We start from the raw sequence: 57,135 nt of genomic DNA, 5'->3' as shown, positions 1-57,135 counted from the left end.
CCGCGCGTCCGTCGAGGGCATGCGCGTGGGCAGCCGCGTGTGGAGGGCTTCGATGCGGGGATGGATGGACAGGCCGTTGTCGGAAATCTCGAAGCCGTGACGGCCGGGGAGCTGGGGGCCGCCGCGGAACTTCGTCACCTCGGCCAGGCGCACCGACTTCACGCCCACGCGCTCCTGGGCCAGGGCGACGACGCCGTCCACCATGGCGTAGCGTGGGTCGGACGGGTCGCCGCTCTGCCCGGTGAGCAGCAGCGTGGCGCAGCCCGCGAGCGCGTTGTGGACGCAGAGGCCGTGGAGGAACTCCCGGAAGCTCAGCGGGTCCTCGGAGCGCTCCTCCATGGCCACCAGGCCGTCCACCACCAGCACCGTGGCGCCGTGCTCGCGCACCGCGCGGAAGATGAGCTTGCTGAGGCCCGCCAGCCCTTCCGCCTTGAGGGCGGCGGAGCCGCTTTCGTAGTTCAGCGCGCGGCCGACCTCTTCCGCGTGGAAGAAGCGCATGCTCCGCAAGTGCAGCATCATCCGCGCGTGGGATTCCCCCAGCACCGTGAGGTAGATGGCACGGCCACCCTGGGCCACGGTGGCGAAGCAGAACTGGTTGCCGAGGATGGTCTTCCCCGTCCCCGGCGCCCCCGTGATGATGTACGTGCCTCCGCGAAGAAAGCCGCCGCGCAGGAGCGCGTCCAGCCCTGGCACGCCGCTGGGAACCCGCGCGTCGGGTTCGTCCGGCCGCTCAGAGGTGTCCGTCACACGATGCTCCTTCCGTCCTGGGCGCGAACCCTAGGCCAGCAAGGTGCCCACGCCATGCAATTGCGCGGCGTCTGTTCGGAACCGTGCGGTGGATGCGCGGCTCATCGCGTGCCAGGTGGCACCAGTGCTGCCCGGAGGAGGTGCTTCTGCACCTTGCCCAACGCATTGCGCGGCAGCGCATCCGTGAAGATGACCTGGCGCGGCTTCTTGAAGCTGGCGAGCCGGTCCTTGCACCAGTCCACCAGGGACTGGGACTCCGGCGGGGTCGCCCCGGGGTGAGGCACCACCACGGCCACTACCTGCTCGCCCAGGTCCGCGTCCGGCAGGCCCAGGACCGCGACCTCCGCGACGCCCGGGTGCATGGCGAGCACCTCCTCCACCTCGCGCGGGTACACGTTGAAGCCGCCGCTGATGATGAGCTCGCGCGCCCGCCCGGTGATGCGCAGGTAGCCGTCCGCGTCCATATCTCCCAGGTCGCCCGTGCGGAACCATCCGTCCGCGTCGAAGGACTCGGCGGTGGCGTCCTGGCGGCGCCAGTACCCGGCGAAGACGTGAGGCCCCCGCACCTCGATTTCGCCCGTCTCGCCGCGCGGCCGCGGCTGGCGCGTGCGCACGTCCACCACGCGCGCCTCCTGGCCGGGGTAGGCGAAGCCCACCGTGCCGGGGCGGCGCTCGCCCTCGTAGGGGTTGGTGGTGTTCATGATGGTCTCCGTCATCCCGTAGCGCTCCAGGATGCGGGCGCCCAACTCCGCTTCGATGTCCGCGAAGAGCTGGGGACTGAGCGGCGCCGAGCCGGACACCCACAGGCGCAGCGCGCGCGGCTTCACGCGTGACGCGCGGGCCTCCTCCAGCAGGCGGCTGTACATGGTGGGCACGCCGAAGAACATCGTGAGCGAGGCGTCATCGCGCAGCGCGGACAGGGACTCGGCGGCGTTGAAGCGGCGGCGCAGGTCCACGCTGGCGCCGGTGAACAGCGTGCCGTGCAGGCCCACCATCAGGCCGTGGGTGTGGAACAGCGGCAGGGTGAGCAGCAGCCTGTCCTGCTCCGTCCACCGCCACGCCTCGGTGACGGCCCGCACGTTGGCCCGCAGGTTGCGGTGCAGCAGCATGGCGCCCTTGGAGCGGCCGGTGGTGCCGGAGGTGTAGCCCAGCACCGCCAGGTCCTCCGGACGCGGCATCACCAGCGGCGCGGCGGCGGAGGCGCCCTCCGCGAGCAGCGTGTCGAAGGGGACCTCCGTGAGCGACTCGGGCAGCGCGGTGGTGGGGCGCTCCACGGTGATGAGCCACTGGAGCGAGGGCAGCTGGGCCCGCAGCGGCACCAGCTCCGCGGCGCCCGCCGCGCCGGTGACGCAGCCGCAGACCTCCGCGTCGGACAGGATGTGGGCCAGCTCCACCTGCCGGTAGGCGGTGTTGACCAGCACCACCACGCCGCCCGCGGCCTGCACGCCCAGGTAGGCGATGGCGAAGCGGGCGCTGTTCTCCAGGAAGAGCGCCACCCGCTCCCCCGGCTGGAGCCCGCGCTGCTTGAGGCCCCGGGCGAAGGCCGTGACGTGCGTGGCGAACTGCCCGTAGGTGAAGCGCTCCTGCTCGAACGTCAGCAGGGGCCGCTCGGGCGCGCGGTGTGCATGGTCCAGGAACACTTCGAGAAGGGAGGCCGACATGGTCGCGCACCTTAGCGCTGGCGCCCCCAGGGGCCTCCACCCCCTTCCGGCCGCTGTCCGCTTCTGGGACGGCACTTTCCGCAAGTGGGCACGGCCTCCGCGAGGCAGTCCATCACCCTGAGCAATTCCAGGGGGTTGGCGCGGGTGCTGGCTTTGGCACGAGCCTCGCTCTGGGCAGGGGCGTGGACATTCCCAAAGCCAAGAAGCCGCGTCGCAAGCCCTGGGTGCTCGCCATCGGTGGAGCCTGCGTGCTCCTGTTGGTGACGGTGGGCCTGTCACGGCTGCGTCCGGCGGCGCCCACGGTGGAGCGGGCCTCGGTGTGGTTGGATACGGTGAAGCGCGGACCCATGGTGCGCCAGGTGAAGGGCGCGGGCACGCTGGTGCCGGAGTACATCCGCTGGCTCACCGCGGACACGGCGGGCCGGGTGGAGCGCATCCACGTGCGGCCCGGGGCCACGGTGACGGCGGACACGCTCCTGTTGGAGCTGTCGAACCCGGACGTGCAGCTCCAGGCCTTGGAGGCCGAGCGTCAGCTGGCCAGCGTGGAGGCCGACCTCATCCAGGTGCGCATGGAGCTGGAGACGCAGCGGCTGGCCCAGGAGGCCATGGTGGCGTCGCTCATCAACGAGTCCGCCGAGGCGGGACGCCGCGCCGACGCGAACGAGGCCCTTCACCAGAAGGCACACATCGGCGACCTGGAGATGCAGCAGGCGCGCGAGAAGGCCGCGGAGCTGAACCGTCGCCTGGAGCTGGAGCGCAAGAAGCTCCAGGTGGTGGCGTCCAGCATGAAAGAGCAGCTCACCGCGCAGCAGGGACAGGTGGAACGCCTGAAGGCGGTGGCCCGCTTCCGCCGCGCGCAGGTGGAGTCGATGAAGGTGCTCGCGGGTGAGGATGGCGTGCTCCAGGACCTGCCGCTGGAGCTGGGGCAGTGGGTGACGCCGGGCGTGCTGCTGGCGAAGGTGGTGAAGCCGGAGCGGCTGAAGGCGGAGCTGCGCATCGCGGAGACGCAGGCGCGCGACATCCAGCCTGGGCTGAAGGCGTTGGTGGACACCCGCAACGGCGTGGTGGAAGGCCAGGTGGCGCGGGTGGCGCCCGCGGCGAGCCAGGGCACGGTGCGCGTGGAGGTGTCGCTGCCCGCGGAGCTCCCCCGCGGCGCGCGGCCGGATTTGACGGTGGAGGGCACGGTGGAGCTGGAGCGGCTGGGTGACGTGCTGTCCGTGGGGCGCCCGGCTGGCGCGCAGCCCAATGCCACCATGGCCCTCTTCCGCTTGATGCCGGGCAGCGATGAAGCCGTCCGCGTTCCGGTGCAACTGGGCCGGGGCTCGGTGAACGCGGTGGAGGTGCTGCAGGGCCTTCAAGAAGGTGACCAGGTGGTGTTGTCGGACATGGCCGCGTGGGACGCCGTGGAGCGGGTGCGGCTGCGATGATGGACGCACTTCGCCGTGACGTGCGGCACACGCTGCGCTCGCTGCGCCAGAGCCCCGGCTTCGCGCTGGTGGCGGTGCTCGCGCTGGCGCTGGGGATTGGCGCCAACAGCGCCGTCTTCAGCGTGGTGAATGGGGTGCTCCTCACGCCGCCGCCCTTCTCGGAGCCCGAGCGGGTGGTGCACCTCCAGGGGAACATCGCGCAGGCCGGGCTCGAGGACATCTCCCTGTCCGTGCCGGAGTACGTCGACCTGGCGACGCGGTCGCGCGCCTTCGAATCGGTGGCGGCCTACCGGGGCGGCAACCTGACGCTCACGGGCAGGGAAATCCCCCAGCAGCTCGCCGCGGTGGTGGCCACACCGTCCTTCTTCACCACGCTGGGCGTGTCGCCGGTGCTCGGCCGCGCCTTCACGGAGGCGGAGGCCGTCCAGGGACGTGAGCGGGTGGTGGTGCTCACCGACACGGCGTGGCGCGTGCACTTCGCGCGGGACGCGCAGGTGCTGGGCCAGACGATGCAGCTCGACGGCGAGCCGTACACGGTGGTGGGCGTGTTGCCCGCGGGGGTGGCCTACCCCGCCTGGGCGGAGATGTACGTGCCCTTCGTGCCCACGGAGGCACAGCGGCAGGAGGACCAACGCGGCGCCCGGTTCCTGTCGGTGGTGGGGCGGTTGAAGCCCGGCGTGACGCAGGACGCGGCGCGCACGGACCTGGCGCGCGTGGCGCTGGAGATGGAGGAGGCCGTCCCCTCGCGGTACCGGAAGGTGGGTTGGTCCTTCTCGGTGACGTCACTGGATGAAAAGGTCGTGGGCAACGTGCGCGGCACGCTGTGGCTGCTGCTGGGCGCGGTGGGCTTCGTGCTGCTGGCGGCGTGCAGCAGCGTGGCCAACCTGCTGCTGGCCCGGATGGCGGCGCGTGGACGCGAGGTGTCCATCCGCGCCGCGCTGGGGGCGAGCCGGGGCCGGCTGGTGGCGCAGTTCCTCACCGAGAGCCTGGTGCTGTCCCTGGCGGGCGGGGTGCTGGGGATGCTGCTGGCGTTGTGGGGCACGGACGCGTTGGTGGCGCTGGTGGGAGAGGCGCTGCCTCGCGCGAGCCAGGTGCGGCTGGATGCGCGGCCGCTGGTGTTCACCCTGAGCGTGAGCCTCCTCACGGGCGTGCTCTTCGGGCTCGGTCCGGCGCTGCATGGCAGCCGGGAGGACTTGAGCGTCGCCATGCGCGAGGGCAGCCGGAGCACGGAGGGCCATGGTTCGGGCCGGATGCGCGCGGGGCTGGTGGTGGGGCAGGTCGCGGTGGCGCTGGTGCTCCTGGTGGGCGCGGGGCTGTTCACCAAGAGCTTCCTGGCCCTGCGCGCGGTGGACGCGGGCTTCACGCCCGAGGGCGTGCTCACGGGCAAGCTCGTGCTGCCCTCCGCGCGCTACCCGGACGCGGCATCCAAGGTGGCCTTCCAGCGGGAGCTGTTGGGCCGGCTCCAGTCGCTCCCGGGCGTGGAGTCCGTGGGGGTCACCAACCTGCTGCCGCTGGGAGGGCGCTCGGACAGCAGCTTCGACATCGAGGGACGGCCGCAGGCGCCGGGTGAGGTCTGGCCCGCGGTGGAGTTCCGCGCCGTCAGCCCGGGTTACCTGCGCACGCTGCGCGTCACCCCGCGCCAGGGGCACCTCCTGGAGGGAGACGGGACGGAGGGGCCGGACGCACCCTGGCAGGTGGTCATCAACAAGACCTTCGCAGACCTCTACTGGCCCCAGGGGGATGCGCTGGGCCAGCGGTTGAAGCTGCACTGGGATACGGCGCAGTGGACCACCGTGGTGGGCATCGTGGACGACGTGCGCGAATGGGGCCTGGATACGCCCGCGCGGCCCGCCGCGTACTATCCGGCGGCGAAGGTGCCCACGCCCTTCCTGGCGCTCGCGGTCCGGGCGAAGTCCGGCGGCAGCCCGGAGGCGCTGCGCACCGCCATCGAAGCGGAGCTGCGCGCCGTGGATGGCAACCTGGCGTTGTACGCGGTGGCGCCGCTGACGCGGTTGGTGGATGAGTCCATCAGCTCCCGCCAGGTGTCGGCGCTGCTGATGGGCCTGTTCGCGGGCACGGCGCTGCTGCTGGCGGCGCTCGGCATCTCCGGCGTCATCGGCTACTCGGTGGCGCAGCGCACGCGGGAGATGGGCATCCGCATGGCGCTGGGGGCCTCGCGGACCCGCGTGCTGACGCTGGTGCTGGGGCAGGGCCTGCGGCTCACCGCGCTGGGCGTGGTGCTGGGCCTGGGGCTGTCGCTGGGATTGGCGCGGCTGTTGGATGCAATGCTGTATGGGGTAGCGGCGTACGACGGGTGGACCTTCGCGGGCGTGGCATTGCTGCTGGGCACGGTGGCCGTGCTGGCCGCCTGGCTTCCGGCGCGCCGGGCCACGCGCGTGGACCCGGCCATCGCCCTGCGAGCGGAGTAGGCCGATGGAGACTTCAGACATGACCGCGTGGAACGCGGTGGAGCGGGTGGGTCAGCGATGATGACGAACGACACGAAGACGGCTGCTTCCCCGGAAGGCGCGGTGGCGCAGGAGGACGCGGGCGCGGAGCCCGGCAAGGCGCTCATCCACCTGGACGGACTGACCAAGGTCTTCGAGACCGAGGACGTGGAGACGCACGCGCTCTCCAACATCCACCTCAACGTGCGCAAGGGAGAGTGGGTGGCGATTGTCGGCCCGTCGGGCTCGGGCAAGTCCACCTTGCTGGCGGTGCTGGGGCTGCTGGACACGGCGACGCGCGGGGCCTACCTGCTGGACGGGCGCAGCGTGTTGGACCTGTCCGCGACGGACCGGGCGCTGGTGCGCAACCGGCACATCGGCTTCATCTTCCAGAGCTTCAACCTCATCGGCGACCTGACGGTGTTCGAGAACGTGGAGCTGCCGCTGACGTACCGGGGCATGCCCGCCGCCGAGCGAAAGCAGCGGGTGGAGCGCGCGCTGGAGAAGGTGGGCATGGCGCACCGGGCCCGTCACATGCCGGGGCAGCTCTCCGGTGGTCAGCAGCAGCGCGTGGCGGTGGCGCGCGCGGTGGCGGGCGACCCGCTCATCCTCCTGGCGGACGAGCCCACGGGTAACCTGGACTCGAAGAACGGCGAGGCGGTGATGCAGCTCTTGACGGAGCTCCACAAGGGCGGCGCCACCATCTGCATGGTGACGCACGACCCGGCGCACGCGCGCGTGGCCACCCGCACGGTGAGCCTCTTCGACGGCCGCATCGTCCAGGACGAGCAGCGCCGCTGAGACGGACATGCCAGCTCCGCTCATCTCCCTGAGGAACGTCGAGAAGTCCTACCCCCTGGCTGGTGGCCGGGCCTGGGTGCTGCGCCGCATCGACCTGGACATCCAGCCGGGCGAGTTCGTCACGCTGATGGGGCCGTCGGGCGCGGGCAAGTCCACGCTGCTCTCCATCCTGGGCATGCTGGACGTGGACTGGACGGGTGAGTACCTGCTGGATGGCCAGGCGGTACATGCCATGAAGCCCAAGGCGCGCGGGGAGCTTTCCCGGCGCACCATCGGCTTCGTGTTCCAGCAGTACCACCTGCTGGACAACCTGACGGTGGCGGAGAACCTGGAGGTGCCGCTGTCCTACCGCGACCTCAAGCGCGGCGAGCGCGAGGCCCTGGTGGGCGACATGCTGGACCGCTTCCAGCTCGTGGGGAAGAAGGACCTCTTCCCCTCGCAGCTCTCCGGTGGGCAGCAGCAGCTCGTGGGCATCGCCCGGGCGCTCATCGCCAACCCCAAGGTGCTGCTGGCGGACGAGCCCACGGGCAACCTCCATTCGCAGCAGGCGAAGCAAATCATGGAGGTCTTCCAGGGCCTCAACCGGGATGGCACCACCATCATCCAGGTGACGCACTCGGAGGCGAACGCCGCCTACGGCCACCGCGTCATCCAGCTCGCGGATGGTTGGTTGCAGGGCGCCTGAGGTCCCCGGCCGCCTACAACCCGCGCGACCGCCGCCGGTTGTTTCTGGCACATTCCCCCCATTGGTGTCCCCTGTGTCTGAATCCGCCTCCTCCCTCCCGAATCCCCCCAGTGCCGCCGCGCGGCCTCCGTGTGTCCTTGTCGCCGACGACCAGGCGGACGTCCTGGAGGCCCTCCGGCTGCTCCTCAAGCGGGACGGACTCACCGTCGTCACCTCGCAGTCGCCCGCGGGTGCGCTCGCCACGCTGGAGGCCGAGGACGTGGACCTGGTCCTGATGGACCTGAACTACGCGCGCGACACCACCTCCGGGCAGGAGGGCATCGACCTGCTTGGCCGCATCCGCGCGCAGGATGCGTCCCTGCCGGTGGTGGTGATGACGGCGTGGGGCAGCGTGGAGGGCGCGGTGGAGGCCATGCGCGCCGGTGCTCGCGACTATGTGCAGAAGCCCTGGGACAACACGCGCCTGCTGGCCACGCTGCGCACCCAACTGGAGCTGCGCCGGGCGCTGAAGCGCAGCCGCCGGCTGGAGGAGGAGAACCAGCACCTGCGCCGGGGGCAGGGCAATCAGCTCACCATGGTGTCCGAGTCGCGGTCCATGCAGCCGGTGCGGCGGCTCATCGAGCGGGTGGCGCCGTCTGGCGCCAACGTGCTGGTGACGGGCGAGCACGGCACGGGCAAGGAGGTGGTGGCGCGGCTGATTCATGGGGGCTCCACGCGCTCGGAGCGGCCTTTCGTCGCGGTCAACTCCGGCGGCCTGTCCGAAGGCGTCTTCGAGAGCGAGCTGTTCGGCCACGTGAAGGGCGCCTTCACGGACGCGAAGTCGGACCGCATCGGCTGCTTCGAGCTGGCGGACGGCGGCACGCTCTTCCTGGACGAGATTGGCAACATGCCGCTGTCGCAGCAGGCCAAGCTGCTGCGCGTGCTCCAGACGGGCGAGCTGCACCCGGTGGGCTCGTCGAAGACGCGGCGGGTGGACGTGCGCGTGGTGAGCGCCACCAACGTGGACCTGTCGCGGGCGGTGGCGGAGGGCCGCTTCCGGGAAGATTTGCTGTACCGCCTCAACACGGTGGAGGTGCAGCTTCCGCCCCTGCGCGAGCGTCGCGAGGACATCCCGCTGCTGGCCGCGCACTTCCTAGCCGAACAGGGCCGGCGCTACGGCAGGCCCAACGTCCGGCTGTCCTCGGAGGCGCTGGAGGCCCTGCTGGCCTATGCATGGCCGGGCAACGTGCGCGAGCTGGAGCACGCGGTGGAGCGCGCGATGCTGATGGCGTCGGGTGACGAGGTGACGCAGGAGGACCTGCTGCTCAAGCGGGCGGGCCGCGAGGGCATGACGCGGCTGGAGGAGATGACGCTGGAGGAGGTGGAGCGCTACCTCATCGAGCGGGCGCTGGCGCGGCACGAAGGCAACGTGAGCGAGGCGGCGAAGGGACTGGGGCTGTCGCGCAGCGCGCTGTACCGGCGGCTCCAGTACTACGGCATCAAGGGCGCTCGGTGAGCGAGGAGCGCCAGCCACCGCCGCATGACCTGCAGGTGCTCGGGCTCGCGTGGCTCGCGGGTCTGCCGGGCTCGGTGGCCGCGCTCGTGCTGGTGTGGTTGGGGGACTTCTCTTCCAAGGTGCAGTGGACGCTGACCTCCCTGGTGGTGGGCACCTTCCTGGGCGTGGGCCTGCTGGTGCGCGAGCGGGTGATGCGGCCGTTGCACGCGGTGGCCAACCTGCTGGCCGCCCTGCGCGAAGGGGACTACTCCGTGCGCGGCCGGGGCGCGCGGGCGGGGGATGCGCTGGGCGAGGTGCTGCTGGAGGTGAACGCGCTGGGGGACACCCTGCGCGAGCAGCGGCTGGGGGTGCTGGAGGCGGGCGCGCTCCTGGAGCAGGTGATGGAGGAGATTGACGTCGGCGTGCTGGCCTTCGACGTGACGGGCACGCTGCGGCTGGTGAACCGCGCGGGCGAGCGGCTGCTGGGCGCGTCACGCTCGCAGTTGGTGGGCAAGGGCGCCGGAGCCCTGGGCCTGACGGACCTGCTGGAGGGCGACGTGCCTCGCAGGCTGACGCGCTCCTTCGCGGAGGAGGGCGGCCCCTACGAGCTGCGGCGAGGCTCCTTCCGGCAGGGCGGCCTGCCGCACCAGTTGGTGGTGCTCGCGGACCTGCGGCTGGCATTGCGTGAGCAAGAGCGCGAGGCCTGGCAACGGCTGGTGCGGGTGTTGAGCCACGAAATCAACAACTCGCTGGCGCCCATCGGCTCCATCGCGGAGGCGCTGCGCGACACGTTGCTCATGGCGCCGCGTCCGTCCGACTGGGAAGAGGACGCGAAGAGCGGACTGGGCATCGTCGCCCGTCGCTCCCAATCCCTGGCGCGCTTCATGTCCGCCTACGCCAGCCTCGCGCGGTTGCCGCCTCCGACGCTGGGCGCCGTGGAGGTGGACGCGTGGGTGCGCCGGGTGGCCGCGCTGGAGAAGCGCCGGAAGGTGGGCGTGCGCGCGGGCCCCGGGTTGGTGCTGCGGGGCGACGTGGACCAATTGGAGCAGTTGCTCATCAACCTGGTGCGCAACGCGGTGGACGCGGTGCTGTCCGCGCCGGAGGCCGCGGGGGACGTCTGGGTGTCGTGGGCCGTGCTGTCGCCGGGCGCGGTGGAGGTCTGGGTGGAGGACGAGGGCCCCGGCATGACGGACACGGGCAACCTCTTCGTGCCCTTCTTCACCACCAAGCCCCAGGGCAGCGGCATCGGCCTGGCGCTCAGCCGGCAAATCGCGGAGGCCCACGGGGGCAGCCTGCGTCTGGAGAACCGCCCCGAGGGCAAGGGCTGCCGCGCGCGCTTGAAGCTGCCTCAGGGCGCGTGAGCCTCAGGCCACCTGGGCGCGGCGAGTCGTCGTCGGGGGCGCGTCGTATTCGGGCGTGAGGTCCACCACGTCGTTGGTGAGCAGGTGATAGACGATGCAGTTGCTCACCCAGAAGAACAGGGCGCTGTAGTGGACGTAGACGAGCGGTGAGCCGGGCCACACCTGGAGCGGATAGTTGAAGACATTGGCCGCGACGTAGCCGCCCACCCATTCGCCCGTCCAGCACACCCCGGCGCCAATGGCCAGCCGCGGCCAGACCTTCACGCGGCGTGGGTAGAACCAGAAGAAGTGCAGGCTCCACAGGAGCGCCACGCAGCCGGCCCACAGGATGAGGCTCCCGAAGGAGAACCAGTGGTACGGCGACTTGGGGAACACCCAACCCCAGTCCCCATTCATCCACCGCCAGGCCACGTTCTGCGCCAGCTCCATGAACCAGAAGAGCGGGGCGACGTAGAGCACCTGCGTCAGCAGGACGCGAAGGAAGGTGCCGCGGTTCTGCCAGGTCAGCCTCGCGGGCCGGGCGAGCGAAGTCATGAGGTCCCCTGCGGCGGTGGGTCGTCCGGTGCCGCGTCACCAGTCAGTACGTGATGAGTCCCATTTCTTGGGGAGAGGGTGGCGACAGGTGGTTGCGCGGAGGCGCCAGAGTCCCGGCTGAACCCCCTGTTGAAACAGCCTTTTCCGGGAAGGTCAGCAAGACCGTTGGCCTGAGACGGGAAGGGTCCCAGAATCCGCCGGATGATTCCCACCCCCCGCCTGTATCGCCGACCTGGCCAGCCGCCCGTGCTGCTCCTCGCGCTGCTGTGCGCCGTGGGCGCCGGCGCCCGCGCGGAAGTCCCCGTCCAGCGCTCCTTCCTGCGCCTGCCGTCGTCCAACGGGCATGGCGCGGTGATGTTGGATGTGGAGCAGCGCAAGGTGACGCACTTCCGCGAGCACCTGTTCGCCACCGAGGAGCCCGTCATCGACGCGGCGGGCCATGACGTCTTCGAGAATGGCCAGCCGAAGGTGATTCACGCCCGCGACCTGCTCTTCGACGCGTTCTTCGGGCTGCGCTCCGGGGGCACGCAGCGCTGGCTCAGCACGCAGGAGGCGGACCGGGACGCCAGCGGCTACGCGGCGTGGGCGCCGGAGAAGACAGGCGGTACGGGGCTGGGCGCGCTGGTGCAGCGGGTGGGAACGCTGGAGGCGACGACGTTCGTCTTCGCGCCGCAGGGCCTGCCGCACGCGTCCTTCGTCATGGCGCTGCGCGTGCGCAACACCGGCGCGTCGGCCGTCACGGGCGTGAGTGCCTTCTCGCTCCACAACTTCCACCTGGGCTTCGGCCGTCCGGGCGTGATGGCGGACCTGGATGAGAATGGCGAGACGGTGGAGCTGAGCGGCAACGACTTCGTGGAGAAGGGCTTCGCGGGGGTGTTGGTGGCGCGGCCGTTGGGCGCGGTGGCCCGGAAGTCGGCGTGGCTGTCCACGACGACGGGACCGCAGAACGCCTACTCGGTGGTGAATGGGGGCGGCGGGCAGGACCTGCAGGACTTCACGGCGCAGCCCTCGGCGGGCACGGGCTGGGCGACGGCGTACCAGTTCAACCTGGGGGACATCCCAGCGGGCGCGGAGCGGTGGGTGGGCGTGGCCTTCGCGCACCATGGTGACCCCGCGGCCGGGGACACGGTGCGGCAGTGGCTGACGGAGTACGCGGGCGCGTCCAACGCCCAGGCGCTGGTGGACGCGGAAGTGGCGCGGTGGGCGGCATTCCAGACGGACACGGTGAAGGTGCCCGCGGGCATGTCGGCGGACGAGGAGTCCCTGCTGCGGCACTCGGCGGTGGTGCTGCACATGGCGCAGGTGCGTTCACGCGACGTGTACCTGCGCGAGTTCCTGTCGCGGGATGGCGAGCCGCGCCGCACGCGCTTCAAGGCGCCCGGCGGAGCGCCGGCGTCGCTGCCAGGCGTGGTTCGCCACGCGGGCTACGGCGCGGTGCTGGCGAGCCTGCCGCCCGGGCAGTGGACGTACGCCTGGATTCGGGACGGGGCCTACGCGGTGGCGGCCATGGCCACGTTGGGCATGCAGAGCAATGCCCGCGACGCGCTGTCCTACTACCTCAACGCGGACAGTGGCCGCTTCCAGCACTGGCGTGAGCTGGAGCCGTATTCGATGCCGCCGTACATCATCACCCTCACGCGCTACCACGGCTTCGGCGTGGAGGAGACGGACTTCAACGAGGCGGGGCCGAACATCGAGTTCGACGGCTTCGGTCTCTTCCTGTGGGCGCTGCGGCACTACGAGCGGACGACGGGCGACACCACGCTGGTGGACCAGACCTGGCCCACGGTGTCCACGAAGGTGGGGGACGCGCTGGTGGCGCTCATCAACCCGGTGACGGGGCTCATCCGTCCGGACTCGTCCATCTGGGAAACGCACTGGAAAGGGCGGCAGCGGTCGTGGACGTACACCAGCCTCACGGCGGCGCGCGGCCTGTGTGACGCGGCGGAGCTGGCGGAGCGGGTGGGCGACACGGAGCGCGCGCAGCGCTACCGGCAGGCGGGCGAGTCCTTGCGCCGGGCGATGGCGGAGACGCTGACGGACAGCAACTTCGCGCTGGCCTCGAACCTGGAGGAACTGAGGAAGGGCAGGGGCTACTGGGACGCGGCGGTGTTCGACGCGTTCGCCTTCGAGCTGTTCGACCCGGCGGGGAAGATTGCCCAGGCGACCTATCATGGACTGGACCTGCGCCTGTCCTCACCGGCGGGTGCGGGATGGCAGCGCAACGATGACCGGTATGACCACCCGGATGGCGCGGACTTGAGCCCTTGGGGCGGCGAGTACGACAGCGCGGAGTGGGTCATCGTCAGCCTGCGCGGCGCGATGGCCAAGCGCATGGGCGGCGATGTGGCGCGTGCGGACCGCGTGCTGAAGTGGGTGACGGACCAGTCGTTGAAGAACTACCTGGCCGTGGCGGAGACGTATGACGAGCTGAACGGCGCGTATAAGTACAACACGCCCATGGCGGGCTTCGGCGCGGGCGCCTATGCGCTGGCGCTGGACCACCGCGCGGCCGGCGGGAGTGACCCGGCGTGTGGCGCGTACTTCGATGAGAGCGCGCTGACGAAGCCGCCGGACGCGGGCACGCCGGACGCGGGTACGCAGCAGCCGGACGCGGGGCCACAGACGCCCGACGCGGGCACTCCGCCGGATAGCGGCGCGGACGTGGGCGGTGGCGGCTGCAACGCGACGGGGCCGGGCGCGGTGGCGCTGTGGGTGGTGTTGGCGTTCGCGGGACTGGCCATGGCGCTGCGTCGTCGCGGAGCCTGAGCACCGGCGGCGCGCGGCGGGAGGAACGCCGCGTGCTGGGGCCTTGTCGTTGCGGAGCCTGTGTGTGAAAGCTCGGGCGCGTTACAGCGCACCAGCGAACTTCGCGGCGATGGGTGCTGCAACGCGCCCGCCCACGCCACCGCCTTCCACCAGGACGGCGAATCCCACGCCCTTTCGAAACCCGATGAACCACGCGTGCGTGGGCAGCGGCGCCACGGTGCCGAACTCGGCGGTGCCTGTCTTGCCGCCGAGCCCGGGCACCTGCCGGCCGGCCTTCCCGGAGCCCTCCATCACGACGGCGCGCATCAGCGCGGACAGCGGCGCCCGGACGCCGTCCGAGAGCGGGCTGCTCGGTCCGCCGTCCAGGCCTTCCACGAGGTAGGGCGCGCGCCACTCGCCAGACTCCGCCGCCGCGGCGACCGAGGCCATGTGCATGGGCGTCGCGAGCACCCGCCCCTGACCGATGGCGGCGGCCGCCAGTTCGATGGCATCCGCGGGCGCGGGAAACGATGCACCGGCGGAAGTCAGCCCGGGGAAATAGGGCACATCGAAGCCGAACCGGCGAGCCGCGGCACTCAGCGCATCACCGCCGAGCCCCGTCGCGAGCGTCACGAACGCGGTGTTGCACGAGTGGGCGAACACCTGTCGCAGCGTGGTGTCACCCAGGGACTCTCCCTCGAAGTTCCGGAAGGGCTTGGTGCGCACCATCGTCATCGGCGGGCACGCGACAGGGGAGTCCACCCGCATGCCTCGGGCGAGCAGCGCCTCCGTGGTGACGACCTTGAACGTGGACCCGGGCGGGTAGCGGCCGGTGAGGGCACGGTGCAGCGGCTGCGAGAGCGGCCGGCTGGCCACGGCGAGGATGGCCCCCGTGGCGCTGTCCACGGCGACGAGGGCCGCGGGGTGGGCCACACCGTCGAGCGCGGCCTCCGCGGCGGCCTGGACCTCGCGGCGCAGCGTGGTGGACAGGGGCGCTCCCGGCTCACCCTCGAAGTGGAAGAGGACCTGCGTCTTGCCCGAGGGGCGCATGAGCAGGACGTCACCGGAGGGACTGCCAGCGAGCTGGACCTCGTATGCCCGCTCCAGGCCGGACAGGCCCACGAGGTCTCCAGGCAGATAGGTGGGGCCCATCTGGGGCAGCAGCTCGGCCGTCACCTCGCCAACCCGGCCCAGGGTGTGCGCCGCGAAGCCGTCCTCCGGAGTGCGGGCGCTCTTGCGGCGGAAGAAGATGCCGGGCACGGGGGCCAGCGCCGGGCGCACCTGTTGGTAGCGCGCGGGGGGCAGGTCGGTGATGGGCACGAAGCGGCTCGTCGCCGTGCCCGCCGCGCTCAGCGCCGCGTCGAACTGTGCGGTGCTCACGCCGGTATGTGCCTGGAGCGCCGCCGCCACGTCCGCGCGGTTCCGGACGCGGGTGGGGTCGACGCCGATGGTGATGACCTCACCGTGCAGGGTGAGCGGTGTCCCCTGCGAGTCGAGGATGTCGGCCCGCTGCGGGGCCGTGCGGGTGCGGGAGAAGAGGTCACCCTCGCGGGCCTCGGGGTGCAGCGTGGCGGGGGTCCACTGGACGCGCCACTGGCCCTGGTGACGGACGAAGCGCAGTGCTCCTTCCAGCTCCCATTCCCCGAGCCCGCGCAGCAGGTGCACGGCGCGGTAGGTGGCCACCCTGGCGTCGCCATCGCGCTGGAACGGTCCGAGCTCGAACTGGGAGGAGACGATGCGCAGCCCGTCGCGGAACTGCTGGTGCATCACCTCGAAGTACGCGGGCGGGTTGACGACGGCGCGCCGCATGGAGGCGACATCCCCCGCGGCCCAGGCGCGCAGATAGGCCTCGGCCTCGGCGACCGGGCCCGTGACGACGGGCTCGGGGACTGGCACGGGGGCAGGGGCCACCGGCCTGGACGCACAGGCTGCCAGGAATGCGGCCATCAGGGCCAGGACTCCAACCTTCCACGCTCGCCAGGACACGGGCGGCACTCTGTTGCGCACGAGTGCGGATGGGTCAAGGAATCCGCCTCCGAGGCCACCCGGAGTGCGGCCAGGGGATGTCGGTCAACGGACTGCGCGACCGTGGACGGTGTCCCCGTCCCGGTGCGCCGATTGGGCCCCATGTCCGGCTGCTACGGTGGCCTCGGACGCGGTGCGGCGCCCCGAGCGAGGACACGGCCGGGAACGCACGGCATGACCGTTCTTGGGCGTGCAGGTCCGCCGCGGATGCGATGGAGTGGGGCGTATGACGGAAGCATCCCTGGTGGCCTTGGCGCGGCAGGCGCTGGAGCGGTGTCGAGCGGCGGGCGTTCGCCTGGCGTTGGTGGAGGCCTGCACGGGAGGGCTGCTGGGCGCGACGTTGACGGAGGTGCCCGGCGCCTCCGCGGTGGTCGAGCGTGGCTTCATTCCCTACTCGTATGAGTCCAAGGTGGAGCAGCTCGGCGTGCCGCTGGCGTTGCTGCAAGCGCATGGCTCCGTCAGCGCCGAGGCCGTGGAGGCCATGGCCCACGGTGCCCTGGCGCGCTCCACGGCGGACTGGGTGCTGGTGGAGACAGGCATCGCGGGACCCGGAGGCGGCACGCCGCAGAAGCCCGTGGGCTTGGCCTACCTCGCGGTGCTCCAGCGGGGGGGACAGGCCACGGTGGAACGGCACGTCTTTCCCGGGGACAGAGCCGAGGTCCGGCGAGCCATCGTGGGCCGGAGCCTGGCGCTGTTGGTGGAGTGGTTGGGAAGGGCCTGATATCGTTCAGGACCGCCGTCTCCTTGGGGCGAAGGTCGCACTGTACGGCACGACGTCGGATTGGGGGACCCATGGCCTCGAATGATGATGGTGCCAAGCCCGAGAAGACGCTCCAAGTCGCTCACCGGGAGCCCATCACCGGGGCGCGTGTTGGCAGGCTCATGGGGGTGAATCCGGAGGGGCTGGCGCTGGTGGACTTCGCGGGCAATCCGACGTCCATGCCGGTCGCGGCCCGGAGCTTCGTCTCGCTCGGGGTTGAGCAGTTGCGGTCGGCGGTGGAAGAGCGCCGGGAGGTCGTGCTGCTGTTCGAGGACGGCGACCCCGCACGTCCGCTGCTGGTCGCGCTGGCTCAAGCCCCCAACGCTCCTTCGCTGCTGGAGCAGTTGCTCGAGGTGGCGAGCCGTCCCGAGGCCGCTGCTGGCGCTCCGGCGCCCTCTGTGCCGGAGGCGAAGGACACCCCGAAGGAGGACCGGTTGGTGCTCGGCGCCGAGAAGGAAATCGTGTTGCGTGTAGGCGAGGCAAGCATCACGCTGCGCCGGGACGGCACCATCCTTCTTCGAGGGGTTCGAGTGGAGAGCCGGGCCTCGGGGCTCCAGCTCATTCGCGGTGGTAAGATTGAGTTGAACTGAGTTCCACGGGGGCACGCATGGCGAAGGCAGATCATCTCGCTGGAATGGGCAAGCTGAAGGCCCGGCTCAGGCGCTCGCGTGACTATCGGGAAAAAGGCCACAAGCACATCAAGGGCAATGGCGGCCGGAACAAGATCTACGCGGACCTTGAGACCATCCAGGGGGTGCTCCAGGCGCGAGGCACTCGTGTGCGCGGGGACAAGCGAATCAAGCCTGGCAGCCTGACGCATGCGCGCCGATACACCTTCGTCCATGGCCAGAACTTCAAGATTGGCCAGTCCCCGTACATCAACCAAGCACACCATCTGCTTCCGGAGGAGGCCTTCTCCGATAAGTACTTCGACAGTGACCAGATGCGGATGCTTCGGGGCGTGGACTACAACATCAACAATGGAGAGAACATCATCTTCCTCCCCGCGGTGGCGCGCGACTCGGAGTTCCACCACTTGCCCCACCACTCGGGAAGCCATCCGGGCTATTCGGATCATGTGAAAAACGATATGTTCGTTGTTCGCAACGAATTGGATTCCGCGCTGGCGAAGGACAAGAAGCACAAGGAGTGGAGTCCACCGGAAGACGTCAAGAAGGTGCTGATGAAGCTCCAGTCGAATTACTGGGACTGGGTGTCCACAGCGGGCCCCATCAGCATCAACTTGTTCACCAAGCCCGCTCTGAAGAAGCGGGGCATCGCGAAGAAGTGCTGAAGTGGAGCGGATTGCCGTGAGCTACTACCCCTGGGTGGACGACGACGAGGATGAGTCCTTTGCGTGGCTGGAGGCTTCCCGCAAAGAAGAGCTGGATGGGCGCGGTTACCTCCTCTCGGAAGGCGTCCGCTGTGAGGAATGGTTCCCGAAGGGCCTTGTCTTCGACTTGTCGAAGGAGCGGGGCAGCACGTTGACGGACAGCATCCCGAACGCGTTCTCGATGCGAGTGGTCTCCGAAAAGCTCAAGAGCATTCTGGAGCAGGAGACGCCGGCGAATTCCATCGAATACCTGCCCATTCGGCTTCGGACACCCCGTAAGAAAGTTCTGACCACGCCGTATTACATCGCCAACGTGCTGGGGACGGTCGCTTGCATGGACGCGAAGAAGTCAGACTTCGACATGAGCGCCATCTCCAAGACGCAGGTGTTGCATTTCCGGCGGCTGGTCCTCAATGAGAAGAAGATCCCGAAGGACGTGAAGATCTTCAGGCTCGCGGAGCAGACCAGGCTCATCCTGGTTCGTGAAGACCTGGGGCAGCGAATCGTGGACGAGGACTGCCTGGGCGTGTTGTTCCAGGAGATGGAGGACTTCGGCTCCGAGTTCCGCGGGCGAGCCTGAGCCGTGCATTCACTTTGAAGCTGGAGCCGTCGTCTCCCCTCGGTGTCGCGCGGCTCGGATCTCCACCGGATGCCTCACCACGCGTGGGGAGTCATCAGCTCCGAAGACGCGGGGCTTGGCGAAGAAGCGCTGAAGTGGAGCGGATTGCCGTGAGTTACTACCCCTGGGTGGACGACGACGAGGACGAGTCCTTCGCGTGGCTCGACTCTTCCCGCAAGGAAGAGCTGGATGGGCGCGGTTACCTCCTCACAGAGGGTATCCGCTGTGAGGAATGGTTCCCGAAGGGCCTCGTCTTCGACTTGTCGAAGGAGGGGGGCAGCACGCTGACGGACAGCATCCCGAACTCGTTCGCGATGCGGGTGGTGTCCGAAAAGCTCAAGGGCATCCTGGAGGAGGAGACGCCAGCGGGTTCCATCGAATACCTGCCCATTCGTCTCCGGACACCCCGCAAGAAAGTCCTGACCACGCCCTATTACATCGCCAACGTGCTGGGGACGGTCGCGTGCATGGACGCGAAGAAGTCCGACTTCAGCATGAACGCCATCCTGAAGAATCAGGTGCTGCATTTCCGGCGGCTGGTCCTCAATGAGAAGAAGATCCCCAAGGACGTGAAGATCTTCAGGCTCGCGGAGCAGACCAGGCTCATTCTGGTTCGTGGAGACCTGGGCCAGCGACTCGTTGACGAAGACTGCCTGGGCGTGTTGATCCAGGAACTGGAGGACTTTGGCTCCGAGTTCCGCGGGCGAGCTTGAGCCGTGCATTCACCTTGAGGCTGGAACAGTCAGCGGGAGCTCGTCGATGCTGAAGATGGACTTCATTCGCGAGAATGCGTTTTTTGCGGTTGAGGAGCTGGAGAAGGGCCTGAAGCAGCCGCTCACAGCGATCCAGCGAGAGACGCTCCTGACGCGGCTCTCTACGTACCTTCGCATCGCCGCCATCAGCACCTTGCTGGTGGAGGCGGACACGCCCGCCTTCCGGCGATGCCTGCGCCAGTCCGCCACCGCCCGCAGGGATTTGCTGGTCGAAGCCCATGCGCGTTCGGACGTGACTCCAGGGCGGTTTGCGTGTGCCAGCCGCACGGAGCCACTGTTCGATGCGCTCGCCGCTGGCGAGGCCGGCCTGGCGCAAGAAATCGCCCGGCATTCGCCCCGCCAATGGTCGGAGAAGGACGAGTTCGAGGATGACTTCCGTTACGCGGACTTCCTCCACGAGCTCTTGCTCGCGGGAACCCAGGGGCTCTCCGCTGGGGCCGAGCGTGCCCTCTCCGCTTTCCAGCAGTGCTCCGCCGACACGGGTTCCACGCGGCTCGCCGTGTGCGAAGCCCTCGCGTCTGCGGACCAGGACGCGTTCGACCTGGCGCTAGAAGAGTTGCTGGTCGAACGGGCGCGAGAGTTCAAGGACGCGGGCGTGCCGTCCAATCCAGAGCGCTTCCAGACCGAGCGCCACATCTTCGTCGAGGGCCTTGCCCTGCTCCGGTTGGCGGAGGGCCGGCAATTGCGGACCCACCCCGAGTACCGGATGCTCCCTCGGCTCGCGCGCTGAAGCCTGCCTCAGCGTGCAGAGGGCGGGCGCAGGTGGAAGGCCGCCCGCTCCCCGTTCCATCCCCAGAGCCAGGTCAGGACGCCTGACGTGGGCAGGTAGCCCCTCGCGAACCCGCGCGCCGCCATGCAGACCGCAACGGCACCGGTCGCGGCGCCCAGCCCTCCCCACACATCCGCGGGGTACCAGGTGACAGCCTCCTTCAGGGGCGCGCTGTTCAGCCGTAGCTGCGCGTAGCCCCAGTCCTGCGCTCGGGGAACGGTGCCGTCGAGGTCCGCGATGACAAGCCCCGTCGTCTGGCCACGGTCCTCGAGGCTCCCGAGCACCTCCGCGATGACGGAGGACAGGGCCACGCCGACGTGCGGCCTGCCTGCGAACAGGTGTTCGGGTTCGGAGGACGCGGCCATGGCGTCGACGTAGGCGACGGCTGGCGTGCCGCGGCGAGAGGCCGCGTCCGCGAGTTCCAGGAGTACGAAGGCCGCGCCCTCGCCAGGCATCAGCCCGGTGGGCCGCTCACGCGTCTTCAGCATTCGGAGTGCGTCCAGCGCGTCCAGCCACTCGAGCTCGACGATGCTGTCGATGCCTCCCACGATGCATCGGTCCAGCGCACCGGACCGCAGCGCGCGTTCCGCGGCACGCATGGCCGTGACGAAACCGGGGGAGTCTCCGAAGAAGACGGCCTGCTGGGTGACGCCCCCCGGTACGGCGGCCTGCGCGAGCAGCCGGGGCAGGAGTGTCTCGGCGTAGCGCTCGCGAAGTGTCTCGGCGAGCAGCGGCGTTTCGTCGAAATCAGAGGAGGCATCAGCGTCCCCTGCCGCACCGTCGGGCTCCGTCTCTTCGCTGGCGGCCTGTCGCTCCTGTCGCTCCGCGGCCTCCAGGAGGAAGCCACTGGGAAGGTTGAGGAAGATGCCCGTGCGCGGCCCCGCCTGCATGCCGGAGTGATGTTGGAGGTCCGCCAGGGCAACCGTCCCCAGCCGTACCAGGCGCCCCACACCTGCGTACCCTTGCGTGAGATGCGGGATGGCATGTCCCGTTACGGGGAGCGACTCACCCGAGTCCTCGTCCACGAAGGTGAGGTCCTCGAGCCCGTCTGGCCGGGCCACGCCCACGCGAGCGGCCGCGCAGCTCCCCACCACGCCATCGCCCAGCGACGACACCATCCCGAGGCCCGTGATGGCGAGTGCTCCCGGAGGGGGCGGACGCTGCCAGAGCACGCGCTGGAAGAGCGCGTCCGTTTGCACGGGGGACTCGTCGGCCAGGACAGCCGGGGGCGAGAAGGCGCGGAATGGCCCCAGCGGCAATCGCCCCTGCAGGCCCGCCTTCGCTGCCTGGAGTGTCTTCCATTGCCTCGGAGCCCAATCGCGGACGCGAAGCTGGAATGCGCCCTGGCTCCGGATGGCCAGCTCGAGCGCCAGTGCTGCGCGTCTGCGCATGGGGCCCGTCATCAGGGCATTGAGGAGCGTCTCGGTGCTGAAGGGCTTCCCGCCGAGGTACCGGACCTGGGGCGAGAAATCCTTCTGGACCTGCTGCCACCAGTTCGCCACGGCTCCCGGCGCAGGCACAGGGAGGGCGTGTTCAGGGCCCAGGGGCGGCGCTTCTTCATCTTCGGGTGTATCGGGGGGCCAGGGCTCCGCCTCCGACACGAACGGTCCGGTGAGGACGAGGCCGGTGATGGCGCAAAAGGCCTCCGCCGCCACCTGAGAGACCGACTCGTCCTTCATGGCCTCCAGAAGGGGGCCCACGGCGGCGACGCGCCCGCTGAGCCCCAGCGCCCAGAGCGCCTCTTTTCGCAGCGCTGGCTCTTGGAGTGCCTTCAGGAGCAGGTCCAACTCTTGAGGGTCGCCCCCCATCGCGAGGAGTGCTGCGGAAGCTCCCCAGCCTGCATCCTTGCGATGGACGGCGTCGACACAGTGGGTCCATGCGGAGCCGTGGCCCAGACGCAAGGCGGTCTCCAGCGCCGTGTTGCGGACCTCCGCGTCGTTGGACTCCAGGGCTCGTTGAAGCGCGGCGCGTTCCAGCCGGGAAGGGAAGCGACGGGCGGCGCGCAGTCCCGCCTGGGCGAGGGCGCTATCCTTCGACGTAACGGCCTCATCCAGTTTCTGGGACGGAGCCGTCCCCCATGCCGTCAGGATGTCGAGCACCCGTGCCTGCACGGCGGGGGCGCCTTCGTCGAGCAAAGTGAGGAGCTGGGGAACAGCGCGAGGGCTCGGGTGGAGCTCCAGCGCCCATGCGGCTCCGTGGCTCGAAGGATGGGCACCGCCTTCGTCCGCCAGCGTGGAGAGCACGACGCCGAGGTGTTCCTGCCCGGGCTGCGACAAGAGGACGCTGGCGGCACAGGCCACCTGCTCTGGCTCGTCCGACGACAGCGCCGGCAGCAACAACTCCCGGGTGACTCGAGGACCTCCGAGCTGCAACGCATCCAGGCACGCGAGCAGCCGTTGCTCGGGCCCTGCTTGGATTTCCTGCAGGGAATAGTCGGGGGCGAGGAGCCCTTGCTCACGCAGCGTCCAGAAGAAGGACGCGTCCGCGAGGAAGTCTCTGGCCATGTCCATCCGAATGGATGCGTCGTGTCGCTCGGAGGGAAGGGGGCTACCGGGAGGAAGTGACATCGTGGCGCGTTGTTAGATGTCTTCTTCGCAGACCAGGCACTGGGGCTTGCCTTCATTGCCGCCCATGGCGATGACGGGCCCCTGCATGACGGGGAACGGCGGCGTGTTCTTGTCGTTGTGGAGCATCAGGTCGAAGGCGCGCGCCACGTTCTTCCCTTCGAACTTCACGTCGAAGGAGAAGTTGACGAACTCCGCCTTGCCCTTCGTCTTGCTGGAGGCCACGCCCCCGCCCGCGGTGCCGGCTTCGTCTCCGGTGCTCATCTTGAAGTTGGAGTCCTTCACGCACACCGGGTTGCCGGCCACGGAGACCTTCTTCGTGCCCTTGTCGGTGTCGGAGGACTGGGCCACGTTGGGGTAGGGGATGGGCACGGGCCCGGCCGGGCTGGGCGTCTTGCACACGTCCGGAAAGGCAACGGTGACGCCGCCGCTGTCCTTCGTCACCACGGACATCTTGTTCACACCGGTATTGACCGCCATACCTGCCACCTCCAGGGGAACAGAATACCCCGGCGGGGCCACGCGGTGCGAGCCAGGCCCCCCCGTGAAGCTGGAGCGCGGCGGCGCCGCTGGAGACATGTCCCTACGCAGGCCCCGCTCAGGCCGGCTTGGGCGCGCGCATACCCTGGGCGGTGACCTTCAGGCCCCGCACATCGTGGAGGCCCTCTCCCAGGGCGACGTGTCCACGCCAGAGGAGCGTCACCTGCTCTTCGTCGGTATCCAGGGTCACGGTGTCCAGGTGCATGGGGGGCGTCGCGTCCTCGCCCCCTGCGAGCGCCACGGTAACGACCGGAGCGGCCTGGCCCGGAAGCGCGAAGGACAGGCGGCCCTTGGGAGAGGCGCCAGCGATGATGACTGGCTCGTCCCCCTTCAGGTACCCGGGAGCGATGAGGCCCGGCGCGGCGGCGTTGAAGAACCGCCGGTCGAAGTCCTTGGGCAGCAAGGGCTTGCGCAACTTGTTCCAGGACTCGTCGTAGGTGCCGCCATACCTGGCGCGAGGCTGCCAGTGCGGGGAGGTGAAGCCGAAGCCCGCGGGCACCACCTTCTGGCCGAAGTCGCGCAGGGGCTCCGTGGCGGGGTCCTCCAGGTTGGGCAACTTCAGTCCCTCTTCGAAGTGGCGAGGACTGGCGCGGAAGCCCACACCCACGGGGTTGCGCGGCTCGAAGGCTGGCTTCGCGGTGTCCGTCCGGTCCCAACCGCCGAAAGCGCGCTCCCACGTGAGCGGAATCTTGTCGAAGGGGAGCGGCTTGGTGGCAGCGATATGCCCCATGCTCTTGAACCAGGTCCGCTCACCCACGACGCGCACGGCCTTCTTCAGCGGCCCGACCTGAAGAGCCACCAGCGCCTCGGTGGCGCCCTTCTGTGGCGGGTAGGCATGTCCAATCAGCGCTACGTCCGTGGCCAGCTTGATGAAGGCGCTCTCGGGTTCGTACTTGTCGCTGGACTCTCCGGGCTTGCCCCAGGACTCGCCGCCCCACGTCACGGGCAACTGTTCACCCGCGAGCTTGAGCCCAGACGTTCCGAAGTCGTACGTGGCCTTCACGACGAGTAGAAGCAGTGGCCTCCCGTCCTCGTCGGCGAGCCCCATCATGTCGAAGGCAAAGGGCGTTTCGTTCTCGAGGGTAGGGTGTCCCATGATTTTTCGATTCGGCAGGAGGTCCAAGCTGCTCCGGGGCAAACTACCAGTACTGGCAGCCATGCCGAACCCGTTCCGAGGGGGCGTCTGGTGCATCAGGAATTTTTGACGACTGGCAGAGGCAAGTCCGGAGTCAGTAGATGGTGCACTCTTCGCCCATGGTGATGTACTTCACCCCAGTGATGCTGGCGGCATCGAGGATGGCTCGCAGGTCGTCTCGGATCAGCACTGCGGGTGGCATGCTCTTGAGCCGGAAAAGACGGGCTTCAGCTGGGATTTGGGACGAATGGACTTGGAGACGGAAAAGCCCTGAAAGCATCGTTGGGTCGGGGTTTAGCTCTTCCACCTCGCTGCGCGCCTTGTCGACACAATCGACATGGTCCAGCACGTTGGCGATGAAGTAGTCCTTCGCGGCGATTCTCCCATTGGCGCGGGCAATGGAGATGGGAAGGAATTCGATGCGGGCTGCTGCATGCTGTTCCAGTAAGGACTTGAGTTTGCCGGACACGATGCTGATGCGTTCTGTGTTACTCACGAGGTCTGGGATGGCTTGGCCCGGGTGCCCACGGTCCATCTGAAAGATGAGATTGGGCGGGAAGTGATGTCCCATTGGCAGTCCCGCGCTGATTCGCCACTTCTTGGGGATCAAGGGCGCGGGAACTTGGGCAATGAGGCAGTCCTGGGGCGCACTGGCCTCTGAGAGGATGGAGAATGAGTGCATTCGGTATGACCTGTCAGGTCAGTATACGGAAAGAAGACCCCCAAGGGTATGTCTACTCTTGATCTCCAGAAACGGCAGCGGAAGCGTTACCACGCCCCCACCGCCAGCAGGCCCACCAGTCCCGCGTACAGGGGCACGTTGAGCGCAAGTGTCAGCCGGTTGATGCGGCGGAACCGGGCCTGCTCTTCGTCCGCGAACCAGATGCCGTCCTCACCCGTGGTTCGTCCTTCCACGGCGTGGAAGAACAGGGCCGCGTAGGCGACCTCGACGAACAGGCTCACGAGCACCAGCCCCAGGAAGGCCAGGGCCCACAGGTCCTCGGGGCCGAGCACGCCGAGCCACCGCGCCCGGCCCCAGAACAGGCCACCGAGCACCAGGGCGATGCACGCCACGTCATGGGCCACGCCATACGGAGGCCGCCAGCGCTTCACGCCGTAGAGCAGGTACAGCTCCGCCACGCCTCGCAGCCACATGAAGGCGGCGAACGCGCCCAGCACGCCTCGCGCCTCCTCCGGCACGGCCACGTCCAGCGCCACCAGCGGGCACGCGAGGAACCACAGGAACACCGCGTAGAAGAGCCACGCCAGCTTGGGACCGGAGATGCGTCCGCCTCGTGAGCCCTTCACATTCTGCGCGTGACGAAACCCGGCCGCCGCCACGATGCAGACAGCGGCCAGGATGGCGAGAAGGGCTCGGGTGTGCGGAGAGAGCATCGGAAAGCGCGCGTGCTGAAGGGCCTGTGCCCGGAGTTTGCAACGCCCCGGGCATGGCATGGATGCATGGACAGCAGGGGCTCTTGCAAGCCCCTGACCTGATTGGACAGGGCGCGCTCCACGGGGCACGCTCCGCACGCGCGCGGCGACGCGCTTCGGCGGGAGGCGGGCTTCCATGAGCGTTGGTCCCGGGGTGAGCCCGGCTGCACAGGTGTACATCCCGCAACACACGGCGCCGCGCGTCGAGCGCTGGGGGTGGGTCTGGCCTCGTTGGAACGACCCGCGCCTGCCCTTCGCCTTCCTGCTGACGCTCTACGGCGTGCTCGGCTTCACCTTCTTCGGCTTCAACCGCAGCCCGTGGCAGATGGCCGCCATCGTGGTGACGGGCAGCGTGCTGGACGTCGCGCTGGGTTGGGGACTGAAGCGGCAGAAGGTCGTCCCCCTGAGCGCGTACATCTCCTGCTGCTCGCTGGCGCTGCTGCTCAACTACTCGCATTCGAGCTGGCTGCTCCTCCTCCCGGTGTGGATCGCCATTGGCTCGAAGTACGTGCTCACCTTCCAGGGGCGCCACGTCTTCAATCCGTCCATGTTCGGCGTGGCCATGTCGCTGCTCTTCACGCGCGAGCTCATCACCGCCGCGCCCGCCTACCAGTGGGCCAACGGGGAGGTGGCCCTCTCCGCCTTCATCCTCATGGCGGCGCTGGTGCTCTTCTTCTTCCGGGTGGGGCGCGGGTGGCTGGTAGTCAGCTTCCTCTTCTTCTACGCACTCCAGACGGCGCTGCGCGCCTATGTGCTCCGGCACCACCTGCCGCCGGAGGTCCTCTTCCTCGGTACGTTGGGCGCGCCGTCGTTCTTCATCTTCGTCTTCTACATGCTCACCGACCCGGCCACGTCACCGGGCACGCGGCGCGGGCAGATACTGCTGGCGCTGGCGGTCACGCTGGTGGACCTGGTGCTGCACTTCAAGGAGAGCGTCTACACGTTCTTCTATGCGGCCCTCACGTGCGCCACGGTCCGCTTCCTCTTCCTCCACGCGCGAGCCGCCTGGCAGCGAGGGTTGCGCGAGTCGCTGAGCACGCTGGTGTCCTCCGGCTGGCTGAAGCGTGCGGCGGTGGTGGGCGGGCTGGGAGGTCTCATGGTGGGTGGCTACACCCTGGCCGCCACGCCCGGAGTCCGGACCCCGCCGCTGGAGTTCCGCATGGAGCGCGTGGAGGCGCGGGCCGCGGGGCTCGACTCCACCATGGGCAACACGCTCGAGGAGCTGGACCCACGGCTGGGGCATGTCGCGAAGTGGCTGGTGGCGGTGGGGGATTCCGTCGCCGTGGGGGACTACGACGGGGACGGCCGGCCGGACCTGTTCCTCACGCACCCGCTGGCGCGGCCCGAGGACCATGCGATCCTCTATCGCAACCTCGGCGACCTCCGCTTCGAACGGGTGCCCGTGCCCGCGCTGGAGCGCTTCGCCTCCCGCTACAAGGAAGAGGGCCTGCCGGGCGGCGGCACCTTCGTGGACTGGGACGGTGACGGCGACCTGGACCTCGCGGTGGCGGTGGCCTTCGGGCCCGTCGGGCTGCTGCGCAACACGCTGCGAGAGACGGGCACCGCGGGCTTCGAGGACGTGACGGAGGCCGCGGGCGTGACGGACCACGCGGTGAGCCTGGGTCTCACCTTCCTGGACTACGACCGGGACGGACACCTGGACCTCTTCGTGCTCAACGTGATGACCACGCATCTGCCGGGCTACGAGCCGCCAGTGCCGCTCAACCTCTTCCGGCTGCCCGAGCCCGAGCACCCCGACGACCGCCGCATGTTCCGCTTCATGCATGATGGCTGGCACAACGCGGCCAACGGTGGGCTCAACGCGCTCTATCGTGGCAAGGGAGACGGCACCTTCGAGAAGGTGGACATCGCCGCGATGGGCATGCCGGAGACGCACTGGTCGCTGGCGGTGAGCACGGTGGACTTCAATCGCGACGGGTGGACGGACCTGTACGTGGCCAACGACTTCGGGCCGGACGACGTCTACCTCAACGAGGGCGGCAAGCACTTCCGCCGCGTGGCGGGCCGGCTCTTCGGCGAGATTGGAAAGGACACGTACAAGGGCATGAATGCCTCCGTGGCGGACTTCGACCGCAACGGCTGGTTGGACCTGTACGTCTCCAACGTCCACCACTCGCTCCAGGCGGAGGGCAGCCTGCTGTGGATGGTGGGCCCCGGGAAGGACGCCTTCACGCCGGAGTTCCGGGACGAGGCCACCTTCCGAGGCGCGCTCAACGAGCGGCGCTTCGGCTGGGGCGCGGCGGCGGGAGACCTGGACAACGATGGTTGGCCGGACCTGGTGCAGGCCAATGGCATGGTGGATGACCGCCTGGACGCGGCGCGGTGGCGCATCCCCGACGGCCAGCGCAAGGACTACTGGTACGTGAATCACAAGCTGATGCAGTCCGGTCCGGAGGTCCACACGTACGCGGACAAGTGGGGCGACATCCGGGGCCGCACCATCTACCCGAACGAAGCGCGCCGCGCGTACCTCAACCTGGGCGACGCGAAGCCCGGACACTTCGTGGACCTGGCGCGCGAGCTCGGGTTGGACGACCCGGACAACTCGCGAGGCGTGCTGCTGTCGGACATGGATGGGGATGGCGACCTGGATGCGCTCATCACCAATCAGCACGGGCCCGTGTCGCTGTATCGCAACACGCTGCGCTTGGAGGGGCGTCAGGATGCGCACTTCGTGGGGCTCTCGTTGGTGGGCCACGGTGGTCGCACACACCGGAGCGCGGTGGGCACCCGGGTGGTCGTCTCCTACGAGGAGGCGGGCAAGCGCGTGGAGCAGGTGCAGGAGGTGGGGTTGATGGGCGGCTTCTCCGCATCGGCGGACGCCCGGCTGCATTTCGGGCTGGGCCGGTACTCGGGGCCGGTGACGGCGCGGGTGCACTGGTACGGGGGCGACGTGCAGGAGGTATCGCTGTCGCCGGACCGCACGCATGAGCTTCGGCAGCCTCCTGACGCGGAGGTGTTGCAGGGGCGTGCCCGGCCATGATGTCGCCGCTCAAGGGGGCGACGGTGCGGTGTGATGCGCTCACGGAGGCGCAGCGTGGGCAGATGCTGGCGCTGATGCAGCTCTGCTACACGGGCGTGTCGCCGGAGCGCTTCGCCGAGGATCTGGAGGCCAAGCAATACGTCATCCTCCTCCACACGCGGCGAGGCGGGGAGTTGGTGGGCTTCAGCACGCTGCGCGTCGCCGAGGAACTCGCGGGCGGGCAGCGGGTGGAGGTGGTGTATTCGGGCGACACGGTCATCCACCCCGACTGGTGGGGCCACAAGGTGTTGCAGGTGTGCTTCGGGCGCTTCGTGTTGTCGCGCAAGCTCCGCCATCCCCTGCGGCCGGTGCACTGGCTGCTGTTGAGCGCCGGCTTCAAGACGTACCTGCTCGCGGTGAACTACTTCCCCAGGACGATGCCTCGGCGGGACTGGACGCCGCCTCCCGGCCGCGCCGACTTCCTGCGCGCGCTGGCCACCCGCTGGTTCGGCGCGCAGTACGACGCATCGCGGGGCACGCTCCGTTTCCAGGGCGCGCACTATCGCGTGCGGGATGGCGTCGCGCCCATCGACCGCGCGGCGGCACTGCACCCCGACATCGCCTTCTTCGCCGAGCGCAATCCGCGCCATGGCGAGGGCGAGGAGCTGGTGTGCCTGGTGGAGATTCGCTGGTGGGACCTCTTCCTGGCGCTGGGGCGGAGCGTGTCCGGACAGCTTCGCGGCTGGGCCCGGCGAGGGCTGCGGAACGCCGGTGTCCGCGTGGGGACGTGAGGCCGTCGTGGATGCTTCCTCCCTGCCGTTGAGCGGCCTGCGGGCCGTGCTCGCTCCCTCCGCGCTGCGCTTCTACCGGGCCTTGCGCCATCCGGAGGCCGCGCAGGCGGTGTGTCTGCAGCGGGTGATTCGTTCGGCCGCGGGCAGCGTGCAAGCGGAGCGCATTCCTGGCTTCCACCGCATCCGCGACGCCCGTGACTTCCAGGCCGCTGTGCCGTGGGTGACTCCGGACGCGCTGGCTCCGGACGTGGAGCGCATCGCCGCGGGCGAGGCCCGGGTGCTCACGCGTGAGCCAGTGCTGCGCTTCGAACTCTCAGGCGGCTCTTCGGGCGCCAGCAAGCGGGTGCCCATGACACGCGGACTCCTGGCCGAGTTCCAGCGCGCCCTGGCCCCCATGCTCTTCGAGCTGCTCCACCGCCGGCCCGCGTTGCGCGAGGGCGCCAGCTACTGGTCCATCTCCCCACTGGCGCGAAAGCAGGCCCGCACCGCGGGCGGCATTCCCGTGGGCAGCGCGGAGGACAGCGCCTACTTCTCGCGCGTGCTGCGCCCCTTGCTGTCCCGCATCTTCGCGGTGCCCGGTGAAGTGGGGGCATTGCCGGATGTGGAGTCCTGTCGCTACGTGACGCTCTGGCATCTCGTCGCCCGCGAGGACCTGTCTCTCATCAGCGTGTGGAACCCCAGCTTTCTCACGCTCCTCATGGACGCGCTGGAGCGGCACGGGGAGCGACTGGCCGATGACCTGACGCGAGGGCGCTGCCGGCCGCCAGCGTCCGGCGCCGCGCACGATGAAGCCGCGATGCAAGCGGTGCTGGCCCAGATGCGCTTCTCTCCGCGCCCGGAGCGGGCTTCGCTGCTGCGTGAGGTGCTGCGAGGTGGCTGGAGCGCTCGCGAGCTGTGGCCTCGATTGTCGCTCCTCAGCATGTGGACGGACGCACAGGCCGCCCACACGCTGCCCGCCGCATGCCGCCGCTTTCCGGGCGTGGAGGTGCAGGGCAAGGGGCTGCTGGCCACGGAGGGCGTCGTCACCGTGCCCCTCTTCGATGCGCCCGCCCCCGTGCTCGCGGTGCGCAGCCACTTCTTCGAGTTCATCGACAGCGAGCAGCTCACCTCGCGACCTCGCCTCGCACACGAGCTGGAGCAGGGCCGCACGTACACGGTGTTGTTGTCCACCTCGGGTGGCCTGCTGCGCTACCGCCTGGGCGACCTGGTCCGCGTGGAGGGCTTCCAACACGCGACGCCCTGCCTTCGCTTCGTCGGCCGAGCGGACGCCGTTTGTGACCTGGTGGGCGAGAAGCTCGCCGGCACGCGCGTGGGGGCCGTGCTGGATGCCGTGCTTCCGGACTTCTTTGGCGGCGCGCGCCCCGGCTTCGCCATGCTGGCGCCCGAGTGGACTCCCGCGCCGTCCTACGTCTTGTTCCTGGAGACGGACGCCCCCGCCCCACGGCTCGCAGCTGCTGCGGAGGCCGTGGAGCACGCCCTCTGCGAGGGACACCACTACGGCTACGCGCGAGCCCTGGGACAGCTCGGTCCGGTGCGCGCCGTGCGCGTGGCGGACGGGGCTCGCCGCTACGAGGCCCGCTGCGTCGCGCTGGGTCAGCGCGCGGGCGACATCAAGCCCGTGGACCTGCACCGCCTGACGGGCTGGTCGGACCATTTCTCCGGAGCCGCCACATGAGACCGCCACTGCGTCTGTATTCGCGCGACACCTCGCCCGCCCCCAACGTGGACCTGGAAGCCGAAGCCGACCTCACGCGCTGTGGCGCGCTGAAGGACTTCTGGTACGTGGCGTGTCTCTCCACCGAGCTGAAGCAAGGCGAGCCCCTGGCGCGGACGCTCTTCGGCACGGGGGTGGTTCTCTTCCGTGACGTACATGGGCAGCCCACCGCTCTCCGGGACCGGTGTCTGCACCGCAACGCGCGGCTGTCCCGGGGCGCGGTCTTCGATGGCCGCATCGGCTGCCCGTATCACGGCTGGGTCTACGACGCGTCGGGCGCCGTGGTGGAGGTGCCCTCGTTGGGGCCCTCGCAGCGAAGCGAGTTGCTCGACGCCGACGCCTGCGCGCGGGAGGGACTGGCGACCGCGCCCTGCGCGCTGGGACGCCTGACGCGCTTTCCCACCCTAGAGCAGGACGGCCTTGTCTTCGTCTACATGGGCGGCGCCGAGCCCGCGCGGTCCGCGCCATTCCGCGTGCCCTATTGGGACCAGGAGGGGTGGACCGTCTACTTCATGGTGACGCGCTTCCCGAACGGGGTGACGAACCTCGTCGAGAACTTCATGGACGTCCCGCACACGCTCTTCGTGCATCCAGGTTGGTTCCGCAGGCCCGCCAGCAAGCGAGTGCCGGCCACGGTGCGGCGCACGGCGGGCAGCGTGTTGGTGACGTACAAGCAGGCACAGGACACCGTCACGGGCCTGGGCCGGCTCTTCAATCCGCGCGGACTGCCGCTGCTCCACACGGACAAGTTCTACGTCCCCAATGTCACGCGCGTGGACTACCTGTGGGGCGAGCACGGCTTCGTCATCAATTCGCAGTGCACGCCCATCGGGCCTACGGACAGCCTCGTCTACACGGCCATCAGCTATCGGTTGCCGGTGGATGTCCCCGGTGCGCTGGTGGGACGCGCCATGATGCCGCTGGTGCGGTGGTACACGCGGCAGGTCATCCAGCAGGACGTGGTCATCATGGATATCCAGCGCGAGGCGCTGCTGGACGGCCCGGGTGGAGGCGTCTACTCCGGCACGGAGGCGGACCTGCACCACGCCGACATCGAGGCGTATCGCCGCTGGCTGCGGGAGGGCGGCCAGGGCTCGGGGCCCGAGGACGCCGAGCGCGACATGGCCTTCTGGATTTGAGTCCGTCGCCGCGCTACTGCGGACGGTAGGGCAACTCCACGATGAAGGTGGCGCCCTGGCCCAACTCGCTCTCCACGCGGAGGGTGCCGCCGTGGGCCACCACGACCTGACGGGCCGCGTAGAGCCCCAGGCCCAGTCCTCCAAAGGCGCTCGAGGGAACGGCGCGTTCGAAGCGGTGGAAGATGCGCTCCTGGTGCTCGGGGGCAATGCCGATGCCGTGGTCTCTCACGAGGATGCGCGCGTGGTCCGGTGCGCCGTCCACCCGCACCTCGATGGGCCGGCCCTTGCCGTACTTGAAGGCGTTGACCAGGAGGTTGCCCACCACCTGCTGAATCCGCAGCGGGTCCCACACGCCTTCGATGGGGACCTCCGCCCTCAACTGGATGGGGCAGTCCGCCTCGGCCGCCGGAGTCATGGCGCGGGCAACCGTTTCTCGGACGAGCCGTGACAGGTCGAGCGGCTCCATCATCAAGGGCACCTGGCCTTCTCCTATGCGGGAGACGTCGAGCAACCCGTCGATGTGCGTGGCGAGCCGCTCGGTATGGCGGATGGCCTTGTCCAGCCGCTCCAGCAGGCGTCCGCCACCGTCCTTCCGCGCCACCGCGGAGGGGAGTGATTGGAGTTGGAGCTGGAGCGCGGTCAGGGGCGTCTTCAGCTCGTGACCGGCCAGGGCCAGGAATTCATCCCGGCGATGGAGGGCCTCGTGGAGGGCCTGCTCCGCCTGCTGCCGCTGTTTGACTTCCGCCTCCAGTGCCTGGGCGCGCTGCTGGAGGAGGGTGACTTCTCGCAGCCGTCCTTCCGAATCCGCGAGCCGTGTGTAGCGCTCGGTGGGAATGACGTGTGCGTGCGCCTTGCAGACATCGAGGAAGGGCCGTGCGTGCGCCGCCTGGCCGAAGTGGCCGATGGCGTAGGTGCACAGGAGGGACAGGGGGTACAGCACGCTGAGGTCATTCCACAGTGCCTCCAGCTCCACCGCCACGTCCGGCATCCCATCCAGGCAGAGGACATCCACCATCTCGCCGTAGGCGCGTACCTTGACGCCGGGGCGCGCGGCCGCGAGGCTGTGCTCAATCACGGTGCCGATGACTTCGCGGAAGCGCTCCCAGTCCGGGCGTCCCCCCACCATGAAGCGCGCGAGTGTCTCACGGGCTTCGAGCAGGGTGAGCTGCCCGCTCGCGATGACCGCTGCGGTGTCCACGCCCGAGGCCACCAGCCGCGCGATGAGCTGCTGCCGGTGGCTCGCCTGGGCGATGATGACGAGCGGGTCTCCTCGTTCGAGCCCGCCCGTGATGTAGGCCTCGACGATGTCGATGACGATTGCCTCGTCCTCATAGAACTGGACCGTGTGGGCATGCTCCAAGGGATACCCGACGGGGGTTTCGCTGGCTGGCTGCCGGTGGCTGCTCCCGAGAGCTGCGGCGTCGGATGGAGGCATCGTCCTCACCATGTGCGTGGGCGCCTCATTATTCTGTCGGGGCCTTTCGACGCGGAACGACCCCCGGGGGCAGTGGAGCGCACGGAAGCCGTCACTGGTGGGCTGGCGCGCTTGACTCGGGTTCACCGCTGAAAGGCGCAGGCGGCTGTCTGGGGCAGCAAGTTCCTGCAAGCGGTGGCGGCGCGTGGATTGAGCGCCTGGAGTTCGTGCACCGGCCGTCGTTCCGGGCAAGGGCAGGCCGCGCCATGCGCGCCACGAATCACTCACCACGGAGGAGGTGGACCGGCACGGCGTGGACCTGCTCCACCGCTGGGTTACGCGAATGCGCGACTGAAGCATCCACCCCACGGGGGCTGTCCGTGGGGTGGATGCTCTGGAGACTAGCCATGCCGGGAGTTGCTCGCGGAGCGCCCGTGCATGGGATTGTCGCGGTTCCAGCGTGCGCGCTCCTGCCGCTCACGCTCCAGACGGGCGATGCGTTCCCGCTCCTGGCGCTCACGCTCCAGGCGGGCGATGCGTTCGCGCTCCTGTCGCTCACGTTCGATGCGGGCGATGCGTTCACGCTCCTGCCGCTCACGCTCCAGGCGGGCGATGCGTTCGCGCTCCTGCCGCTCGCGTTCCAGGCGGGCCAGACGCTCCCGTTCCTGGCGCGCGCGCTCCAGGCGGGCCTGCCGCTCCCGCTCCTGTCGCGCCTTCTTCTCGCGTTCGATGCGGGCCTGCCGTTCCCGCTCCAGCCGCTCGTTCTCCGCGCGCTGCCGCGCGGCATCCACGCTGCCACCCCGTGCCCAGGCCTGGGTGTTGTTGGGGGCCTGGATTCCGGAGGCGCCATGCACGCCCTGCGCGAGGACCGGGCTTCCGACGGACATTGCGATGACCACAAGCACCCGCATCAGCTTTCCACGCATGACTGCCTCCCGTTCATGGCCACCGTGGCCTTGTTTCGTCGTCTTGCTCCTTCTGACGGGAGGTCCCGGGAGGCATTCAGTCCCCTTCAATTACGGCCGCGGGAGGCGCCCCCCTGCCACGGACGCGCGTCCCGGAGCGTCACTCACCGATAGAGCGACTCGAGCGCACCCCGGCTTCCATCGCCGCCGATTTCGATTTCCTGGTGGGCATGGGGGATTGCTTCTCTTTTCGTGGCGGATACGCCGCGCTAGCGTCCCCGTCCCATGGCGGACACACGGCAGCGCAGTGCACCTCCGAGTTTTTCCCAGAACGAGGCCGCGGACATCATCCGTGAGGCCACGGCTCGCGCGTTGGCGGGCAAGGACGTGGATCGCTCGCTCACCCGGGAGGACCTGCTCGCCATGGCCCGGGAGATGGGCGTGAGCGAAGCCGCCGTGGAGAGCGTCATCTCCGCGCGCGCGGGACGCGACAAGGCGCAGCGCCGCATGCGCAGGGCCTACATGGGCCTTGCGTCACACGCGACGAGCTACACCATCGTCATGGGAGGGCTCACCTTCATCGACCTGTTTTCGGGGCCCGGTTGGTGGGTGCAGTACCCCGCCATCGGCTGGGGCATGGGACTGGCGTTCCATGCCATGGGCACGCTGCTCGCGGCCTTCAATCACGCGGACAGGCAGCGGTGAGCATGCGGGCGCGCTAGCCGATGCGCCGCAGCCCCGGCAGGTCTTCCGGCCGCAGCGCCCAGCGGGGCACCGGCGGCAGGGACGCCAACGTACCCGTCTGTGTCGCCGGGAAGCCTTCGATGTGCGCACCATCCGCGAAGGCGCTGCCCTGCTTTACCAGGCTGCCCGCGCCCACGAAGCTGCCGCGTCCCAGCCGCGTTCCGTCACAGAGGATGGCACCCGGCTCCACCACGGTGTTCGCGCCCACGTGGCTGCCATGCACCGTGCAGCCCGGACCGATGATGGCGCCGTCCTCCAGCGTCAGCGTGTGGTCCGACAGCCGGTGCAGCACGGTGTTGGCCAGCACCTGCACGCCCGCGCCGATGCGGACTGGACCATTGCCATCCCCGAGGATTTTGACCCCGGGGCCAATGATGCAGCCCGGGCCGATGATGACGTCCCCTGTCACCTCGGCCGAGGAGAAGAGGGTGGCGGTGGGGTGCACCAGTGGGTGCTTGTCGCGAAACGTATAGAGCTGTCCCATGGGGGCGTCCTCTGCGCGATCTCTCGCGGAGAAAGCGGTGAGTGGCTGGCCCGGCAGGTCGAGGCTTCCGCCGCGGCGCTTCCGGAGCCGTTCCAGGTCATCCGCGGTGGTTCGACGGAGAATGCGGCCGGGGCGGCCCACGACGACGGAGTCGTCCGGCACCACGGTGCCCGCTGGAATGAGCGTTCCTTCCGCCAGCAGGCAGCGCGTGCCGATGCGCGCGCCGGGCATGAGGATGGAGCCACCTCCCACATTGCAGAGCGCGCCGACCTCCGCGCCGATTACGACGCTGCGGTGGTCCAGGAAGGTACGCTCTCCCACCGTGACGGGCTGCTGCGGCAGTCCGATGATGACACCGTTCTCCAGTACGGCCGAGCCGGCGCCCAACCGCACGGCGCCTTCGTGCGAGCGCACCACCGCGCCTTGCGCGATGTTGGCTCCCGGACCCAGGAGGAGAGTTCCCAGCACCCGAGCGCTGCTGGAGAGGCTGAAGTGCGCGGCCCCCCCGACAGGCACCGCGGGCGCACTTTCGTGCGGCAGGCTGATGACCATTGACGCGGCACCCTACACCCACGCGCTCGGCGGCCCGACGGCCCGACGGCGCAGGTAGGTTGTCCAGCGTCCGACGCTCTCAGGGCCGGGCCTTGCCCTGGGGGCGGTTGCCCGCTCGCCGCGCAGGGGGGCGGGAGGGGAGAGGCGTCAGGTGTCGTGGGGCGTGGCGTCCCTGGACCTCTTTCGGCCTTCCTGACAGAAGGGCGCCAACGGAGGCAGGCATGTCTGAGTCATCCCCGGTCGGGTTCGAACCCGTTCCGGCGGAAGCAGGAGGTCCGCCCGAAGAGGGGCCTCAGGGGTTCTGGGCTTCGGTGAAGGAAGCCATTCACGGAACCGAGAGGGACCTCACCCGGCTTCCAGTTCGCAGCGCCATCTTCCTGCTCGCCGTGCCGATGGTGCTGGAGATGATGATGGAGTCCGTCTTCGCCGTCGTCGACGTCTTCTTCGTCGGCCGGCTGGGGGCGGACGCGGTGGCGGCGGTGGGACTGACGGAGTCGCTGCTCACCATCATCTACGCGGCGGCCGCGGGGCTGAGCATCGGCGCCACGGCGCTGGTGTCCCGCCGCATCGGTGAAGGCGACCCGGAGCGGGCCGCGCGCACGGCGGTGCAGGCGGTGGGGCTGGGCGTCGTGTTGTCCATTCCGGTGTCGGTGGCGGGCGTCTACTTCGCGCGGCCGTTGATGGCGCTGATGGGCGGCTCGCCGTGGGTGCTGGAACACGGCATCCGCTATACGCAGGTGATGCTGGGCGGCATGGGCAGCGTCCTGCTGCTGTTCCTCATCAACGCCATCTTCCGCGGCGCGGGGGACGCGGCCATCGCCATGCGCGTGTTGTGGCTGGCCAACGCCATCAACATCGTGCTGGCGCCGCTCCTCATCTTCGGCGTGGGGCCCTTCCCGGAGCTGGGCGTCATGGGCGCCGCGGTGGCCACCACCTTCGGGCGCTCCTGCGGCGTGGTGTACCAGCTCTACCGGTTGGCGCAGGGCTCCGGTCGGCTGCGGCTGCGGCGCGAGCACCTGCGCCTGGAACCGGGGACGATGCTGGCCATGCTGCGGATGTCGGGCGCGGGCACGGCCCAGGCGTTGGTGGGCACGACGAGCTGGGTGGTGCTGGCCCGCATCGTGGCCACGTTCGGCAGCGCGGCGGTGGCGGGCTACACCATCGCGTTGCGAATCGTGCTGTTCGCGCTGCTGCCCTCGTGGGGGCTGAGCAACGCGGCGGCCACCATGGTGGGACAGAGCCTGGGCGCGGGAAAGCCGGAGCGGGGCGAGCACGCGGTGTGGACGGCGGGGCGCATAAACGCCGTCTTCCTGGGCTCGCTGGGGCTGCTGTTCGTCCTCGCGGCCAATCCGGTGGTGGGCATCTTCACGAACGACGCCGCGGTCATGAAGGAAGCGGTGCTCGCCCTGCGCATCCTGAGCGCCAGCTTCCTGTTCTATGCTTTCGGCATGGTGTTGACGCAGGCCTTCAACGGAGCAGGGGACACCACCACGCCCACCGTGCTCAACATCTGTTGCTTCTGGCTGTTGGAGCTGCCCCTGGCGTGGGTGCTCTCCGGACCCCTGGGTTTGGGGCCGCCGGGGGCATTCCTTTCCATCTCGGTGGCGTTCTCGGTGATGGCGCTGGTGGCCGTCATCCTGTTCCGGCGCGGAACCTGGAAGCACCGGGTGGTCTGAATGGGAGGGCGGAACGTCATGGTCCATGCACGGCGTTCCGCCCGGTCCCCGGGGCTGCTTCCGGTGGTCCTGCTCCTCGTCCTGGGGCTGGCTTCGTGCCACACCGTGGAGTTGCCCGGGGATGAGGTGGCCTGCGCGGGGCTGCGGTGCACCGCGGGCACCTGCTTCTCCAACGCGGGGCAGCCCATGTGCCGCTGCGGACCGTGGGAGCGGGCCGCGGGGCTGACGTGCTCGGTCGCCGCCTTCACGCAGCCGGATGACCATGGGGGCTCGCCCGACAGCGCGACGGTGCTGACGCTCCCCATGTCACCCCAGGAGGGCCGCATCGACAAGGGCTGGCGGGAGGCGATGCTGGACAGGGACTTGTTCGCCGTCACCGTGGAGGCGAGCGGCCTGTATCGCTTCTCGTGCACGCGGCTGACGCTGGTGGAGTGCCGGGTGCGGTTGCTGGATGTGGCTGGGAACGCGCAGGACATGCCTTCCATTGTCGAGGGGGCGACGGTGTCGTGGTTCCCCACGCTCTCCGAGGGCACCTGGTACTTCGAGGTCTCCAGCAGGGACTCGCACGGGCGCTACACGTACGAGCTGGAGTCGCTGGGCGTGGACGACCATGGCGATACGTTGGAGGAGGCCACCGTCGTGGAGGCCGGCTCCGGCACGTCGTTCCCCGTGCGGCTCTCCTCGCCCTTTGACGCGGATGCGTTCACCTTCCGCTCGCGGGTGGGGCATGGCTACCGCTTCATCTGTGAGCAGGCTCCCAACCCGTTCCTTCAATTGACGCTGCGGTCCGCGACCGGCTTGCTGATGGATGCGGTGCAGGGCACGTCAGGGGAGCCGCTCACGGTGAGCCTGCAGGCGACGTCCGAGCGAGACTGGCTCCTGATGCTGGCTGCCGACCAAGGCACCTTCCCGGTGGATGCCGCCTGCCGCTTCGAGGACCTGGGGCCCGATGAGCATGGCGACACACAGGAGACCGCCACGCCCATGACGCCGGGTGTCCCGGTGGCGGTCACCCTTCAGTCGCGTGATGACGTGGATGTCTTCTCCTTCACGGGGGAGCCCGGGCATGTCTACACGGTGCGGACGGAAGGGGCCGGGCGGTGGTCGGCCCAGGTGGTGGACGAAGATGGCGCGAACGTGGCGCTCACGACGACCGACCAGTTGCGGGTCCGAATGAATCGCTGGGGCACCTACTCCCTTCGCATCCAAGGCGGGACTCCCTGGGCGCACTCCTTCGTGCTGACGCTGGTGGACGCGGGAACGGATGACCACGGCGACTCTCCAGAGACGGCGACTTTCATGTCTCCGGGAACCACCATCACGGGCCGCTTCGACTCACCTCAGGACACGGATGCCATCGCCTTCTACACCCAGGCACGTGCCATCTATCTTGCGTCCTATGCGCCGTTCGCCGACCTGTCCCTGAACCCGCGAGGCGCCGTGGGAATCCTGGGGTTGGGGGGCGGCCGCCATCTCTTCAGCGCGAGGGACGCCCGGCAGGTCACCCTGATGTTCCAGCCCCTGAATGGCGTGGAGGGTTTCTCCCTGACGCTGGAGGAGGTGGCCTTCGATGACCATCCGGACTCCAGCGAGGATGCGCAGGTGCTGGCGCTGCCGGCTTCGGTGTCCGGCGTGGTCCAGTCGGCCGTCGACACGGACGTGTTCTCCGTCTGGCTGGAGGAGGGGCGCGCGTACCGGCTGGGCCTGGACGCTGGCGCGCTCCGCGTGACGCTCATCGCGCCTGGCGGTCTCCTGGCGAATCTGCGGGACGGACGGTTCGTGGCGAGCCGGAGCGGTCTCCATACGCTGTTTCTCGCCGGAGCTTCCGGCCTGGAGCAGGTCCCCTGGCGCTTCACGCTCCAAGCGGAGTGAGTGCGTCAGGGCAGGCAGATTTCAAAGCCGGTCCGCCCGGCGGGGAAGGTGTCCCGGGGACGTGAGGCGGGCGTCACGGCGTAGAGGTGGAAGTCGAGGCGCCGCTGGAGGAAGCCCTTCAGCGCGGGTGCCAGCGGGTCCAGTTCGTCCTGGTACAGCGTGAAGAAGTGGAAGCCCTGGCCGTGAAAGTCCGCGTACACCCGCTCCACGAGCGCGCGGAAGACGGCCGGGTCTTCTCCGCGCACGCTGGTGTTGCAGAGATAGAAGTAGCGGAAGTCGCTGCCCGGCGCGGGCAGGCGCGGCGCGCGGAGCGCGGTGGCCAGCGTGTCCCAGCCCCACCGCACCCAGCGCATGCCTCCACGGTAGGCATGGACGCGGTAGCGCTTCACGGCTTCCGGGTTCCAGGCGCTGGTGCAGCCCACCAGCGCGCCGGTCGCGTCGAAGGCCAGATAGGTGTCTTCGATTCGCAGTCCGGGCCAGTGGGCGAGGCGGTGCTCCAACTCGCCCGTGTCGAAGCGGTAGCCGAAAGGACGCGCGCGGTGGTCGGCATCCAGCAACGCCGAGACAGCGGGGACGTCCGCGGGCGTGGCGCGCCGCACGGTAACGGCGCTTGGCCGGGGACGGCGGCGGAGCAGGAACTGGATGGACACAGCGGAGAAGCGACGGAGCAGGGCGTAGTGCGGCTGGCTCACGCGCCCGGGCCGCCGCCGCACGAGCGCATGGAGCGCGGGGGCATTGGAGGCCATGACGGCCGTGAGGAAGGTGTCCACGCCCAGGCGCTGGGCGCTCTCCTCAATCATGGGCCCGTAGAAGCGCGCGAGGCCGCGGTTCCGGCGCGCGGAGAAGCGGGTGCGCAGGTCTCCCAGGTAGCCCACCCGGCACGGACGGCCCTCCAGCCAGCCATCGCGCACGTGCACGGCGCCCATGCCGTCCAGCTGGCCGTGCTCGCCGTGGACCCAGACCTCCGTCTCTCCGCGCTGCATGGTGTAGAGGCCGAAGTAGTCGGGCGCTCGCTGTGCGGAGAGGACCAGGTCTCCCTGCATGGGCACCGTGCCGAACAGGTCGAGCAGCGCGGTGTTGTCGTCACGAGTGGCGCGTCGAAAGTTGCTCATGCGGCGGTGACGGAGTCTACCCTGGCCGCCGCCGTTTGCCGTGAGTCCCTCGGTTTTGGCGCGACGGTGCTTCGAGGCCGTGTCCGAAACACCATGTCGCTGTGTGTCAGGAAGTCTGCTGTTGCGTCGCGGAAGCACGCGGCGTGTGGATTGGCTGCCTCGTGTCTGAGTCTGGAGTTAGGCTGGAGGCTCCCCGAAAGGAGTCACGCGATGAAGAAGAATGGAATTGCGATGCTGATGGCGCTGGGTGTGGGACTGGCGGCGGGTTTCGGAATGGCGTTCATGCCGTCCACGGCCGAGGCCAACGCTCCTGAGTTCACACAGTCCATCTGTGAGCGCAACTCGGACTGTGACCACTTCTGTGGCGAGGGATTCGGGCACTGCATCCGGGGCACGTACTGCGCGTGCATGTAATGGCGAGCAGGTCCTGAAGGCATCGCCAGGAAGCCGCCGGCTCCCTGGCGATGTCGGACACCTCCGCCATCACCGCGTGTCCAAGGGCCGCCGGGTCAGCAGCGCGAGCAGCGCCTGCCCCACCACCACCAGCGCGATGAAGGCACATGCCAGCACCGCGGCGGCGGCGGGGTCCGCGTAGCTCTGGAGCTCGAACAGCAGCGTCCCGAGCACCTCGGTTCCCGCGGGAACGAGCAGGACGGACATCGTGATTTCCGTCGCACAGGCGAGGAACGCCAGGACGAAGGCCGCGGTGAGCGCCGGCCGCAGCAGGGGCAGGGGCGCATCCACGAACGCGCGCCAGGGGCTGGCACCACTGACGCGCGCGGCCTCGGTGAGCGAGGCGTCCAGTTGCGCGAGCGCCTCCTCGCTGTTGCGCGCGCCCAGCGCGAGGTACTTCGCCACGTAGGCGATGAGCAGCAGCCACGGCGTGTGTGCCAGCGCGAGCACGAAGGCGACGCGGTCCAGCAGGATGAAGCGCAAGTCCCGGGAGAACGCGAGCAGCAGCGCCAGGGCCAGCACCGTCCCCGGCACCGCGTAGGGCCATACCGCCAGCGCCTCCACGCCCGTGCCCAGGCGGCGCAGCCCGCGTCGCAGCACCGCCGCCGCGAGCCCCAGCCCACACACCAGGACACCCGCGCCCGCCGCCAGCAGGACGCTGCGCCCCGTGGCGTGCAGCGTGCGCGGCTCCAGCAACACACCCGCCCAGTGCGTCAGCGTCAACGTCTCCCAGGTCAGCGCCGCGCCGAAGCTGCGCTGGAGCGACGTGAGGAGGATGGCTCCCAGCGGGAGCAGCACCAGCACCGCGGCCGTCATGCTCACCGCGCCCAGGACGAGCCCGCGTGCGCGTCCCAGCGGGAAGGGACGGGACGACAGTCCCTTGCCCGCGCTGAGGCGGACCCGGCCGGCCCGGCCCAGCGCCCAGGTCACCAGCATCGCCATGGGGGCGAGCAGCAGCAGCGATGTCGCCAGTTGCGCGGCGCGCGCCAGGCCCTCGTCACCGCCCATCAGCACCAGTTCATAGATGCGCGTGGTGAGCACCCGCGTGGGCGGTGAGGCTGACACGCCCAGCAGGTACGGCACGCCGAAGGACGAGGCCGCCATGAGGAACACCATCACCGCGCCCGACAGCAGGGAGGGCAGCGCCAGCGGCAGCGTCGTCGTCAGCAGCGCCCGGGACGTCGACGCTCCGCAGACGCGCGCGGCTTCCTCCACCGCCGGGTCCACGCGCCGCAGGGCCGCCGCGCCCGCCAGCAGCACCAGCGGGAGGCCCGACACGCCCTCCACGAAGGCGATGCCCGCGGGGCCGTAGATGTCGAAGGTGTCATCGCCGAGCAGCCGGTTGAGGTACCCCGCTCGAGGGCTCGCGAGCGACAGCCAGCCCATGCCCCAGATGAACGCGGGCACGGCGGAGGGCAGGGTGAACAGCACCGTGAAGGCCCCGCGCAGGGGCAGGTCGGTGCGTTGCAGCACCAGCGCCAGTGGCGCTCCCAGGACGAAGGCCAGCACCGCCGCGCCCGTGGCGATGAGCAGCGTGTTCCCCAGCGCGCCACTTTCGGCGAGCAGCCAGTCCAGTCCGCCCGTCCCGGCGGGCCCCAGGCCTCGCCAGAGCAGCGCGGCCACCGGAAACACGGAGAAGCAGAGCACCGGCACCAACCACAGGCCGAGCCCCAGCCACTGGGATTTGGGGGCCGCCGCGCTCATTGTGAGAAGGCCTGGCGGAAGCGCTCCTTCACGGCGCCGCCCTGTGTGAGCCCGCGCTCGAGCAGCTCGGGCGTCCATGGGCGCGCGCGCTCCAGCAACTCCGAGACACCGGCCTCTCCCCGAGGGCCCGCGAGCCTGGGGTCCACCGCGTGCATGTCTCCCTTCTCCACGATGATGCGCTGGCCTTCGGGCGACAGCAGCACGTCCACCACCGCCTTCGCCGCGACGGGGTTGGGCGTCGTCGCGAAGAGGGCCGCGGGGCCGGGAATGACGACGGCGCCATCGGTGGGCCACACCACCTGGATGGGACTGCCGCGGGCCTGGGCCGCGAGCGCGTTCTCCAGGAGAAGCACGCCCGCATCCGCCTCGCCGCTCTCCACCTTCTGGAGCACCGCCGCGTTGCCTCCCGCGACGATGGCGCCTCGCTGGCGCAGCCCGGGGAAGAAGGACTCGCCGTACTTCGCGTCGCAGAACACGGCCCAGGTGAAGGCGGTGCCCGACGTCAGCGGATCTCCAATCGCCACGCGTCCCGTCCACGGACCTTCCGCGAGCGCCGCGAAGGAGGGGGGCGGCGGTGGCCCGTCCTGCCGGTGCACCAGGACCATGGTGGACAGGCGCAGGGCCGCGTAGCGCGCGTCCAGGTCCACCAGGGCGCGGGGCACCCGGAGCACGTTGGGCGAGGCGTAGCGGAGCAGGGCGCCTTCACGGGCCAACCGCTCGTAGAGGAACGGGTCCGACGTGGCCAGCAGGTCCGCGCGGATGGCCCCGGCGGCGCGCTCCGCCTCCAGCCGACTGGCCACCTTCTCACTGCCCGCCTGATACCAATGCACCCGGACGTCGGGGAGCCGCGCCTTCAGCAGCGGCTCCAGCGCGTCCAGGACGTGCCGGTACATGGATGTGTAGACCCAGACGTCTCCGGAGGGCGTGCCCTCGCGCGCCAGCGTGGGCCCGGCCGCGGGCGCGGCGGACTCGATGCGGCAGGCGGCGAGCAGGGCGAGCGCGGCGGCGACCCCCGCGGCCCGGAGCAGCATGGGCAGGGACATGTCCCCGCGATTATGCGGCACGCGCGCGCCCTGTCACGCGGCGCGGACGTCACGCATCGGAAACGAGAAGCCCCTCCGCGCACCGGGCACGGAGGGGCCGCTCGTCTGACCGAGGACCTACTTGCAGGCCCGCGCCGGCATGGCGTCAATCCAGTCGGCGATGAGTCGTGAGCCCTGGTCGTGGCGAAGCACGCGGCCCAGCTCCGGCATCATCTTTCCCGACTCCTCGGTGTGCAGGCGGTACCAGAGGATGGACACCGAATGGTCGCCGGGGACGATGTCGAACTCACCGCCCACGCCACCGCCCGCGGAGCCCGGCCGCTTGCACACGCCCAACGTGAACTCCTCCGTGTTGTCCACGTTGAGGAACAGCCGGCTGGTGGTGCCCGCCGTCCCCTTGGGGTTGTGGCAATGCGCGCAGTTGATGTCCAGGTAGGCGCGTGCGCGCCGCTCCAGCGTGCCGTCCTCCTCGTTGAACGCGTTCGGCGCGCGGGGAATCTGGTCGACCGGGGGCAGCCCCGTCAGCCGGCCCAGGTTGGCCAGGTGCTGAAGCTGGTTGATGGGCCCGTCGCCATAGTCATGGTCCTGGTTGAGGTAGCGGGCCTTCACGCCAATGGGCAGCAGCACCTGGTTCTCCTGTGCGTCCTGGAGATGGTGGCACTTCAGGCACTGGTTCTTGCTGGGCACCAGGTAGTCCAGCGTCCGCTGCACGCCGTCCTCGCCAATGAAGCTCACGCCGCGGACGACGCGGCCGCCGTTGGCCAGCGTGGCCTCCGTCTGGGCCTCGTTCCAGAAGTAGGGAAAGGCCTCCCAGCCTCCGGGCCTGTGCACCAGCACGCGCGTCTCGATGGCGCGCACGTTCTCTTCCGGGACGCGGAGGTCCGCGGGGAAGGAGAACGTCTTGGTGATGATGGTGCCCACCGGCAGGTCCAGCACGTCGTTGGCCGAGTACCCGGCCTGCGCGTCCGGCGGGATGTACAGCGTGCGCGACTTCACCGAGTAGTCGGAGAAGAGCGGCGTGGTCAGCGCATAGGGGATGTTCCCCTCCACCGGCTGGAGCCCACCTGTCGCGGGTGTCCCGGTGAAGAGGCCGAAGCCCGACAGGGTATTGGGCGGAAACGCAGGCCCGGCGTCTGGCGTCCCCGCGTCCTCGTTCGTCCCCGCGTCCTCTGGGGTGCCGGCGTCCTCGCCCGCGTCACCCGTGCCCGCGTCCGGGGTGCCGCTGTCCTCGGGCGGAAGCCCGGAGTCGACGATGGAGCCGCCTCCGCCGTCCGGGGTCGGCGTCACGCCGTCCTCGTCACCCGAGCACGAGGCCAGCGCCGCGGTCACCAGCATCGCGGCGAGGCCCAGTCCTGGGATGAACGGCCTGTACATGCGTCCGTTCTTCACGATGTCTCAGCGGATGGTCAGGGCCGGGGTGAAGCCCGAACAGTTGTAGGGCTCGGCGCCCTGGGCATAGCGGCGCGTCTCTCCCCAGGCGGCGGCCGCGTTTTCGGGAGTGGGGCCCGCCGAGAGGTGGCCACCGACGGCCTGCAGGTCGAAGTCCACCACCGAGGCCTGCGTGCCCTCTGGCAGCGTGTTGCGAGTGAAGCAGATGTTGATGGGGTTGGCCAGGCTCTCATCGCGAGGCGCCGGGTCGACGCCGTCCCACAGCACGTGCTCCACGCCCGTCACGCCGTGGGCCGCGGCGCCGTACTGGTAGACGGCGCCCACCAGCGCGCCCAGCGGACGGCGCTCCGCGTCCGGCGTGCCGTTGTCCACCATTCGGCCGCTGCCACCGGTGAAGGTGTTGTCGTGGATGGAGATGTCCTGGCTGGGGAAGTTGAAGAAGCCGGCCGCCCACTTGACGGGGTCGGGCTCGATGGCCAGACCGCTGAGGATGGCGATGTCCACCGTGTTGTTGTTGCCCCACGTGTTGTGCTCCATCTCCACCCGGCGTGAGGCCAGGATGAAGGTGCCGGTGCCGGCCGGGACCTGGGACACGGTGCTGCTGCTGGCCTCCACGGAGGCGAAGTTGGGGCGGTTGTTCCCGGTGATGGTGTTGTGGGCGACGTAGATGTCCGTGCCCCGGATGGGGTTGCCCGGCAGGTCGAACACGACCAGGCCCGTGGTGTTGTCCTCGGCGACGTTGTTCGTGACGTGGGCGTACTTCGTGTTCTCGATTTCGATGCCCGCCACGTTCTTCTTCGCCACGTTCCGCCGGACGATGGTGTGCTGCGTCTGACCGACGTAGATACCCGCGTCGGCGGCGTTGTACGCCTCACAGTCCTCGACGAGGACGTACGATGATTTCACGGGGTAGATGCCGTACTTGCCGTTGCTCTCCTGGTTCTCCTGGGCCCACTCGGTGCGGATGCGCTGGATGTTCACGTTGAAGGAGGACTCGATGCGCAGGCCATCCTTCTTCGCGTTCCAGACGGTCAGGTCGCTCACCGTGAAGAGCTTGCTCACCACGTCGAAGCCGTTGGTGTTCGCCGCCGCGTGCGTGAAGTCCAGCACGGTGCTGGACTCGCCGCCGGTGGCCTCGCCCTGGGCGCCCTTGCCCGCGCCCTTGACGGTGATGCCGTTGGCGCGGATGGTGATGGCGTTGTCGAACTGGAAGGTGCCCGCGCCCAGGTTGATGGTGGTGCAGTCGTCCAGCGCGTTCACCGCGTCCTGGAGGTCCTGCTCCTGGCCCGGGTTGAACGTCAGCTCGGTCTGCTCCTTGCCTTCGCAGGAGAATTCCTGCGGCCAGGCCATGGAGCCGCCGGCGTCCGGGGTGCCCGCGTCACTGCCTGCGTCACTGCCCGCGTCGCTGCCTGCGTCCGCGGGCATGCCAGAGTCCGGCTGGCCCGCGTCCGGACGGTCATCGCCGTCGTCCGAACAGGCGGGAAGGACAATCAGGCCCACGAGGGCAAGAAGCACGGCACGGGGCGCGCGCGACGGCGGCAGAGGATGCATCAGGTATCTCCTGTGGAAGTGCTGCGCCTTCTGGCTTCTGAGCACGAGGCTCCAGGGCGCGGCCCGGAATGCGAATCCTCCCTGTGAAGATGAACAACCTCAAGGGTGAGACATCAAAAAACAGCCACCCTTCCGTGACGCGATGCGTTCTGCAACGCGATTGATAAATTGCTCCAATCCTTCATGAGAGGTCGACGCGGTGCTGCCTTACTTCCCCTTCGAACAGGATGTCTTTTCAATGTCGCTGGGCGTGCGTGCGCTGAGGCCCGAAGAGACACTCATTGAAGTAGACGCGTCGCGCTATGTGGACGAAGTGGCATTGAAGGCGGCGCTGCTGACGGCGGGGCACGCCGAGCGCTTCCAGGGAGGGCCCGGAACAGAGGAACTCCAGTGGGAGACGTTGACGGTGCTGCTGCCTGCCATGGCGCGTCAATCGCCGGAGCACTTCTCGCTGGAGGTGGAGGGCACGCGCTGGTGCTGGCACAACCGCCTGCTGGGCACGCGGACGCACCTCAGGCCGGGGGACGCGGCGAGCCTGCCGCTGGCGCCGCTGGACTGGTTTGGCCGGCAGGTTCAGGAGGACCTGCTGCTGCTGGACGGCACGCATGAGGGTTTCCCGCTGGTGGCGGGCCAGTTGTGTTTCCCTTCCGGGTGGTGCTTGGGGGACAAAATGGGCCGGTCGCTGCTGGCCGTCCACGAGCCGGTGCCCCAGTTCAACGCGAAGCTGGGGCCCTCCACGCTGAAGTTGATGGAGGGCCTGAAGCCCGGGCGCCCCGTCACGCGCTGCAACTGGGCCATCAGCGTCACGGAGCGGCTGGACCTGGAGCCGCGCACGCTGCCGGAGTGGCGGCACTTGTTCGACGGCATCACCCCGGACAATGCGGGCGAGCGCTGCTTCCTCCGCCTGGAGCGTCAGACGCTCACCCGGCTGCCCCGCACGCGCGCCATCCTCTTCACCATCCACACCTACGTGGCCCCGGTGGCCTCGGAAGTGGAAGCGCCCGGTCGGCGGCAGCGGCTGGCCCGCGTGCTGCGCACCGTGCCCGCGGACACCGCGGCCTACAAGCGCATCACGCCCGTGCTGGCGCCGCTGCTGGGCTACCTGGAGGCGGGCGAGGCTGACGCCGGGTGAAAGGGGTAATGAAAAACCCCACCTTCTGGAAAGGACACGAGGTCGCCCTGGGGGCGGGCGGGGTGTCGCTCAGGAACGGGGATGCTTCTGGAGCGCCGTCGAACCGGAAGTCAGGCCATTTCTGTAGTAAGTCGCCCCTCAGAACTGACTGCGGCGATGTCTCACTGCCGCTCTAAAAAGCAAGGAAGGGCAACGACATGCAGAAGACGTGGCTGGTCGCGGGAATGCTGGTGCTGGCGGGCTGCCAGCAGCAGGGCAAGACGGATTCGACGCCGGCGGCGACGGCGACGGCGCCCGGCGCGAGCGCGAATCCGCAGACGGAGGACCAGAAGACGCTGTACGCGCTCGGCCTGTCCATTGGCCGCAGCGTGAGCGTGTTCGACATGACTCCCGAGGAGCTGGAGTACGTCAAGGCGGGCATCACCGCGCAGGTGAAGGGCGACAAGCCCGCGGTGGAGCTGGAGACGTACGGCCCGAAGCTGCAGGAGCTGGCGCGCGCGCGCAGCACCCGCAAGGCGGAGGCTGAGAAGGAGAAGGCGAAGGCGTTCCTGGAGACGGCCTCGAAGGAAGAGGGCGCCCAGAAGACGGAGTCCGGCCTCATCTACAAGGAGCTGACCGCCGGTACGGGCGCGTCGCCCCAGGCATCGGACATCGTGAAGGTGCACTACCGCGGCACACTGCCGGACGGCACCGAGTTCGACAGCTCGCACAAGCGTGGCGAGCCCACGCAGTTCCCGCTCCAGGGCGTCATCAAGTGCTGGACCGAGGGCGTGCAGAAGATGAAAGTGGGCGGCAAGGCCAAGCTCGTGTGCCCGTCCGACATCGCCTACGGTGACCGCGGCGCGCCGCCGAACATCCCGGGTGGCGCTGCCCTGGTGTTCGAGGTGGAGCTGCTGGAGATCGTCAAGCCGCCGGAGATGCCGGCCATGGGCGGCACGCCGCCGGCGGGCAAGCCCTCCGCGGCCGAGAAGAAGTAGTCACCGTCTTCACGCAGGACGCCCAGGGGGCTGGCGGGGGATTCTTCCCTCCCAGCCCTCTTCGCGTTCGCGGGCACCGGAGTGGCGGAGGGGCGCTGCCTCGGGGTAGTCCAACAGCCGCCAGCGTCTCCGCCTCGGGGACGGGCCAACCCACGGAGGTCGACACATCATGCGCCAGGGCCTGCTGTTGATGATGGGAGCGCTGCTGCTGAGCGCTTGTGTCCAGGGCCGCGCCCGGGAAGTGCTCCGCGAGCCGTCCGCCACGGGCGCTGTCTCCGAGTCGGAGTTCAAGGCGCTGCACACGCTGCGCGAGGACGCGCCGCCAGTGCTCAAGGGCCAGGAGGTGGAGGTGGCCGGCACGAAGGCCTACCTGAGCTTGCCCCAGGGCGCCCAGGGGCCGCTGCCCGCCGTCATCGTCATCCATGAGTGGTGGGGGCTCAATGACCACATCCGCCACTGGACGGACCGGCTGGCCGCGGAGGGCTACGCCGCGCTGGCGGTGGACCTGTATGGCGGCAAGGTGGCCACCACGCGGGATGAGGCGCTGGCGCTGCTGAAGGCCGTGGACCCGGCGCGCGCACAGGCGATGCTGACGGCCGCGCACACCTTCCTGCAGCAGGACGCGCGGGTGCAGGCGCCGCGCACGGGCACCATCGGCTGGTGCTTCGGGGGCGGCTGGTCACTGCGGGCGGCCATGGCCATGCCGGAGCTGGACGCGGCGGTCCTCTACTACGGCAACCCGGTGACGGAGGCGCGGGAGCTCGCCGCCATCCGCGCGCCGGTGCTGGGCATCTTCGGCACGAAGGACCCGTCCATCCCCCTGGAGACGGTGCAGGCCTTCCGGCAGGCCTTGGATGATGCGGGCGTGCGGCACTACATCCTGGAGTTCGAAGCGGAGCACGCCTTCGCCAACCCGTCGAGTGAGCGCTACGACGCGCAGGCCGCCGCGGGTGCCTGGCAGCAGGTGGCGGCCTTCCTGGACCAGCACCTGCGTCAGTAGGGGCGCTGGCCCACGTAGTTGCCCGGCGGCGCGTAGTTGCACACCCAGAACGTCCAATTGGGGAACTGGGAACCGAAGGGCGAGTTCGTCGTGCACTCCTGGACGGCGCAGCCCAGGGCCCGCGTGTTGCGCCACACCACCTGGGTGTAGTGGCCGCAGACCTTGCCGCTCGCGCAGGTGTTGGCGGCGTGGTCGTAGTGGGCGGCCTCGTCCACCCAGCCCTGCACCACGCCCTGGGCGCCCATGGCGCTGGACGATGCCGCGGTGAGGTTCTCCCCCAGGTTGCCGCGATTCGGGTTGTGCGAGAACTGGCACTTCGCGGCGTAGGCCTTCGCTGTGCGCGTCGCCTGCTCGTCCCACGTCAGGTCCTCCAGCGCGGGGGAGGCCGCGGGCGACACGTTCCTCCGCGCGGCGTTGTGCGCGGCCAGCATGTCGCGGTCGAACTGCGTCATGACCAGCGGCTCGGTGTCGCCGTCCTCCTCTCCGGGTGTGTCGGAGCCACAGCCGGTGAGGAGCAGGGGGATGAGCAGGCCAAGCGGTCGAAGATGGCGGGGCGTGGGGCGGAGCATGGGGGGATTATCCGCCGCCAGGCGGAGGGCCGTCACCTCCCGCTGCGTGAGTGTCCGGCACCCGGGACACCCCGGCCCCGTGGGGCGCGGTCAGTAGGGCCGCTGACCCACCCAGTTGCCCGGCGGTGCGTAGTTGCACACCCAGAGCTGCCAGGTAGGGAACTGCGCGCCGAACGGTGAGTTCTTGTTGCACATCACCGTGGCGCACCCCACGGCCGTCGTCTTGCGCCACACCACCTGCGTGTAGTGCCCGCACACCTTGCCCTTCTGGCAGGTGTTGCGCCGGTAGTCGTAGTCTGCGGCTTCGTCCGCCCAGCTCTTCACCACCTGGGACGTGGTCCACGCGCCGGGCGTGGCGGCGGCGAGGTTCTCCCCGAAGTCGCCCCGGTCCGGGTTGTGCTCGAACTTGCAGGCTTTCGCCCAGGACGCGGCCTTGCGCTCGGCCTGGGTGGACCAGGCCAGCGGCGGCAGCGCGGGCTTGGGTGCGGGCTGGGCCCGGGAGCGCGCCAGGTTGTGCGCGGCCACCATGTCCTGGGAGAAGTCCTTCGCATCGGGAAGGGCCGCGCGTGGCTCCTTCGGCTTCGCGGACGCAACGGGCTGCCGGGTGGCCACGGCCTGCCGGGAGGTGGCGTTCTGTCGCCGCACCTGTGGGGTGCCTCCGCTCCCGCAGCCGAGCAGCGGCGGCAGCAGGAGCAAGGCGGACCAGTGGAAGGCGCGGGAGAAGGAAGGCATGAGGGGGATGATGCGCCAGGACGCCCGCTCATGCATGTGAAGCGTGCGCGGCGGGGCATCGCGTGCGGTGGGCCGCCCGCTCGCATGCTCCGCCGCGCACGGGAACGCCGGCGCTACACAAGGCCCGGCAGGGGGCCCGTCCCGTCGTCACCGAAGGTGGTGATGTTGGGCACGCCCATGGCCTGCATCAGGTAGATGTACAGGTTGGCCAGCGGGTCCTCCTGGTAGACGATGTGCCGGCCCGGCGTGAGCGCGCCGCCGCCCTTGCCCGCCAGGATGATGGGCAGGTTGACGTGGTTGTGAGAGTCCCCGTCGCCGATTTCGCTGGAGAAGTAGACCATCGAGTTGTCGAGCATCGACAGGCCGTTGGCCTCGATGACCGACTTCATGCGCTCCAGCAGGTACTGGAGGAGCGTCACCTCCCATTTGTCGATGGTGGCGAGCGCGTTGTAGTTGGACTGCGACTTCTGGTGGTGCGAGTACGTGTGGTGTGCGCCGCTGAGCCCCAGGAAGGGGTAGACCTTGTTGGCGCGCGCGTTGGCCAGCATGAAGGTGGCCACCCGGGTGAGGTCACACTGGAAGGCGAGGATGATGAGGTCCATCATCGCCTTGGTCTTCTCCGTCGGGTCCTCGGACACGATGGGAGCGGCTCCCGTGGCGCAGGTCATGGATGGGACGGACACGTCCTCCACCCGCTTCTCCAACTCCCGCACGCTGGTGAAGTACTCATCCAGCTTCTGCAGGTCCGAGGTGCCCAGCCGGCCCTTCAGCGCGGTGGCGTCATCGCGCACGACGTCGATGATGCTCTTGCCGTAAGCGCGCCGCTTCTCGATTTGTGCCTGCGTCTCTCCGGGGATGCCGCCCGCGAAGAGCCGGTTGAACGCGGCCTGCGCGTTGGTCTCCTTGGCCACCGGTGTCCGAGGCCCCGCCCACGCGATGTTGTTGGCATATGGGCACGCGTAGCCGGAGTCGCAGTTTCCGATGCCGCGGCCCGCGTCGATGCCCAGCTCCATGGACCCATAGCGGGTGGCCCGCGTCGCCGTCATGTGGTTGGCGATGACCTGGTCCATGGAGATGCCCACGCGGATGTTGGTGCCCTCCGTCTTGTACACCTTGGCGCAGGACAGGAACGCGCCGGTGGCGGCGGCATGGTGCCCGTCACCATCCGGGAAGGCAGGCCTGTTCGCCAGGCCGGTGAGGACCAGCAGGTCGTTCTTCACCGCGGCCAGGGGCTCCAGCGTGGGCGTCAGCTCCCACGCGGGGCCCTCTATCGTGGGCGTCCACTTCTGCATGTGGATGCCATTGGGCGTGTAGAAGACGGCCAATCTGCGGGGCACGGTGCCCGGCGCGCCATGCGCGTTGCGGGGAAGCATCTGCTCCAACAGGGGCAGCGCCATCAGCGCCCCCGTTCCCCGCAAGACGGTCCGTCGCGAGAGTCTGAATTTCTTGCTCATGGCGTCTGCTCCTCCTCGGCGCCACGCTGCGTGAAGTGGCTGCTCGAGACGATGCTGAGGATGTAGTCGACGAGCCGCCCACCGCGGGCCTCGGCCTTTTCGGCGACATCCTTCACCGCGCAGTGGTCGGCCTCGTCCAGGCCACGGCCCGTGGCATAGGTGAGCATGTGCTCGGTGATGCAGTTGGTCAGCTTCGGGTCCTCCTTCAGGTAGGTCTGCATGTCGCGCACCCCGTTGAGGATGGCGCCGTCGGGCAGGTCACCCGTGGCGTCCACGGGCGCGCCGCTCACCTCCTGGAGGCGCCAGCGGCCAATGGGGTCGAAGTTCTCCATCGCCAGCCCCAGCGGGTCCATCAGCCGGTGGCAGCCCTGGCACGCCGGCGCGCTGCGGTGGAGCGCCATGCGCTCCTTCATCGTCATGTCCGGCGTGATGGGCGGCGGCAGGTTCTCCACGTTCGGCGGCGGCGGCGGCGGCGCCGAGCACAGCAGCTGCTCCAACACCCAGACGCCGCGCTGCACCGGTGAGGTGCGGTCCGGGTTGGACGTGACGGTGAGCAGCGAGCCCTTGCCGAAGATGCCGCTGCGCTCCGGGTGGCCCGTGAGGTCCACGCGCTTGTGCGTGGGGCTGCCGGGCAATGGCAGGCCGTAGTGGGCGGCCAGTTGGTCGTTCACGTAGGTGAACGGCGCGTCGATGAGGTCCTTCAGCTTGAGGTCGCTGGAGATGAACTCCGCGAAGAAGAGCTCCGTCTCCGTGCGCATGGCGGCGCGCAGCTCCTCGTTGAACGCGCCATAGAGCGTGCCGTCCGGCACGGCGGTGCCCAGCGCGCGGGTGAAGAGCCACTGGCCGGCGAAGTTCTCCACCAGCGCGCGTGCCTTCGGGTCCGCGAGCATGCGCCGCACCTGGGCCTCCACCTCCGCGGGGTCGCTCAGCTTGCCCGCTTCGGCGGCGGCGAACAGCGCGTCGTCCGGCATGCTGCTCCACAGGAAGTAGGAGAGCCTGCTGGCCAGCTCGAAGTTGTCGAGCGTGTACGGTTCGGTGCTTCCTGGCGGCGCGTTCTTCTCCACCCGGAAGAGGAAGTGCGGTGAGACGAGCACCGAGCGCAGGGCCAGCTTCACGCCCACCTCGGGCGGGTCCGCGTGCTGGCTCGACAGGTTGACGAAGGTCATCAGCTTGTCGACCTCTTCCTGCTGCACCGGCCGGCGCCAGGCGCGGCGGGCGAAGTTGGAGAGGATTTCGTGCGCGCACGGCGCGGGATTGAGCGGGTCCAGCGCGCAGGAGTTGAAGACGCCGCGCGTCCAGGCGTCATTCACCAGCCGCTCCGCCGCGGCGGAGTACTTCTCCATCAACAGCGGCGACAGCGAGAGCACGTCGGCGATGTTGTCGAAGCCGTAGCCGTGGTCGTCGATAGGGAAGTCCTGGGCCGGCTGGGTGGTGTCTCCCAGCAGGTCCCGCACGGTGGCGTTGTATTCCGCGCGGTTGAGACGGTGAAGCGTGACGCGTCCCGGATTCCGGGGCGCGTTCTCGCACTCGCCTGCCACCGGGGGCTGCCCCGGTGGACCTGGTTCTCCTGGCACCTCCTCGTCGGGTTTGACCCGAGCCATCGGGCCGTCATCGGTGCAGCTGGTCACCAGCAGGGCGAGACTTGCGCCCGCAAGGAAGAGCCAGCCCCCTCTTCGTCGATGCATGGGTGTCACGTCGGCTACCCCCCTCCACACTGCCCCATCCGAAGCCGGGACAGCTGAAGCCGTAGCAATGCGCTCTCCACCCAGGCGCGTAGCCTGGTGGACCCCTCCGTTGTTTCAGGGGGCAGGATGGCGTTGGCTACCCGGAAGCGCGCTGGGAAGAGATTGGCGCGAATGGGTAGCGAAGTTCCCGGCGAAGGAACCGCGGACGAACGCAGCCTGCGGCGTGCAAGCTGCGTTCGCGTGGATGCCGCGGGCTCTTTACTTCGCGTCGAGGTACGCGCGGTACGCGTCGAAGCCGTACTCGCGCCCGAGGAAGTCCTTCACCAGCTCGGCGGCGGGCTTGGAGCCGCCGGGCTCCAGCACGGTGCGGCGGTACTTCATCGCCGTCTCCCGGTCGAGGAAGCCCTTCTTCTGGAACTCGGTCTCCAGGTCCTTCGCGATGACGGAGGACCAGAGGTACGTGTAGTAGGCCGCCGAGTAGCCATCCAGGTGCCCGAAGGCCACCTCGAAGTGCGTGCCGTCACGGTGCTCGTGCTTGAAGGGGCTGAGCCGGGTCTGCAGGGCAGCCAGGGCCTCGGTCGTGTCGAAGCCCGGCTCGCGGGAGTAATAGTCCAGGCTCACCGCGGACAGGAACAGCTGCCGCCGCGCCCACAGGCCCTGGCCGAACTCCTTCGACGCGCGGAGCTTCTCCACCATCTCCGCGGGGATGGGCTGGTTCGTCTCGTGGTGCTTCGCGAACTCCTTCAGCACCTCCGGGTTGCCCGCCCACTGCTGGAGCAGCATGGACGGCGTCTCCACGAAGTCCCACTCCACGCGGGTGCCCGCGATGCCCGCCCACTTCAGGTGCCCGCCGAAGATGGCGTGCAGCAGGTGGCCGAACTCGTGGAAGAAGGTCTCCACCTCGTCGTGCGTCATCAGCTCGCCGGGGCGCGCGAAGTTGCACACCAGCGAGGCCTCCGGGTAGCGCTTGCCGGCCTGGCCCGCGACGAGGTCGAACTGCGCCGCGTGCTTGTACTTGTCGTCACGCGGGTGCATGTCCAGGTAGATGCGGCCCAGCAGCGTGTCGCCGTCGAACACGTCGTAGGTCTCCACCTCCTGCTGCCACACCCGGGCGTCCTTCACCGGCTTGTAGGTGATGCCCCAGATGCGCGAGGTGATGTCCATCACCCCCGCCTTCACCCGGCTGTACTCGAAGTAGGGCCGGACCGCCTGCGAGTCGAAGCTGAAGCGCTCCGCGCGCAGCCGGTCTTCGTAGAAGTCCTGGTCCCAGGGCTCCAGCACCTTGGCTCCCTTGACGTCCTTCTGCTTGCGCGCCAGGAGCTGCGCGTACTCCTGCTTCGCGCGGGCCTCGGTGGCAACGCCCAGCCGGTCGATGAAGTCCGCGGCCGCCTGCTGCGTGCGCGTCATCTTCGTCTCGGTGGTGTACGCGGCCCAGTTCGCGTAGCCCAGCAGCGTGGCCAGCTCGTGGCGCTTGGCGATGAGCTGCGCCAGCACGTCCTGGTTGGCCGGGTACGCGCGCTGCCGGTAGGTGCGCCACAGCTTCTCGCGCGCCTTCGCGTTCTTCGCGTACGTCATGAAGGGGAAATAGTCCGGGTAGTTGGTGGTGATGACCACCAGCCCGTCCGCTCCCGGCGGGTGCGCCTTGCGGTAGTCCTCCGGCAGGCCGTCCAGCTCGGCGGGCTTGAAGGTCACCTTGCGGACGTCCTCGGCGATGTTCTTGCTGAACTGCTGCCCCAGCTTGAGCAGCTCCTCGTTGAGCGACTTCACCTTGGCGCGGGTGGCGTCGTCGCGGTCCACGCCGGCGCGGCGGAAGTCGAGCAGCGCGCGGTCCATCCAGTAGCGGGTCGCCGCGTCCGCGCTGGACAGGTCCACCGCGGCCAGCACGTCATAGACGCCTCGGTCCTGGGACAGCGCCACGTTGGCGGAGTCCACGCGCTGCTCGCACTCGCGCGCGGCGTCGCGGAAGGCCGCCTCCGGATGCACCTCGCGCGCGAGGCTGGAGCGGTTGGCCGCGGCGAGCAGCGAGCCCAGGGCCTCGTCATAGGCGGCGAGCACGGCCTGGCCGTCCTTGCGCGCGTCCAGCGCCTTGATGGCGGACACCTGCGCGCGGGTGCGCTCGAGGTCCGCGTCACACGCGGCGGTGAAGTCGGCCAGGGTGCCGGAGAGGACGCTGGCGCCTTCGGGAGGCGGCACGGGCTTGGGCGCGGCGGCGGGGGCCTGCTG

At 69.4% G+C, this 57,135-nt stretch carries 46 protein-coding genes (1 of these 46 only partly in view); 24 read left to right on the top strand and 22 right to left on the bottom strand.

All coding sequences use genetic code 11. The features are described 5' to 3' along the window. Window positions 1-747, bottom strand: partial view of an ATPase domain-containing protein gene (locus FMP39_RS09720; protein ID WP_141589669.1) — the 5' portion only. Its footprint begins 798 nt before the window's first position; the window shows 747 of its 1,545 coding nt (coding positions 1-747); its start codon is at window positions 745-747; the stop codon falls past the left edge of the window. Window positions 748-848: 101 nt separating this feature from the next. Further along, window positions 849-2,408, bottom strand: coding sequence for an AMP-binding protein (locus FMP39_RS09715; RefSeq protein WP_141589668.1), 1,560 nt, complete (start codon window positions 2,406-2,408; stop codon window positions 849-851). A gap of 182 nt (window positions 2,409-2,590) precedes the next feature. On the opposite strand from FMP39_RS09715, the gene FMP39_RS09710 reads away from it, so the two are divergent. The 6 genes from FMP39_RS09710 to FMP39_RS09685 all read left to right on the top strand — a co-directional run bounded on the left by FMP39_RS09710 (window position 2,591) and on the right by FMP39_RS09685 (window position 10,603). Continuing rightward, a complete protein-coding gene (locus FMP39_RS09710; protein WP_141589667.1) occupies window positions 2,591-3,835 on the top strand; it encodes an HlyD family secretion protein in 1,245 nt (414 codons plus the stop codon). Continuing rightward, entirely contained in the window at window positions 3,835-6,264 is a 2,430-nt protein-coding gene (locus FMP39_RS09705; RefSeq protein WP_194858330.1) for an ABC transporter permease, read from the top strand. The genes FMP39_RS09710 and FMP39_RS09705 overlap by 1 nt, the downstream gene beginning before the upstream one ends. Before the next feature lie 57 nt (window positions 6,265-6,321). Then, window positions 6,322-7,083 (top strand): ABC transporter ATP-binding protein, encoded by a 762-nt coding sequence (locus FMP39_RS09700; protein WP_020478064.1) that lies wholly within the window; start codon window positions 6,322-6,324, stop codon window positions 7,081-7,083. A gap of 7 nt (window positions 7,084-7,090) precedes the next feature. Further along, window positions 7,091-7,768, top strand: a complete 678-nt coding sequence (locus tag FMP39_RS09695; RefSeq protein ID WP_141589665.1) for an ABC transporter ATP-binding protein — start codon at window positions 7,091-7,093, stop codon at window positions 7,766-7,768. A 61-nt stretch (window positions 7,769-7,829) separates the two neighbouring features. After that, the gene (locus FMP39_RS09690) at window positions 7,830-9,263 is read left to right on the top strand and encodes a sigma-54 dependent transcriptional regulator (protein WP_141589664.1); all 1,434 of its coding nucleotides are present in this window, start codon (window positions 7,830-7,832) and stop codon (window positions 9,261-9,263) included. After that, window positions 9,260-10,603 carry a PAS domain-containing sensor histidine kinase gene (locus FMP39_RS09685; RefSeq protein WP_141589663.1) on the top strand — a complete coding sequence of 448 codons (1,344 nt, stop codon included), beginning with the start codon at window positions 9,260-9,262 and terminating at the stop codon, window positions 10,601-10,603. Before FMP39_RS09690 ends, FMP39_RS09685 begins: the two co-directional genes overlap by 4 nt. A 3-nt stretch (window positions 10,604-10,606) precedes the next feature. On the opposite strand, the gene FMP39_RS09680 is transcribed toward FMP39_RS09685, so the two are convergent. After that, window positions 10,607-11,137, bottom strand: a complete 531-nt coding sequence (locus FMP39_RS09680; protein WP_141589662.1) for a hypothetical protein — start codon at window positions 11,135-11,137, stop codon at window positions 10,607-10,609. A gap of 201 nt (window positions 11,138-11,338) precedes the next feature. Between FMP39_RS09680 and FMP39_RS09675 the strand changes: the two genes are divergently transcribed. Continuing rightward, window positions 11,339-13,906: a glycoside hydrolase family 15 protein gene (locus FMP39_RS09675; RefSeq protein ID WP_141589661.1), complete on the top strand. Its 2,568-nt coding sequence runs from the start codon at window positions 11,339-11,341 to the stop codon at window positions 13,904-13,906. An 81-nt stretch (window positions 13,907-13,987) separates the two neighbouring features. Here FMP39_RS09675 and FMP39_RS09670 read toward each other — a convergent pair whose 3' ends face one another. Next, window positions 13,988-15,832 carry a penicillin-binding transpeptidase domain-containing protein gene (locus tag FMP39_RS09670; protein ID WP_228557837.1) on the bottom strand — a complete coding sequence of 615 codons (1,845 nt, stop codon included), beginning with the start codon at window positions 15,830-15,832 and terminating at the stop codon, window positions 13,988-13,990. A gap of 304 nt (window positions 15,833-16,136) precedes the next feature. Between FMP39_RS09670 and FMP39_RS09665 the strand changes: the two genes are divergently transcribed. From FMP39_RS09665 to FMP39_RS09640, 6 genes are all read left to right on the top strand, one after another. Continuing rightward, complete coding sequence (locus tag FMP39_RS09665; RefSeq protein WP_141589659.1) at window positions 16,137-16,631, top strand: CinA family protein; 495 nt, start codon at window positions 16,137-16,139, stop codon at window positions 16,629-16,631. A 71-nt stretch (window positions 16,632-16,702) separates the two neighbouring features. After that, on the top strand, window positions 16,703-17,260 hold the full coding sequence (locus FMP39_RS09660) for a DUF6484 domain-containing protein (RefSeq protein ID WP_141589658.1): 558 nt from the start codon (window positions 16,703-16,705) through the stop codon (window positions 17,258-17,260). Window positions 17,261-17,304: 44 nt separating this feature from the next. Then, window positions 17,305-17,964 carry an AHH domain-containing protein gene (locus tag FMP39_RS09655; protein WP_194858321.1) on the top strand — a complete coding sequence of 220 codons (660 nt, stop codon included), beginning with the start codon at window positions 17,305-17,307 and terminating at the stop codon, window positions 17,962-17,964. Window positions 17,965-17,980: 16 nt separating this feature from the next. Beyond that, a complete protein-coding gene (locus FMP39_RS09650) occupies window positions 17,981-18,583 on the top strand; it encodes a DUF1629 domain-containing protein (protein WP_141589656.1) in 603 nt (200 codons plus the stop codon). A 149-nt stretch (window positions 18,584-18,732) separates the two neighbouring features. Beyond that, window positions 18,733-19,335, top strand: a complete 603-nt coding sequence (locus tag FMP39_RS09645; RefSeq protein ID WP_141589655.1) for a DUF1629 domain-containing protein — start codon at window positions 18,733-18,735, stop codon at window positions 19,333-19,335. A gap of 46 nt (window positions 19,336-19,381) precedes the next feature. Then, a complete protein-coding gene (locus tag FMP39_RS09640; protein ID WP_140869412.1) occupies window positions 19,382-20,125 on the top strand; it encodes an immunity 49 family protein in 744 nt (247 codons plus the stop codon). Between the two features lie 8 nt (window positions 20,126-20,133). Here FMP39_RS09640 and FMP39_RS09635 read toward each other — a convergent pair whose 3' ends face one another. From FMP39_RS09635 to FMP39_RS09615, 5 genes are all read right to left on the bottom strand, one after another. Then, window positions 20,134-22,668, bottom strand: a complete 2,535-nt coding sequence (locus FMP39_RS09635) for a TIGR02270 family protein (protein ID WP_194858320.1) — start codon at window positions 22,666-22,668, stop codon at window positions 20,134-20,136. A 75-nt stretch (window positions 22,669-22,743) separates the two neighbouring features. Continuing rightward, on the bottom strand, window positions 22,744-23,208 hold the full coding sequence (locus FMP39_RS09630; protein ID WP_090493726.1) for a DUF4150 domain-containing protein: 465 nt from the start codon (window positions 23,206-23,208) through the stop codon (window positions 22,744-22,746). Window positions 23,209-23,326: 118 nt separating this feature from the next. Continuing rightward, entirely contained in the window at window positions 23,327-24,364 is a 1,038-nt protein-coding gene (locus FMP39_RS09625) for a DUF2169 domain-containing protein (protein ID WP_141589653.1), read from the bottom strand. 133 nt (window positions 24,365-24,497) lie between these two features. After that, window positions 24,498-25,013 (bottom strand): DUF1629 domain-containing protein, encoded by a 516-nt coding sequence (locus FMP39_RS09620; RefSeq protein ID WP_228557836.1) that lies wholly within the window; start codon window positions 25,011-25,013, stop codon window positions 24,498-24,500. A 158-nt stretch (window positions 25,014-25,171) separates the two neighbouring features. Beyond that, window positions 25,172-25,798, bottom strand: coding sequence for a hypothetical protein (locus tag FMP39_RS09615; RefSeq protein ID WP_141589651.1), 627 nt, complete (start codon window positions 25,796-25,798; stop codon window positions 25,172-25,174). A gap of 175 nt (window positions 25,799-25,973) precedes the next feature. Between FMP39_RS09615 and FMP39_RS09610 the strand changes: the two genes are divergently transcribed. The 4 genes from FMP39_RS09610 to FMP39_RS09595 are packed head-to-tail and all read left to right on the top strand — an operon-like array spanning window position 25,974 to window position 32,464. Continuing rightward, on the top strand, window positions 25,974-28,841 hold the full coding sequence (locus FMP39_RS09610) for an FG-GAP-like repeat-containing protein (protein ID WP_141589650.1): 2,868 nt from the start codon (window positions 25,974-25,976) through the stop codon (window positions 28,839-28,841). Next, window positions 28,838-29,611 (top strand): hypothetical protein, encoded by a 774-nt coding sequence (locus FMP39_RS09605; RefSeq protein ID WP_141589649.1) that lies wholly within the window; start codon window positions 28,838-28,840, stop codon window positions 29,609-29,611. The genes FMP39_RS09610 and FMP39_RS09605 overlap by 4 nt, the downstream gene beginning before the upstream one ends. Window positions 29,612-29,618: 7 nt before the next feature. Next, window positions 29,619-31,286, top strand: coding sequence for a GH3 auxin-responsive promoter family protein (locus FMP39_RS09600; RefSeq protein ID WP_141589648.1), 1,668 nt, complete (start codon window positions 29,619-29,621; stop codon window positions 31,284-31,286). Next, window positions 31,283-32,464 carry an aromatic ring-hydroxylating dioxygenase subunit alpha gene (locus FMP39_RS09595; RefSeq protein ID WP_141589647.1) on the top strand — a complete coding sequence of 394 codons (1,182 nt, stop codon included), beginning with the start codon at window positions 31,283-31,285 and terminating at the stop codon, window positions 32,462-32,464. Before FMP39_RS09600 ends, FMP39_RS09595 begins: the two co-directional genes overlap by 4 nt. A 13-nt stretch (window positions 32,465-32,477) precedes the next feature. Here FMP39_RS09595 and FMP39_RS09590 read toward each other — a convergent pair whose 3' ends face one another. After that, window positions 32,478-33,899 (bottom strand): ATP-binding protein, encoded by a 1,422-nt coding sequence (locus tag FMP39_RS09590; RefSeq protein ID WP_194858319.1) that lies wholly within the window; start codon window positions 33,897-33,899, stop codon window positions 32,478-32,480. A 380-nt stretch (window positions 33,900-34,279) separates the two neighbouring features. Continuing rightward, window positions 34,280-34,804, bottom strand: a complete 525-nt coding sequence (locus tag FMP39_RS09585) for a hypothetical protein (protein WP_194858318.1) — start codon at window positions 34,802-34,804, stop codon at window positions 34,280-34,282. 264 nt (window positions 34,805-35,068) lie between these two features. On the opposite strand from FMP39_RS09585, the gene FMP39_RS09580 reads away from it, so the two are divergent. Further along, window positions 35,069-35,488 carry a 2TM domain-containing protein gene (locus FMP39_RS09580; protein ID WP_141589645.1) on the top strand — a complete coding sequence of 140 codons (420 nt, stop codon included), beginning with the start codon at window positions 35,069-35,071 and terminating at the stop codon, window positions 35,486-35,488. A 13-nt stretch (window positions 35,489-35,501) separates the two neighbouring features. Here FMP39_RS09580 and FMP39_RS09575 read toward each other — a convergent pair whose 3' ends face one another. Then, window positions 35,502-36,563, bottom strand: coding sequence for a gamma carbonic anhydrase family protein (locus FMP39_RS09575; RefSeq protein ID WP_141589644.1), 1,062 nt, complete (start codon window positions 36,561-36,563; stop codon window positions 35,502-35,504). A gap of 221 nt (window positions 36,564-36,784) precedes the next feature. On the opposite strand from FMP39_RS09575, the gene FMP39_RS09570 reads away from it, so the two are divergent. Then, complete coding sequence (locus FMP39_RS09570; protein ID WP_141589643.1) at window positions 36,785-38,239, top strand: MATE family efflux transporter; 1,455 nt, start codon at window positions 36,785-36,787, stop codon at window positions 38,237-38,239. 18 nt (window positions 38,240-38,257) lie between these two features. Next, complete coding sequence (locus tag FMP39_RS09565; RefSeq protein ID WP_228557835.1) at window positions 38,258-40,111, top strand: hypothetical protein; 1,854 nt, start codon at window positions 38,258-38,260, stop codon at window positions 40,109-40,111. 5 nt (window positions 40,112-40,116) lie between these two features. On the opposite strand, the gene FMP39_RS09560 is transcribed toward FMP39_RS09565, so the two are convergent. Further along, window positions 40,117-41,223, bottom strand: coding sequence for a hypothetical protein (locus tag FMP39_RS09560; RefSeq protein WP_141589641.1), 1,107 nt, complete (start codon window positions 41,221-41,223; stop codon window positions 40,117-40,119). 210 nt (window positions 41,224-41,433) lie between these two features. On the opposite strand from FMP39_RS09560, the gene FMP39_RS09555 reads away from it, so the two are divergent. Next, a complete protein-coding gene (locus tag FMP39_RS09555) occupies window positions 41,434-41,637 on the top strand; it encodes a hypothetical protein (protein ID WP_141589640.1) in 204 nt (67 codons plus the stop codon). Window positions 41,638-41,706: 69 nt separating this feature from the next. Here the strand turns inward: FMP39_RS09555 and FMP39_RS09550 are convergent, their stop codons facing one another. The 4 genes from FMP39_RS09550 to FMP39_RS09535 form a co-directional block, all read right to left on the bottom strand. Next, complete coding sequence (locus FMP39_RS09550) at window positions 41,707-43,380, bottom strand: iron ABC transporter permease (RefSeq protein WP_141589639.1); 1,674 nt, start codon at window positions 43,378-43,380, stop codon at window positions 41,707-41,709. Continuing rightward, on the bottom strand, window positions 43,377-44,423 hold the full coding sequence (locus FMP39_RS09545; RefSeq protein ID WP_141589638.1) for an ABC transporter substrate-binding protein: 1,047 nt from the start codon (window positions 44,421-44,423) through the stop codon (window positions 43,377-43,379). Before FMP39_RS09545 ends, FMP39_RS09550 begins: the two co-directional genes overlap by 4 nt. 117 nt (window positions 44,424-44,540) lie before the next feature. Further along, entirely contained in the window at window positions 44,541-45,797 is a 1,257-nt protein-coding gene (locus FMP39_RS09540) for an SO2930 family diheme c-type cytochrome (protein ID WP_228557834.1), read from the bottom strand. A gap of 21 nt (window positions 45,798-45,818) precedes the next feature. Next, window positions 45,819-47,363, bottom strand: coding sequence for a parallel beta-helix domain-containing protein (locus FMP39_RS09535; protein WP_194858317.1), 1,545 nt, complete (start codon window positions 47,361-47,363; stop codon window positions 45,819-45,821). Between the two features lie 199 nt (window positions 47,364-47,562). On the opposite strand from FMP39_RS09535, the gene FMP39_RS09530 reads away from it, so the two are divergent. From FMP39_RS09530 to FMP39_RS09520, 3 genes are all read left to right on the top strand, one after another. After that, the gene (locus tag FMP39_RS09530; RefSeq protein ID WP_141589635.1) at window positions 47,563-48,495 is read left to right on the top strand and encodes a DUF3445 domain-containing protein; all 933 of its coding nucleotides are present in this window, start codon (window positions 47,563-47,565) and stop codon (window positions 48,493-48,495) included. Between the two features lie 197 nt (window positions 48,496-48,692). Then, window positions 48,693-49,472 (top strand): FKBP-type peptidyl-prolyl cis-trans isomerase, encoded by a 780-nt coding sequence (locus FMP39_RS09525; RefSeq protein WP_011557029.1) that lies wholly within the window; start codon window positions 48,693-48,695, stop codon window positions 49,470-49,472. Between the two features lie 169 nt (window positions 49,473-49,641). Next, window positions 49,642-50,472, top strand: coding sequence for a dienelactone hydrolase family protein (locus FMP39_RS09520; protein ID WP_141589634.1), 831 nt, complete (start codon window positions 49,642-49,644; stop codon window positions 50,470-50,472). On the opposite strand, the gene FMP39_RS09515 is transcribed toward FMP39_RS09520, so the two are convergent. The 5 genes from FMP39_RS09515 to FMP39_RS09495 all read right to left on the bottom strand — a co-directional run. Continuing rightward, window positions 50,466-51,041 (bottom strand): CAP domain-containing protein, encoded by a 576-nt coding sequence (locus tag FMP39_RS09515; protein ID WP_141589633.1) that lies wholly within the window; start codon window positions 51,039-51,041, stop codon window positions 50,466-50,468. The two genes, FMP39_RS09520 and FMP39_RS09515, sit on opposite strands and share 7 nt — an antisense overlap. 90 nt (window positions 51,042-51,131) lie before the next feature. Continuing rightward, a complete protein-coding gene (locus tag FMP39_RS09510; RefSeq protein ID WP_141589632.1) occupies window positions 51,132-51,809 on the bottom strand; it encodes a CAP domain-containing protein in 678 nt (225 codons plus the stop codon). Window positions 51,810-51,886: 77 nt separating this feature from the next. Further along, window positions 51,887-53,227, bottom strand: coding sequence for a DUF1552 domain-containing protein (locus FMP39_RS09505; protein WP_141589631.1), 1,341 nt, complete (start codon window positions 53,225-53,227; stop codon window positions 51,887-51,889). Next, on the bottom strand, window positions 53,224-54,828 hold the full coding sequence (locus FMP39_RS09500; RefSeq protein ID WP_228557833.1) for a DUF1592 domain-containing protein: 1,605 nt from the start codon (window positions 54,826-54,828) through the stop codon (window positions 53,224-53,226). Before FMP39_RS09500 ends, FMP39_RS09505 begins: the two co-directional genes overlap by 4 nt. Before the next feature lie 342 nt (window positions 54,829-55,170). Further along, window positions 55,171-57,135, bottom strand: a 1,965-nt coding sequence (locus tag FMP39_RS09495) for a M3 family metallopeptidase (RefSeq protein WP_368667061.1), incomplete at its 5' end; no start/stop codon positions are given.

It is taken from the genome of Myxococcus sp. AB056, from assembly GCF_006547365.1.
Taxonomy (GTDB): Bacteria; Myxococcota; Myxococcia; order Myxococcales; family Myxococcaceae; genus Myxococcus; species Myxococcus virescens.
The sequence above is the reverse complement of the archived record's forward strand: the minus strand, read 5'-3'. Positions and strand labels throughout refer to the sequence as shown.

Bases quoted from the DNA above. Each gene is read 5' to 3' on its own strand.
- FMP39_RS09535 (WP_194858317.1), bottom strand. From the start codon at position 47,363: ATGCATCCTCTGCCGCCGTCGCGCGCGCCCCGTGCCGTGCTTCTTGCC.
- FMP39_RS09580 (WP_141589645.1), top strand. From the start codon at position 35,069: ATGGCGGACACACGGCAGCGCAGTGCACCTCCGAGTTTTTCCCAGAAC.
- FMP39_RS09520 (WP_141589634.1), top strand. From the start codon at position 49,642: ATGCGCCAGGGCCTGCTGTTGATGATGGGAGCGCTGCTGCTGAGCGCT.
- FMP39_RS09635 (WP_194858320.1), bottom strand. From the start codon at position 22,668: ATGGCCAGAGACTTCCTCGCGGACGCGTCCTTCTTCTGGACGCTGCGT.
- FMP39_RS09525 (WP_011557029.1), top strand. From the start codon at position 48,693: ATGCAGAAGACGTGGCTGGTCGCGGGAATGCTGGTGCTGGCGGGCTGC.
- FMP39_RS09715 (WP_141589668.1), bottom strand. From the start codon at position 2,408: ATGTCGGCCTCCCTTCTCGAAGTGTTCCTGGACCATGCACACCGCGCG.
- FMP39_RS09575 (WP_141589644.1), bottom strand. From the start codon at position 36,563: ATGGTCATCAGCCTGCCGCACGAAAGTGCGCCCGCGGTGCCTGTCGGG.
- FMP39_RS09625 (WP_141589653.1), bottom strand. From the start codon at position 24,364: ATGGGACACCCTACCCTCGAGAACGAAACGCCCTTTGCCTTCGACATG.
- FMP39_RS09560 (WP_141589641.1), bottom strand. From the start codon at position 41,223: ATGAGCAACTTTCGACGCGCCACTCGTGACGACAACACCGCGCTGCTC.
- FMP39_RS09550 (WP_141589639.1), bottom strand. From the start codon at position 43,380: ATGAGCGCGGCGGCCCCCAAATCCCAGTGGCTGGGGCTCGGCCTGTGG.
- FMP39_RS09565 (WP_228557835.1), top strand. From the start codon at position 38,258: ATGGTCCATGCACGGCGTTCCGCCCGGTCCCCGGGGCTGCTTCCGGTG.
- FMP39_RS09570 (WP_141589643.1), top strand. From the start codon at position 36,785: ATGTCTGAGTCATCCCCGGTCGGGTTCGAACCCGTTCCGGCGGAAGCA.
- FMP39_RS09605 (WP_141589649.1), top strand. From the start codon at position 28,838: ATGATGTCGCCGCTCAAGGGGGCGACGGTGCGGTGTGATGCGCTCACG.
- FMP39_RS09585 (WP_194858318.1), bottom strand. From the start codon at position 34,804: ATGCGTGGAAAGCTGATGCGGGTGCTTGTGGTCATCGCAATGTCCGTC.
- FMP39_RS09515 (WP_141589633.1), bottom strand. From the start codon at position 51,041: ATGCTCCGCCCCACGCCCCGCCATCTTCGACCGCTTGGCCTGCTCATC.
- FMP39_RS09700 (WP_020478064.1), top strand. From the start codon at position 6,322: ATGATGACGAACGACACGAAGACGGCTGCTTCCCCGGAAGGCGCGGTG.
- FMP39_RS09510 (WP_141589632.1), bottom strand. From the start codon at position 51,809: ATGCATGAGCGGGCGTCCTGGCGCATCATCCCCCTCATGCCTTCCTTC.
- FMP39_RS09505 (WP_141589631.1), bottom strand. From the start codon at position 53,227: ATGAGCAAGAAATTCAGACTCTCGCGACGGACCGTCTTGCGGGGAACG.
- FMP39_RS09615 (WP_141589651.1), bottom strand. From the start codon at position 25,798: ATGCTCTCTCCGCACACCCGAGCCCTTCTCGCCATCCTGGCCGCTGTC.
- FMP39_RS09670 (WP_228557837.1), bottom strand. From the start codon at position 15,832: ATGGCCGCATTCCTGGCAGCCTGTGCGTCCAGGCCGGTGGCCCCTGCC.
- FMP39_RS09655 (WP_194858321.1), top strand. From the start codon at position 17,305: ATGGGCAAGCTGAAGGCCCGGCTCAGGCGCTCGCGTGACTATCGGGAA.
- FMP39_RS09695 (WP_141589665.1), top strand. From the start codon at position 7,091: ATGCCAGCTCCGCTCATCTCCCTGAGGAACGTCGAGAAGTCCTACCCC.
- FMP39_RS09675 (WP_141589661.1), top strand. From the start codon at position 11,339: ATGATTCCCACCCCCCGCCTGTATCGCCGACCTGGCCAGCCGCCCGTG.
- FMP39_RS09665 (WP_141589659.1), top strand. From the start codon at position 16,137: ATGACGGAAGCATCCCTGGTGGCCTTGGCGCGGCAGGCGCTGGAGCGG.
- FMP39_RS09705 (WP_194858330.1), top strand. From the start codon at position 3,835: ATGGACGCACTTCGCCGTGACGTGCGGCACACGCTGCGCTCGCTGCGC.
- FMP39_RS09545 (WP_141589638.1), bottom strand. From the start codon at position 44,423: ATGTCCCTGCCCATGCTGCTCCGGGCCGCGGGGGTCGCCGCCGCGCTC.
- FMP39_RS09610 (WP_141589650.1), top strand. From the start codon at position 25,974: ATGAGCGTTGGTCCCGGGGTGAGCCCGGCTGCACAGGTGTACATCCCG.
- FMP39_RS09595 (WP_141589647.1), top strand. From the start codon at position 31,283: ATGAGACCGCCACTGCGTCTGTATTCGCGCGACACCTCGCCCGCCCCC.
- FMP39_RS09540 (WP_228557834.1), bottom strand. From the start codon at position 45,797: ATGTACAGGCCGTTCATCCCAGGACTGGGCCTCGCCGCGATGCTGGTG.
- FMP39_RS09500 (WP_228557833.1), bottom strand. From the start codon at position 54,828: ATGGCTCGGGTCAAACCCGACGAGGAGGTGCCAGGAGAACCAGGTCCA.
- FMP39_RS09555 (WP_141589640.1), top strand. From the start codon at position 41,434: ATGAAGAAGAATGGAATTGCGATGCTGATGGCGCTGGGTGTGGGACTG.
- FMP39_RS09630 (WP_090493726.1), bottom strand. From the start codon at position 23,208: ATGGCGGTCAATACCGGTGTGAACAAGATGTCCGTGGTGACGAAGGAC.
- FMP39_RS09590 (WP_194858319.1), bottom strand. From the start codon at position 33,899: ATGCCTCCATCCGACGCCGCAGCTCTCGGGAGCAGCCACCGGCAGCCA.
- FMP39_RS09640 (WP_140869412.1), top strand. From the start codon at position 19,382: ATGCTGAAGATGGACTTCATTCGCGAGAATGCGTTTTTTGCGGTTGAG.
- FMP39_RS09680 (WP_141589662.1), bottom strand. From the start codon at position 11,137: ATGACTTCGCTCGCCCGGCCCGCGAGGCTGACCTGGCAGAACCGCGGC.
- FMP39_RS09660 (WP_141589658.1), top strand. From the start codon at position 16,703: ATGGCCTCGAATGATGATGGTGCCAAGCCCGAGAAGACGCTCCAAGTC.